This is a genomic window from Halopelagius fulvigenes (assembly GCF_055398025.1).
This window is the reverse complement of record NZ_AP043846.1, coordinates 825,725-878,815: the sequence shown is the minus strand read 5'-3', so window position 1 is coordinate 878,815 and position 53,091 is coordinate 825,725. Positions and strand designations below refer to the sequence as shown.

At 68.0% G+C, this 53,091-nt stretch carries 63 protein-coding genes, 1 tRNA gene and 1 pseudogene (2 of these 65 only partly in view); 33 read left to right on the top strand and 32 right to left on the bottom strand.

Going from position 1 to position 53,091, the window contains the following annotated elements; translation table 11 throughout:
- Positions 1-1,194, top strand: the 3' portion of a protein-coding gene (gene tgtA / locus ACZ522_RS09070) for a tRNA guanosine(15) transglycosylase TgtA (protein ID WP_379692716.1). Its footprint begins 294 nt before the window's first position; only the last 1,194 of its 1,488 coding nucleotides appear in the window; its start codon lies beyond the left edge, outside the window; its stop codon occupies positions 1,192-1,194.
- Between the two features lie 18 nt (positions 1,195-1,212).
- Here the strand turns inward: tgtA and ACZ522_RS09065 are convergent, their stop codons facing one another.
- On the bottom strand, positions 1,213-2,169 hold the full coding sequence (locus tag ACZ522_RS09065) for a Yip1 family protein (protein WP_379692717.1): 957 nt from the start codon (positions 2,167-2,169) through the stop codon (positions 1,213-1,215).
- A 27-nt stretch (positions 2,170-2,196) separates the two neighbouring features.
- Positions 2,197-2,691, bottom strand: a complete 495-nt coding sequence (locus ACZ522_RS09060; protein WP_379692718.1) for a pyridoxamine 5'-phosphate oxidase family protein — start codon at positions 2,689-2,691, stop codon at positions 2,197-2,199.
- A gap of 93 nt (positions 2,692-2,784) precedes the next feature.
- Between ACZ522_RS09060 and arcS the strand changes: the two genes are divergently transcribed.
- Positions 2,785-4,587: an archaeosine synthase subunit alpha gene (arcS, locus tag ACZ522_RS09055; RefSeq protein WP_379692719.1), complete on the top strand. Its 1,803-nt coding sequence runs from the start codon at positions 2,785-2,787 to the stop codon at positions 4,585-4,587.
- A 7-nt stretch (positions 4,588-4,594) separates the two neighbouring features.
- Here arcS and ACZ522_RS09050 read toward each other — a convergent pair whose 3' ends face one another.
- Entirely contained in the window at positions 4,595-5,914 is a 1,320-nt protein-coding gene (locus ACZ522_RS09050; RefSeq protein WP_379692720.1) for a WD40/YVTN/BNR-like repeat-containing protein, read from the bottom strand.
- A 52-nt stretch (positions 5,915-5,966) separates the two neighbouring features.
- Complete coding sequence (locus ACZ522_RS09045) at positions 5,967-6,353, bottom strand: hypothetical protein (RefSeq protein WP_379692721.1); 387 nt, start codon at positions 6,351-6,353, stop codon at positions 5,967-5,969.
- 177 nt (positions 6,354-6,530) lie between these two features.
- Here ACZ522_RS09045 and ACZ522_RS09040 point away from each other — a divergent pair, with 177 nt between their 5' ends.
- The 8 genes from ACZ522_RS09040 to ACZ522_RS09005 all read left to right on the top strand — a co-directional run bounded on the left by ACZ522_RS09040 (position 6,531) and on the right by ACZ522_RS09005 (position 10,043).
- The gene (locus ACZ522_RS09040) at positions 6,531-6,818 is read left to right on the top strand and encodes a DUF8103 family protein (protein ID WP_379692722.1); all 288 of its coding nucleotides are present in this window, start codon (positions 6,531-6,533) and stop codon (positions 6,816-6,818) included.
- 133 nt (positions 6,819-6,951) lie between these two features.
- Positions 6,952-7,248 (top strand): ArsR family transcriptional regulator, encoded by a 297-nt coding sequence (locus ACZ522_RS09035; protein ID WP_379692723.1) that lies wholly within the window; start codon positions 6,952-6,954, stop codon positions 7,246-7,248.
- A gap of 215 nt (positions 7,249-7,463) precedes the next feature.
- The gene (locus ACZ522_RS09030) at positions 7,464-7,865 is read left to right on the top strand and encodes a hypothetical protein (protein WP_379692724.1); all 402 of its coding nucleotides are present in this window, start codon (positions 7,464-7,466) and stop codon (positions 7,863-7,865) included.
- Between the two features lie 49 nt (positions 7,866-7,914).
- Positions 7,915-8,193, top strand: a complete 279-nt coding sequence (locus ACZ522_RS09025; RefSeq protein WP_379692725.1) for a ubiquitin-like small modifier protein 1 — start codon at positions 7,915-7,917, stop codon at positions 8,191-8,193.
- Between the two features lie 2 nt (positions 8,194-8,195).
- Positions 8,196-8,471, top strand: coding sequence for a MoaD-like domain-containing protein (locus ACZ522_RS09020; RefSeq protein ID WP_379692727.1), 276 nt, complete (start codon positions 8,196-8,198; stop codon positions 8,469-8,471).
- A 2-nt stretch (positions 8,472-8,473) separates the two neighbouring features.
- Positions 8,474-8,860, top strand: coding sequence for a DUF8048 family protein (locus ACZ522_RS09015; RefSeq protein WP_379692729.1), 387 nt, complete (start codon positions 8,474-8,476; stop codon positions 8,858-8,860).
- Between the two features lie 110 nt (positions 8,861-8,970).
- A complete protein-coding gene (locus ACZ522_RS09010) occupies positions 8,971-9,705 on the top strand; it encodes an AzlC family ABC transporter permease (RefSeq protein ID WP_379692731.1) in 735 nt (244 codons plus the stop codon).
- On the top strand, positions 9,705-10,043 hold the full coding sequence (locus tag ACZ522_RS09005; protein WP_379692733.1) for an AzlD domain-containing protein: 339 nt from the start codon (positions 9,705-9,707) through the stop codon (positions 10,041-10,043). Before ACZ522_RS09010 ends, ACZ522_RS09005 begins: the two co-directional genes overlap by 1 nt.
- Positions 10,044-10,129: 86 nt before the next feature.
- Here ACZ522_RS09005 and ACZ522_RS09000 read toward each other — a convergent pair whose 3' ends face one another.
- Positions 10,130-12,070 carry an aldehyde ferredoxin oxidoreductase family protein gene (locus ACZ522_RS09000; protein ID WP_379692735.1) on the bottom strand — a complete coding sequence of 647 codons (1,941 nt, stop codon included), beginning with the start codon at positions 12,068-12,070 and terminating at the stop codon, positions 10,130-10,132.
- A 181-nt stretch (positions 12,071-12,251) separates the two neighbouring features.
- On the opposite strand from ACZ522_RS09000, the gene ACZ522_RS08995 reads away from it, so the two are divergent.
- Complete coding sequence (locus tag ACZ522_RS08995; RefSeq protein ID WP_379692737.1) at positions 12,252-13,328, top strand: archaeosine biosynthesis radical SAM protein RaSEA; 1,077 nt, start codon at positions 12,252-12,254, stop codon at positions 13,326-13,328.
- A 284-nt stretch (positions 13,329-13,612) separates the two neighbouring features.
- Here ACZ522_RS08995 and purQ read toward each other — a convergent pair whose 3' ends face one another.
- Together purQ and purS are read right to left on the bottom strand one after the other, a co-directional pair.
- The gene (purQ, locus tag ACZ522_RS08990; protein ID WP_379692739.1) at positions 13,613-14,296 is read right to left on the bottom strand and encodes a phosphoribosylformylglycinamidine synthase I; all 684 of its coding nucleotides are present in this window, start codon (positions 14,294-14,296) and stop codon (positions 13,613-13,615) included.
- 94 nt (positions 14,297-14,390) lie between these two features.
- Complete coding sequence (gene purS / locus ACZ522_RS08985; RefSeq protein WP_379692741.1) at positions 14,391-14,642, bottom strand: phosphoribosylformylglycinamidine synthase subunit PurS; 252 nt, start codon at positions 14,640-14,642, stop codon at positions 14,391-14,393.
- Positions 14,643-14,703: 61 nt separating this feature from the next.
- Here purS and ACZ522_RS08980 point away from each other — a divergent pair, with 61 nt between their 5' ends.
- Together ACZ522_RS08980 and ACZ522_RS08975 are read left to right on the top strand one after the other, a co-directional pair.
- Positions 14,704-14,901 (top strand): hypothetical protein, encoded by a 198-nt coding sequence (locus ACZ522_RS08980; protein WP_379692743.1) that lies wholly within the window; start codon positions 14,704-14,706, stop codon positions 14,899-14,901.
- On the top strand, positions 14,898-15,923 hold the full coding sequence (locus ACZ522_RS08975; protein ID WP_379692745.1) for a formyltetrahydrofolate deformylase: 1,026 nt from the start codon (positions 14,898-14,900) through the stop codon (positions 15,921-15,923). The genes ACZ522_RS08980 and ACZ522_RS08975 overlap by 4 nt, the downstream gene beginning before the upstream one ends.
- A 26-nt stretch (positions 15,924-15,949) precedes the next feature.
- On the opposite strand, the gene ACZ522_RS08970 is transcribed toward ACZ522_RS08975, so the two are convergent.
- From ACZ522_RS08970 to ACZ522_RS08960, 3 genes are all read right to left on the bottom strand, one after another.
- Positions 15,950-17,185, bottom strand: coding sequence for an outer membrane protein assembly factor BamB family protein (locus tag ACZ522_RS08970; protein ID WP_379692747.1), 1,236 nt, complete (start codon positions 17,183-17,185; stop codon positions 15,950-15,952).
- Between the two features lie 37 nt (positions 17,186-17,222).
- Positions 17,223-17,357: a hypothetical protein gene (locus tag ACZ522_RS08965; RefSeq protein WP_379692749.1), complete on the bottom strand. Its 135-nt coding sequence runs from the start codon at positions 17,355-17,357 to the stop codon at positions 17,223-17,225.
- 64 nt (positions 17,358-17,421) lie between these two features.
- Positions 17,422-18,444 carry a phosphoribosylaminoimidazolesuccinocarboxamide synthase gene (locus ACZ522_RS08960; RefSeq protein ID WP_379692751.1) on the bottom strand — a complete coding sequence of 341 codons (1,023 nt, stop codon included), beginning with the start codon at positions 18,442-18,444 and terminating at the stop codon, positions 17,422-17,424.
- Positions 18,445-18,699: 255 nt separating this feature from the next.
- Between ACZ522_RS08960 and ACZ522_RS08955 the strand changes: the two genes are divergently transcribed.
- The gene (locus ACZ522_RS08955) at positions 18,700-19,416 is read left to right on the top strand and encodes a Sir2 family NAD-dependent protein deacetylase (protein WP_464391818.1); all 717 of its coding nucleotides are present in this window, start codon (positions 18,700-18,702) and stop codon (positions 19,414-19,416) included.
- 194 nt (positions 19,417-19,610) lie between these two features.
- Here the strand turns inward: ACZ522_RS08955 and ACZ522_RS08950 are convergent, their stop codons facing one another.
- The gene (locus ACZ522_RS08950) at positions 19,611-20,123 is read right to left on the bottom strand and encodes a DUF5518 domain-containing protein (RefSeq protein WP_379692755.1); all 513 of its coding nucleotides are present in this window, start codon (positions 20,121-20,123) and stop codon (positions 19,611-19,613) included.
- Positions 20,124-20,342: 219 nt separating this feature from the next.
- On the opposite strand from ACZ522_RS08950, the gene cofH reads away from it, so the two are divergent.
- The 3 genes from cofH to ACZ522_RS08935 all read left to right on the top strand — a co-directional run bounded on the left by cofH (position 20,343) and on the right by ACZ522_RS08935 (position 23,026).
- A complete protein-coding gene (cofH, locus tag ACZ522_RS08945; RefSeq protein ID WP_379692756.1) occupies positions 20,343-21,740 on the top strand; it encodes a 7,8-didemethyl-8-hydroxy-5-deazariboflavin synthase subunit CofH in 1,398 nt (465 codons plus the stop codon).
- Positions 21,741-21,749: 9 nt separating this feature from the next.
- Positions 21,750-22,298, top strand: coding sequence for a metal-dependent hydrolase (locus ACZ522_RS08940; protein ID WP_379692758.1), 549 nt, complete (start codon positions 21,750-21,752; stop codon positions 22,296-22,298).
- Between the two features lie 116 nt (positions 22,299-22,414).
- Entirely contained in the window at positions 22,415-23,026 is a 612-nt protein-coding gene (locus ACZ522_RS08935; RefSeq protein WP_379692760.1) for a hypothetical protein, read from the top strand.
- A gap of 203 nt (positions 23,027-23,229) precedes the next feature.
- Here the strand turns inward: ACZ522_RS08935 and cofG are convergent, their stop codons facing one another.
- From cofG to ACZ522_RS08910, 5 genes and pseudogenes are all read right to left on the bottom strand, one after another.
- On the bottom strand, positions 23,230-24,387 hold the full coding sequence (gene cofG / locus ACZ522_RS08930) for a 7,8-didemethyl-8-hydroxy-5-deazariboflavin synthase subunit CofG (protein WP_379692762.1): 1,158 nt from the start codon (positions 24,385-24,387) through the stop codon (positions 23,230-23,232).
- A 269-nt stretch (positions 24,388-24,656) separates the two neighbouring features.
- The gene (cofC, locus tag ACZ522_RS08925; protein ID WP_379694526.1) at positions 24,657-25,319 is read right to left on the bottom strand and encodes a 2-phospho-L-lactate guanylyltransferase; all 663 of its coding nucleotides are present in this window, start codon (positions 25,317-25,319) and stop codon (positions 24,657-24,659) included.
- Between the two features lie 51 nt (positions 25,320-25,370).
- Positions 25,371-26,173, bottom strand: a pseudogene (locus tag ACZ522_RS08920) (DUF4398 domain-containing protein).
- Positions 26,142-27,326 (bottom strand): tubulin/FtsZ family protein, encoded by a 1,185-nt coding sequence (locus tag ACZ522_RS08915; protein WP_379692764.1) that lies wholly within the window; start codon positions 27,324-27,326, stop codon positions 26,142-26,144. The pseudogene ACZ522_RS08920 and the gene ACZ522_RS08915 overlap by 32 nt, the downstream one beginning before the upstream one ends.
- A 221-nt stretch (positions 27,327-27,547) precedes the next feature.
- A complete protein-coding gene (locus ACZ522_RS08910; protein ID WP_379692766.1) occupies positions 27,548-28,447 on the bottom strand; it encodes a complex I NDUFA9 subunit family protein in 900 nt (299 codons plus the stop codon).
- Between the two features lie 165 nt (positions 28,448-28,612).
- Between ACZ522_RS08910 and tmk the strand changes: the two genes are divergently transcribed.
- A complete protein-coding gene (tmk, locus tag ACZ522_RS08905) occupies positions 28,613-29,221 on the top strand; it encodes a dTMP kinase (protein ID WP_379692768.1) in 609 nt (202 codons plus the stop codon).
- 4 nt (positions 29,222-29,225) lie between these two features.
- Here tmk and ACZ522_RS08900 read toward each other — a convergent pair whose 3' ends face one another.
- Entirely contained in the window at positions 29,226-29,546 is a 321-nt protein-coding gene (locus tag ACZ522_RS08900) for a hypothetical protein (RefSeq protein ID WP_379692770.1), read from the bottom strand.
- Positions 29,547-29,652: 106 nt separating this feature from the next.
- On the opposite strand from ACZ522_RS08900, the gene ACZ522_RS08895 reads away from it, so the two are divergent.
- On the top strand, positions 29,653-30,699 hold the full coding sequence (locus ACZ522_RS08895; protein ID WP_379692772.1) for a thiamine pyrophosphate-dependent dehydrogenase E1 component subunit alpha: 1,047 nt from the start codon (positions 29,653-29,655) through the stop codon (positions 30,697-30,699).
- A 9-nt stretch (positions 30,700-30,708) separates the two neighbouring features.
- Here ACZ522_RS08895 and ACZ522_RS08890 read toward each other — a convergent pair whose 3' ends face one another.
- Positions 30,709-30,942: an Lrp/AsnC ligand binding domain-containing protein gene (locus ACZ522_RS08890; protein ID WP_379692774.1), complete on the bottom strand. Its 234-nt coding sequence runs from the start codon at positions 30,940-30,942 to the stop codon at positions 30,709-30,711.
- Positions 30,943-31,028: 86 nt separating this feature from the next.
- Between ACZ522_RS08890 and ACZ522_RS08885 the strand changes: the two genes are divergently transcribed.
- Both ACZ522_RS08885 and ACZ522_RS08880 read left to right on the top strand, forming a co-directional pair.
- Positions 31,029-31,712 (top strand): potassium channel family protein, encoded by a 684-nt coding sequence (locus ACZ522_RS08885; protein WP_379692776.1) that lies wholly within the window; start codon positions 31,029-31,031, stop codon positions 31,710-31,712.
- A gap of 1 nt (position 31,713) precedes the next feature.
- Positions 31,714-31,944 carry an Lrp/AsnC ligand binding domain-containing protein gene (locus tag ACZ522_RS08880; RefSeq protein WP_379692778.1) on the top strand — a complete coding sequence of 77 codons (231 nt, stop codon included), beginning with the start codon at positions 31,714-31,716 and terminating at the stop codon, positions 31,942-31,944.
- Positions 31,945-31,994: 50 nt separating this feature from the next.
- Here ACZ522_RS08880 and ACZ522_RS08875 read toward each other — a convergent pair whose 3' ends face one another.
- From ACZ522_RS08875 to ACZ522_RS08865, 3 genes are all read right to left on the bottom strand, one after another.
- On the bottom strand, positions 31,995-32,498 hold the full coding sequence (locus ACZ522_RS08875) for a DUF5813 family protein (protein WP_379692780.1): 504 nt from the start codon (positions 32,496-32,498) through the stop codon (positions 31,995-31,997).
- Positions 32,499-33,071: 573 nt separating this feature from the next.
- On the bottom strand, positions 33,072-33,257 hold the full coding sequence (locus ACZ522_RS08870) for a DUF8015 family protein (protein ID WP_379692782.1): 186 nt from the start codon (positions 33,255-33,257) through the stop codon (positions 33,072-33,074).
- A gap of 67 nt (positions 33,258-33,324) precedes the next feature.
- Positions 33,325-34,092 (bottom strand): tetratricopeptide repeat protein, encoded by a 768-nt coding sequence (locus tag ACZ522_RS08865; RefSeq protein ID WP_379692784.1) that lies wholly within the window; start codon positions 34,090-34,092, stop codon positions 33,325-33,327.
- 245 nt (positions 34,093-34,337) lie between these two features.
- On the opposite strand from ACZ522_RS08865, the gene ACZ522_RS08860 reads away from it, so the two are divergent.
- On the top strand, positions 34,338-35,630 hold the full coding sequence (locus tag ACZ522_RS08860; protein ID WP_379692786.1) for a carboxylate--amine ligase: 1,293 nt from the start codon (positions 34,338-34,340) through the stop codon (positions 35,628-35,630).
- Positions 35,631-35,852: 222 nt separating this feature from the next.
- Here ACZ522_RS08860 and ACZ522_RS08855 read toward each other — a convergent pair.
- From ACZ522_RS08855 to ACZ522_RS08845, 3 genes are all read right to left on the bottom strand, one after another.
- Positions 35,853-35,937, bottom strand: a tRNA-Leu gene (locus ACZ522_RS08855).
- A 67-nt stretch (positions 35,938-36,004) separates the two neighbouring features.
- Positions 36,005-36,361, bottom strand: a complete 357-nt coding sequence (locus ACZ522_RS08850; RefSeq protein ID WP_379692788.1) for a ferredoxin — start codon at positions 36,359-36,361, stop codon at positions 36,005-36,007.
- Between the two features lie 105 nt (positions 36,362-36,466).
- Positions 36,467-37,006 carry a peptidylprolyl isomerase gene (locus tag ACZ522_RS08845; protein WP_379692790.1) on the bottom strand — a complete coding sequence of 180 codons (540 nt, stop codon included), beginning with the start codon at positions 37,004-37,006 and terminating at the stop codon, positions 36,467-36,469.
- An 88-nt stretch (positions 37,007-37,094) separates the two neighbouring features.
- Between ACZ522_RS08845 and ACZ522_RS08840 the strand changes: the two genes are divergently transcribed.
- The gene (locus tag ACZ522_RS08840; protein WP_379692792.1) at positions 37,095-38,072 is read left to right on the top strand and encodes a succinylglutamate desuccinylase/aspartoacylase family protein; all 978 of its coding nucleotides are present in this window, start codon (positions 37,095-37,097) and stop codon (positions 38,070-38,072) included.
- A gap of 27 nt (positions 38,073-38,099) precedes the next feature.
- Here the strand turns inward: ACZ522_RS08840 and ACZ522_RS08835 are convergent, their stop codons facing one another.
- Complete coding sequence (locus tag ACZ522_RS08835; RefSeq protein WP_379692794.1) at positions 38,100-39,077, bottom strand: aldo/keto reductase; 978 nt, start codon at positions 39,075-39,077, stop codon at positions 38,100-38,102.
- Between the two features lie 102 nt (positions 39,078-39,179).
- A complete protein-coding gene (locus ACZ522_RS08830) occupies positions 39,180-40,253 on the bottom strand; it encodes an anthranilate phosphoribosyltransferase (protein WP_379692796.1) in 1,074 nt (357 codons plus the stop codon).
- Between the two features lie 139 nt (positions 40,254-40,392).
- Here ACZ522_RS08830 and ahbB point away from each other — a divergent pair, with 139 nt between their 5' ends.
- Positions 40,393-41,445, top strand: coding sequence for a siroheme decarboxylase subunit beta (ahbB, locus tag ACZ522_RS08825; protein WP_379692798.1), 1,053 nt, complete (start codon positions 40,393-40,395; stop codon positions 41,443-41,445).
- A gap of 10 nt (positions 41,446-41,455) precedes the next feature.
- On the opposite strand, the gene ACZ522_RS08820 is transcribed toward ahbB, so the two are convergent.
- Positions 41,456-41,782, bottom strand: a complete 327-nt coding sequence (locus tag ACZ522_RS08820; protein ID WP_379692800.1) for a hypothetical protein — start codon at positions 41,780-41,782, stop codon at positions 41,456-41,458.
- A gap of 98 nt (positions 41,783-41,880) precedes the next feature.
- The gene (locus ACZ522_RS08815; protein WP_379692802.1) at positions 41,881-42,657 is read right to left on the bottom strand and encodes a CehA/McbA family metallohydrolase; all 777 of its coding nucleotides are present in this window, start codon (positions 42,655-42,657) and stop codon (positions 41,881-41,883) included.
- A gap of 206 nt (positions 42,658-42,863) precedes the next feature.
- Between ACZ522_RS08815 and ACZ522_RS08810 the strand changes: the two genes are divergently transcribed.
- The gene (locus tag ACZ522_RS08810) at positions 42,864-44,624 is read left to right on the top strand and encodes a Rieske (2Fe-2S) protein (RefSeq protein WP_379692804.1); all 1,761 of its coding nucleotides are present in this window, start codon (positions 42,864-42,866) and stop codon (positions 44,622-44,624) included.
- 15 nt (positions 44,625-44,639) lie between these two features.
- On the opposite strand, the gene ACZ522_RS08805 is transcribed toward ACZ522_RS08810, so the two are convergent.
- Positions 44,640-45,683, bottom strand: a complete 1,044-nt coding sequence (locus tag ACZ522_RS08805) for an NAD(P)/FAD-dependent oxidoreductase (RefSeq protein ID WP_379692806.1) — start codon at positions 45,681-45,683, stop codon at positions 44,640-44,642.
- A 168-nt stretch (positions 45,684-45,851) separates the two neighbouring features.
- On the opposite strand from ACZ522_RS08805, the gene ACZ522_RS08800 reads away from it, so the two are divergent.
- Genes ACZ522_RS08800 through msrB form a run of 4 tightly spaced genes read left to right on the top strand, consistent with a single transcriptional unit; the run spans position 45,852 to position 48,286 of the window.
- Positions 45,852-46,661, top strand: coding sequence for an aldo/keto reductase (locus ACZ522_RS08800; protein WP_379692808.1), 810 nt, complete (start codon positions 45,852-45,854; stop codon positions 46,659-46,661).
- A 58-nt stretch (positions 46,662-46,719) separates the two neighbouring features.
- Positions 46,720-47,424 (top strand): RAD55 family ATPase, encoded by a 705-nt coding sequence (locus tag ACZ522_RS08795; RefSeq protein ID WP_092532123.1) that lies wholly within the window; start codon positions 46,720-46,722, stop codon positions 47,422-47,424.
- Positions 47,425-47,427: 3 nt separating this feature from the next.
- A complete protein-coding gene (locus ACZ522_RS08790) occupies positions 47,428-47,835 on the top strand; it encodes a hypothetical protein (protein WP_379692810.1) in 408 nt (135 codons plus the stop codon).
- Between the two features lie 40 nt (positions 47,836-47,875).
- Positions 47,876-48,286, top strand: coding sequence for a peptide-methionine (R)-S-oxide reductase MsrB (msrB, locus tag ACZ522_RS08785; RefSeq protein ID WP_379692812.1), 411 nt, complete (start codon positions 47,876-47,878; stop codon positions 48,284-48,286).
- A 47-nt stretch (positions 48,287-48,333) separates the two neighbouring features.
- Here msrB and ACZ522_RS08780 read toward each other — a convergent pair whose 3' ends face one another.
- Positions 48,334-48,771 (bottom strand): universal stress protein, encoded by a 438-nt coding sequence (locus tag ACZ522_RS08780; protein WP_379692814.1) that lies wholly within the window; start codon positions 48,769-48,771, stop codon positions 48,334-48,336.
- A gap of 132 nt (positions 48,772-48,903) precedes the next feature.
- Here ACZ522_RS08780 and ACZ522_RS08775 point away from each other — a divergent pair, with 132 nt between their 5' ends.
- Both ACZ522_RS08775 and ACZ522_RS08770 read left to right on the top strand, forming a co-directional pair.
- A complete protein-coding gene (locus tag ACZ522_RS08775) occupies positions 48,904-49,695 on the top strand; it encodes a ZIP family metal transporter (RefSeq protein WP_379692816.1) in 792 nt (263 codons plus the stop codon).
- A gap of 86 nt (positions 49,696-49,781) precedes the next feature.
- Complete coding sequence (locus tag ACZ522_RS08770) at positions 49,782-50,807, top strand: NAD-dependent epimerase/dehydratase family protein (RefSeq protein WP_379692818.1); 1,026 nt, start codon at positions 49,782-49,784, stop codon at positions 50,805-50,807.
- A 3-nt stretch (positions 50,808-50,810) separates the two neighbouring features.
- Here ACZ522_RS08770 and ACZ522_RS08765 read toward each other — a convergent pair whose 3' ends face one another.
- Positions 50,811-51,716, bottom strand: coding sequence for a helix-hairpin-helix domain-containing protein (locus ACZ522_RS08765; protein WP_379692820.1), 906 nt, complete (start codon positions 51,714-51,716; stop codon positions 50,811-50,813).
- A gap of 153 nt (positions 51,717-51,869) precedes the next feature.
- Here ACZ522_RS08765 and ACZ522_RS08760 point away from each other — a divergent pair, with 153 nt between their 5' ends.
- Positions 51,870-52,262 carry a pyridoxamine 5'-phosphate oxidase family protein gene (locus ACZ522_RS08760; protein WP_379692822.1) on the top strand — a complete coding sequence of 131 codons (393 nt, stop codon included), beginning with the start codon at positions 51,870-51,872 and terminating at the stop codon, positions 52,260-52,262.
- 65 nt (positions 52,263-52,327) lie between these two features.
- On the opposite strand, the gene ACZ522_RS08755 is transcribed toward ACZ522_RS08760, so the two are convergent.
- Positions 52,328-52,936 carry a translation initiation factor IF-2 subunit beta gene (locus ACZ522_RS08755; RefSeq protein WP_379692824.1) on the bottom strand — a complete coding sequence of 203 codons (609 nt, stop codon included), beginning with the start codon at positions 52,934-52,936 and terminating at the stop codon, positions 52,328-52,330.
- Between the two features lie 120 nt (positions 52,937-53,056).
- Between ACZ522_RS08755 and ACZ522_RS08750 the strand changes: the two genes are divergently transcribed.
- Positions 53,057-53,091: the 5' portion of a DUF8015 family protein gene (locus tag ACZ522_RS08750; RefSeq protein WP_379692826.1), read on the top strand. 184 nt of this gene lie beyond the right edge of the window; 35 of the gene's 219 nt are visible here — the first part of the coding sequence; it begins with the start codon at positions 53,057-53,059; its stop codon lies off the right edge, out of view.

Below are 53,091 nucleotides of genomic sequence, written 5' to 3'. Positions count from 1 at the left end.
CTCGCGGAGTACGGCGACATCGACGTGACGACGAACCAGATTCTGCAGTTCCAACGCGACATCGGGACGGACATCGCCACGCCGGTCGACATCCCGACGCCGCCGGACGTGTCGCGCGAACGCGCCGAACGCGAACTCGAAGTGACGGAGCAGGCCCTCCGCGACGCCGAGGACGCCGAGACGGGCGAGATGCTCGTCAACGCGCCCGTGCAGGGGTCGACGTACCCGGACCTGCGCGAACGCGCCGGCCGGACCGCCGACGCGACGGACTTGGACGTGTTCCCCGTCGGCGCGGTGGTCCCGCTGATGAACGCCTACCGCTACGACGACATGGTGGACGCCGTCGCCGCCGCCAAGCGCGGACTCGGCGCGGACGCGCCGGTGCACCTGTTCGGCGCGGGCCACCCCATGATGTTCGCCCTCGCCGTCGCCCTCGGATGCGACCTGTTCGATTCGGCCGCCTACGCCCTCTACGCCCGCGACGGTCGCTACCTCACCGTCCACGGCACCGAACACCTCGACGAACTCGACTACTTCCCCTGTTCGTGCGCCGTCTGCTCCGAATACTCGCCGAAGGAACTCCGCGAGACGGAGGGGGAGGAACGGGAGCAACTGCTCGCGGAACACAACCTGCACGTCTCCTTCGCGGAGATTCGCCGCGTGAAGCAGGCGATTCGCGCGGGCGAACTCCTCGAACTCGTGGAGGAACGCGCCCGGTCACACCCCGCGATGCTCGACGGCTACCGCGCCCTCTTGGACCACGCCGAACAACTCGAACGTGAGGACCCCGCCTCTAAGGGGTCGTTCTTCTACCTCTCCTCGGAGAGCGCTCGCCGTCCCGAGGTGGTTCGACACCACGAACGCCTCGAACGCCTCGAAGCGGAGGGACGAGTGCTCCTCACGGAGGGCGGGAAAGCCTCCGGCGACCGGTTCGACGCCTCGTGGCGCGTCGTCCCGCCGTTCGGGCCGTTCCCGCGCGCCCTCTCGGAGACGTACCCGCTCACCGCCGAGGTGCCCGAGCGAACCGACCGCGCGGCGTACGAGATGGCCGCCGAGGGCGTCGCGCGCCTCGTCGAGTCGCACCCCGAGACGGAGTTCGTCCTCGCGCACGACGGGTGGCCCGAGACGGCCCTCGCGCGGGTTCCGGACTCGGTGACGGCAGAACCGCTCGGCCGCGTGCCGTCCGACGACTAAGGGGACGCCGCCGGCGTCTCAGACCAAGAGCGCCGGGCCGCCGGCGACGAAGTAGCCCACCCCCACCAACGCGAGTCCGCCGAAACGGTGGAGCGAGACGTACCACTCCTCGGGTTCGACCGACCGGGTGTTCCTGAAGCCGACGAGTTCGAACTGCTTGTCGAACTCTATCATCTCCCGCGGCGCGACGAGGAACGGCGTTCCCAAGAGGCCGAAGAGGACCCCGTAGCCGACCGCTTCCGCGGGCATCGGTCCGAACGAGCTCCTGACGGCGGAGAGGAGTACAAGCAGTATCGCCGGCCCGAGGGCGGCGGCGACGGCCTGCCCGCGCGAGACGCCGCGCACCTGCCGGGCCACCCCCGCGAAGACGTACGCGGACCACGCGAGGGCGACGAGCGAGAGGGCGGTGAGCGGTTCGCTCTGGAACCCGACGAGAATCGACCGGACGGCGGCGGCGACGCCGTCGAGCGTTTCCGGGAAGTCGAACGTCCGGGCGGCGCGTTCGACGAGGGACGGGCGGGCCGCCGCGGGGAGGAGGAACGGGACGAACGCCCACCCCGTCCCCGCGAGAACGTCGCCGAACGTCCCGGACGCCTCCGACGCGCCGGTGAGCGTCCAGAGGGTCGCCGCGGCGACGGGCCACCCGAGGAGGACGGCGAGGCCGAAGGAGAGGACGAGGTTCGTCGCCGTCTTCGCGGCGTGAGGTGCGAGTTCCTTCTGAATCGTCTTCGGTTCGTCGCACCCCTCGGCGTCGAAGAAGTCGTCCTCGCAGAACACGTCCGCGGGACGTTCGGGGTTGTCAACCGTCGTGGTACCGGAGACGTGCGTCTCGAAGACGGGGGCGGTGGCGGCGACGCTCCACCCGACGAGGACGGCGACGGCGAAGACGACGACTGCGGCGAGCGTCGGGTTCGCGGGTTCGTCGGCGCGGAACGGGAGGAACAGTCGGACGAGAGGGTCGGGGAGGGCTGACATCCCTCGACAGTCTCTCGGTGCGAACTATCAGTCTTTCTTACTACCTTCCGCGTCGTCCTCCGCGCCCACGTTCCGCATTCGGGCCGTGTAGTCCCACGCGTGCAGTCGTTCGGGGGTGACGCGGATGCGCACCTCCTCGCGGTCGTCCGAGAGCAGTCGGTCGCCGAGTTCGCTGTCGGTGCCGCCGAGGTATCGTTCCAGCAACGACCGGAGGAGCGCCTTCCCCTCGTCGGGTTCGACGGTCGCTGTCCCCCGCCCGCGGACGCCGCGGTACGGTGGGTCGTTCTCGGACACCTCGAACGCCACCTCGGGGTCGTTCCGGAGGTAGCGAACCACGTCGGCGTCCGCACCGGTCGCACAGCGCAGTTCGGGCGTTCCGTCGGGGGTCTCGGTCCACTCGTACCAGAGCGACAGCATCCACGGGTGGCCCTCGGGCGTCCGACAGGAGATTCGGACCGGAACCGTCGCCTCGCGGAGGTACTCGGCCGCCTCGGACTCCGACCACGGGCCGGTCAGGTTCACGCCCGTTCGTACGGACGGCAGGTGGAAAAAACCGCGAGGTGCCGGTCGCCGGAGAAAGGAAGATAGTTCACGCTCCGCGGCCGACTCCGACCCATGACCGAGTATTTCGAGGTTCACTCGCGGGACGGGGCCGCCCGCATCGGCGAACTTCGCCTGTCGGACCCCGTCACGACGCCCGCCCTCGTGGACGTCTCCGAACCGCGTTCGGAAGCCCGCGAGACGCAGTCTCGCGAGGGGTACGTCGAGGACGCGGGCAGTCTCTGGGCCGCACAGCAGGAGGTCCCCGAGGGGTCCGAAGACGCGTTGACCGTCCTCCCCCACCGGGCGTTCCCCGCCGGGACGGACGAACGCGTGCAGGAGTCGTTCGCCGTGGAGTTCCCCGACGTGGACTACCCGCACGCCGCCGTCGTCACCGCCGAGACGGCCGACAACTACGGCGCGGACGCGTACGTCGTCGCCGACGCGCAGGGGTTCGTCGGCCACGCCGCCGCCTTCGAGGAGGAGATTCGCGCCCTGAAGGAGGCGACGCCCGCCGACACCGCCCTCTACCTCTCCGGCGTCGCCACCCCGCGGAACGCCGCCACCCTCGTCTACGCCGGCGTGGACCTCCTCGATTCGAAACTCGCCCGCGTGAAGGGACGAGAGGGGTTCTACCTCACCGGCGAGAACGAGTACTTCCTCGAAGACTTGGACGAACTCCCCTGCCCCTGTTCGGCGTGTCGGACGCCCCGCGAGGAGTTCACCCGCGCGGACTGCGCCGAACACAACGTGAACGCCCTCCGGACGGAACTGGCGACGGTTCGCCGCCGCGTCCGCGACGGCCGCCTCCGCGACTACGTCGAGGGGCAGGCCCGCCACGACCAGTGGCTCACGGCGGCGTTCCGCGAGTTCGACCAGCAGTACGGCTACATGGAGGAGCGAACGCCCCTCATCCGCAACGCCGAACTCTCGGCGGCCACCTCCGACACCGTCCGCCGCGTCGAGATTCAGCGGTTCGCCGAACGCGTGACGACGCGGTACGAGAACCGCTTCCGGAATCCGCTCGTGTTGGTCCCCTGTTCGGCGAAGAAGCCCTACAGCGAGTCGCAGAGTCACGGGCAGTTCCACGACGCCATCCAGTTCCGCGGTCACCTCGCCTCGATGACCTCTCCCATCGGCGTCGTCCCGCAGGAACTCGAACTCACCTACCCGGCGCAACACTACGACTCCGTGGTGACCGGTCGGTGGTCCGAGGACGAGAAGCAGTTCGTCGCGACGGTCCTCCGGCGATATCTGGAGCGAAACGACTACCCGCGCGTCATCGCGCACGTGCCCGACCACGGCTACCGCGACATCTGCGAACGCGTCGAGGCGGAGGTGGACGTGCCGTTCGAGTACACCGTCGAGGACCACCCGACGACGACGGAGTCCATCTCGAACCTCATGTCCGCCCTCGACGGCGAACTGAAGTACTCGAAGCGGGAGCGAGAGCACAACACCGTCAAGGCCCTCGCGGACTACCAGTTCGGACCGGGCGCGGGCGACCAACTGTTCGCCGACGCGGACGTGTCGATGACGAGTCGCTACCCCAAGCTGCAGGTCCGAGACGGCGAGGGCGAACAACTCGCGACGATGGTGCCGCAGTACGGCGTCCTCTCTTTCACCCTCCGCGGCGCGAAGACGTGGGTGGAGTCGGACGCGCCCACCAAGCGAGTCGAGATAGACAACTTCGCGCCGCACGGGAGCGTCCTCGCGCCGGGCGTCGTGGACGCGGACGACGACATCCGCGTCGGCGACGAAGTCGTCGTCGAGGGGCCGAAGGCGTTCGCCGTCGGCCGCGCGGAGATGTTCGGCCGGGAGATGGCCGAGAGCACACGCGGCGTCGCCGTCGAGGTTCGCCACGTCGAAGAGAAGTAGCCTGTTTTCACCTCGAACCCGCGCGGCGTTCGACGACCCTTCCCTCGTCGCCGACGGCGACGGCAGTCTCTCCACCGACCGCGACGCCTCGGAGCGACGCCGACGCCGCCGTCTCGACTCTCTCCCACCCGTTCGAGCCGAACCGCTCGTACACCGCGCCGTCCGCGGTGCAGGCGACGGCTCCGTTCCCGTCCGAAGAGAGCGCGGTGACCGACTCCTCGCAGAGTCGTTCGGGCGTCCACGTCGTCCCGCCGTACCGGTGTATCGCGCCGTCGTCGGCGGCAACGAGGCACGTTTCTGGTCCGGTCGCCGCCGCGTCGGTGAGCGTTCCGTCCGCCCCGACGGGACCGACCGACTCGAACGTCCGCCCGCCGTCTCCCGTCCGGTACGCGCCGTCGTTCGTGTCGCAGAGGAATCCCACCCCGCCGTCGAGGAGGACGACGCCAGCGACGCTCGACCCGCTACCGGGTTTCACCGGGTCGTCCCACGAGAGTTCTCCGTCCCGATAGTACCCTCGGCGGATTCGCCCGGACCCGTCGGCGAGGAGAACCGTCTCGTCGCCTGGTCCCCCCGCCGCGGCGACGGCCGTCACGTTCGACGTGTCGCCGTCCGGGGGGGAGTAATCGACGTGCCGGCCCGTCTCGGGGTCCACCCGACCGACTGCGCCGCCGTCGCCCGCGACCCAGACGCCGCCGGGGGTCGAATCGACGCCGCGAAGCGCGTTCCCGCCCGCGCCGGGGCCGTCCGGGAGGACGACGCGCCAGTCGTCGGTACCGGACCCGGCGACGACGACGCCCCCCGACCCGACGGCGTAGGCGTCGTCGCCCGCTATCGCGGCGTCGAACAGCGTTTCGTCCGTCGCAGCGTCGATAGCGATCCACTCGGGGTCTGGCGCGGGCGGGTCCGGCGTCTCCGGATCGAGCGAGTCGACCGGTCCGGAATCGCCGGCTCTCGCGGGTTCGGTCATCCTCGCGGCATCTCCCGTGGTTCGTTCGGCTGTCGGTTGTTCGGCCGTCGCCTCCGCCTCCGTCCCGCCGTTCGTCCCCGTGGCCTCGTCCGTGCCTCTCGCAGTCGGGCGCGTGTCTGCCCCGTCCGCCGCCTCCGGTTCCGCCTCCATCTCCGCCTCCGGTTCTGGCGAGTACCGGAGGTACTGCACGACCAACGGGACGACGTAGGCGGCGATGGCGACGACGGCAAACAGGCGGTCGAGGGTGGTCAGCGTCCCGAACGCCGTGAGGGCGACGGTGGCGAGGGCGTGGACCCACGTCTTCGTGTACTCGCGGTAGAACGCGACGAAGCCGTCGTCTCGGCGCTCGGAATCCGTCATCCCTTCGAGGTTGTGCCCCCGAACGCTTCAGGGCTTTCGCCGGTTCCGTCGCTCAGGTCAACTTCACGACCGTCGGATGGGCGGCGTCGGCACCGCGCATCGGCGTCCCGTCGTCCCCGACGCGCCACGTCGTCCGTTGCGTGACGTACACGCCGTCGGCGACTGCGAGGCCGTTTGCGGAACTATCGAGCGTCAGTTCCCACAGCGTCTCACCCGTCTTCCGGTCGTACGCGCCGACGCGACCCCTCCGCGCGTCCCTCCCTCTCCCGTGGTCGTCGAACCCGGCGCGGACTATCGTCTCCGCGCCGGCGACGAGGTGCGTCGGGTGGTACGAGAGCGGCGTTCGCCACCGACTCCGGAAACGGAAATCGACGGAGTGCGTGGTCGTTGCCCGCGACGGCGAGCGTCCGGTCTCCGAGGGGGACCGGCGACGTCGCACGCGAGGGACGGCGACGCCCTCGTGGACGAGGCGGTGGGCGCGTTCGCGGACGACCCCGACGGCTAAACCCTCGATTAAGCCGGAACTCCGACACTAAACTTCCCGTTCTACCCCCGAACTTCGACGGATTTCCTTGAACAGTCAAAAATTTAAATACTAACGGGATGCCACGTTGACATGATGAGCCATCCCTGCGACGTGACCTCCAACGCCCTCGAAGAACTCCCCGACGAGGACGCTCTCGACTGGACCGCGGTCCGGAGTCTCCTGACCGCGAACGCCGAAACCACGCGGGCCCTCGAAGCGTACTTCGTCCGGGCGCAGTACCGCGACGACGAGTCCTCCGACCTCTCGTCGGCGAAAGAGCACATCCGCGAGGCCATCGACCGCCACGAGGCCATCGTGGAGGATCTGGAACTCGCTCTCGCCGCCGCCGACGAACGCGAACGAATCGACGCCGACTGACCGGCCGACGCCCGCCGCCCCCTCTCCGCCCCTCACTTCTGTCGCCATTGTCCCTTTTCAGCGGTTTAACTTCCGTTCATGACACTCAGATAAACAAGGCCTATTTATCCCCGGACGGAGATTGTTCGCTCGTATGAAGCTGGCGGTCCCTACGGATTTCGACATCTTGGATGCCCTTTCCGACGGACGACGGAACACCGCCGTCAACCTCTCTTACGTGCTCGACAAAAACCGGTCGTACATCAACACCCGCCTCCCCATCCTCGCGGACTACGGACTGGTGGAGCGTGTTGGTCCCGCGCCGAACTCCGGGCTCTACGAGATCACCGAGAAGGGGCGAGTCGTGGTCGAACTGCGCGACAAGTACCGAACCGAAGGCGTCGACTTCGACGCACTCGTCGAGGAGCGACTCGCAGAGCGAACCGAGTAAGCGTTCTGTCGGCGGCCGCGTGCGCCCGCAAACGGGCCTCACTGCCAGCTTCACCCCCTCTCACCAACGTTCTTCTACTGCTAGTATACACCTCTAGTACGACGAGCAACGCGCGAATCGACCTTCTCCGCTTTTCCGGCCACGCAGCGGCGCGGTTCCGCGGTTCGCGTCGGTCGTCCCGCGACTTTTTCATCCGGCGGACCGAGTAGTCGCGTATGGTTGAGGACTCCGAGCGAGAACTCTCTCTGGGCGTTCCCCAGCAGATACTCGACTCGCTCCCCGAAGACGGGGGTAACGCCGAGGCGGACATGAAGCGAGCGGTCGGCGGCCTCGAATCCCGGCTGAACCGACTCGTCGCGGAGGCCGAGAGCGACGCGCAGGCGGCGGGTCACGTCGTCGATTTCGTCGAACACCTCGAAGAGCGGATGGAGACGTACGACGAGTTCGTCCCCGAACTCCGCGCGTGGGGGCAATCGCCCATCTACGCCATCGCGTGGCGCAACCTGCAGGCCGACCTCATCATGCAGATAAACGAACACGAGTGGCTGGCCGACCACGTCGACCGCGAGCGAAACTACCGCCTCGTCGAGGACGGCATCCGGTTCGGAAAGCGCTGACGGCGCGACGGCGCGCACCTTTTTTGCCCGGCGAGACGCATCGAGGCGTATGGACGTACAGCTACGGTTCTTCGCCACGTTCCGCGAGGCCGTCGGTTCGAAGACCATCGAACGCGAGTATGCCGAGGACGCCACCGTCGGCGACGTCCTCCGCGCCCTCGAAGAGGAGTTCGACGGCCTGTCGGGCCAACTACTCGAAGACGGACGGGTCCGTTCGCAGGTGAACGTGCTCCGAAACGGACGGGACGTCGAGTACCAAGACGGGGTGGAGACGCGGTTCGAATCGGGCGACACGCTCAGCGTGTTCCCGCCCGTCGCGGGGGGATAGTCGTGTCCGACGACGCGACGACGGTCACGCGCGAGAAGTCCTTCCGCGGCATCTCCAAGCGACTCGCCAGACACTACCTCGTGAACTTGGGCGGCGAGGAGGCGGACGAGGACACCGTCGTCGCCGACGACTGGCGGGCGACGCTCGACGCCGAGAAGGTATCCATCGGGCCGACGATGTCGCTGACGGAGGTGACGGTGTCGTTCGAGGGCGACCCCGAGGTGCTCGAGGGACTCGTCGAACGCTTCTCGCAGAAGGCCATGCGCGCCGGGGGCTAACCGTGGACGAAGACGCCGTAGACGGGTCCGAACTGCCTCTGGACGGCGACGTACTCGTCCTCGCGGGGGCGAAAGCTAGCGTCTCGCCCGACAGACTCCCCGAACTCGTCCGACGGGCGCAACGACACCTCGCGCCCAGACTCGACGAGTACGAACGCACCTATGAGACCGTCGAGGACGACGAGGAACGCGCCGTCTTCCTCGTCCCGACGGACTTTTGGGAGGAGGTGGGGTCGGAACTCGGCCTCGAAGCGCGCGAGGCCGACGCACTCAGGCGCGCGCACGCCCAGCAACTCCGACGCATCGGGTCGAAGGCGGACCGGAGAGAGGAGTTCGTCACCGCGTTGGAGATACGAGAGGCCCTCGTCGTTGGTCGGGACTCGGTCTGACCGAGGTTCCCGGTCCTCGAACGAGACAATCGACCGACTGCGAGAGGGTAGCGTCGCTCTGGCTTTCGAAACGATACCTGTTTGTGTGGCCGCGGCCGAAGCCTCAGGTCATGAACCTCCGCGTCCCTCCCGAGGTCAGACGCGGCGTCCGCGACGCGGCGCCCGTCGCTCTCGGCCTCGTCCCGTTCGGCCTCGTCTCGGGCGTGGCCGCCGTCGAGGCCGGCCTCTCGCTCGCGCAGGCGATGGGACTCTCCGTCCTCGTGTACGCGGGCACCTCGCAGTTGGCGGCCATCGACCTGTTGGGTCGAAACGCGGAACTGGTCGTCGTCGTCCTCACGGCGGTGGTCATCAACCTCCGGATGACGATGTACTCCGCCTCCATCGCGCCGTACTTCCGGTCGTTCAGCGCTCGGTGGAAGGCGCTCTGCTCGTACGCGCTGACGGACCAAGCGTACGCCCTCGCCATCGCCCGGTACGCGGACGAGCAACTGAACGCCGCCGCGCGACGGCGGTACTTCCTCAGCGCGGGCTTTTTCATCTGGCTCGTCTGGCAGGTCTGTACCGTCGCGGGCGTCTTCCTCGGGACGGGCCTCCCCTCCTCGTGGGGGTTGGAGTTCGCCGTCCCCCTCGTCTTCCTCGGCCTCCTCGTCCCCGTCGTCTCGGACGCGCCCACCGTCGCCGCGGCGGCCGTCGGGGGGTCCGTCGCCGTCGTCGGCGAGGCCCTCGCGTTCCCGTTCAACCTCGGCCTGATGGCCGGGGCCGTCGCGGGCGTCCTCGCGGGCGTCCTCGCCGAGGAACTCACGGGTGAGGTGCCGGACGCGGGCCTCGGGGAGGTGGAGAACTGATGGCGACCGACTACGGACCGCTCCCCATCTGGGCCGTCATCGTCGCCGCCGGCGTCGCCACGTTCGCAATCCGGGGGTCGTTCGTCTACCTGTTCGGCCGCATCGACGAGGTGCCCCCGTCCGTCACGCGCGCACTCCGGTACGTCCCGCCCGCGGTGTTCGCCGCCCTCGTCGCGCCCTCGTTGGTCGTCGTCGAGGGATCCGTCGCCGTCGGCCCCGGCAACGAACGCCTCCTCGCGGGCGTCGTCGCCGCCGCCGCGACGTGGTACGCCGACAGCCTCCTCGTCACCATCTCCGTCGGCATGGTGACGCTGTGGCTCCTGCGCTTCGCGGTTTGAGGGACGCTCGCCGCCGAACGCGGCGTACCCGACGCTCGCGGGTCGGGCGTGCGGCACGCGGCGTGGAAAAAGTGATCGAAGGCGAATCAGTCGTCCGCGGGCGTCGCGCCGCCACTGCCGCGGGAGACGCCGGTTCCGGGGCCGACGTCGATGCCGAGTTCTTCGAGGCGTTCGTCGGGGACGACGCCGTCGACCCACCCGCGACGCTCGTAGTACTCCGCTTTCATCTCGTCGAGTTCGCACAGTTCGCCCTCTGAGGCGCCCTGTCCGGGCATGGCGTTGTCGCCCTCGACGAAGCGGTTCGGCAGGGAGTCGTCCGACCCCTCGAAGCCCGCGAGGTTGTTGTAGTAGCGCTCCAGCGTGTAGATGCGGTCGCCCGTCTCCATCAGTTCGTCCTCCGTCAGGTCGCGGCCCGTCATGCCGTTGTACTGGAGGACGTACTCCTCGACGCCCTCCGCGAAGGCGTTGAACTTGCAGATGTCGAAGCTGTCGGAGATGGCGTGCAGATCCTGGAACAGAGCGCACAGTTCGCCTTTACCCTCCCACTCGTAGGGGTCCACCTTCTCGGGGATGCCGAGAATCTCCGCCGACGGCGTGTACCCGCGGAGGTGGCACGCGCCGCGGTTCGAGGTGGCGTAGCCGATTCCCATCCCCTTCATGCAGCGGGGGTCGTAGGCGGGAATCGTCTGGCCCTTGACGGCCAGCGAGTTGTCCTCGGCGTCGCGTTCGTCGGCGATGCGCTCTGCGCCCTTCGCCAGTAGGTCGCCGAGTTCGGTCTCGCGGTGGGCGATGTCCTCCAACACGTCCATCATGTGGTCGGCGTCGCCCCACTCGATCCCCTCGTCTAAGTCGTCGAGTTTGCCCTCCTCGGTCATCTCCATCGCCATGGCGATCATGTTGCCCGCCTCGATGGTGTCGAGACCGAGGTCGTTGCACATGTCGATCATGACCGCGATCTTGTCGCGGTCGTCGTTCATCGAGTTCGGGCCGAGGGCGTACGCGGACTCGTACTCGTAGGACTCGCCGCGGACGTTCAGTTCCTCGCCCTTGCGTTCGACGGTGACCTCCGTCTCCTTCTTACAGGCGACGGGGCAGGAGTGACACGTCGGTTCGTCCACGAGGATGTTCTCGCGGACGTTCTCGCCCGAGACGCTCTCGGGGTCGACGTTCACGTCGTCGGGCATCGCCTCCGCCTCGCTGTGCCCGGAGGTGAACTTCCCGTTGCGCACCGGGAGGCCGTCCATCTCCTCGGTCAGGTTCATCAGGACGTTCGTCCCGTACAGCGAGAGGCCGCCCTCGTTCGGCGCGGTCACGTCGGACTCGGTGATGAGTTGCATCGCCTGCTGGTAGCCCTCGGTGAACGTCTCCGCGTCCGCGGGCTTGGGCATCTTCGTGCCCGACTTGATGACGATGGCCTTGAGGTTCTTCGACCCCATGACGCACCCCGTGCCGCCGCGACCGGACGCCCGGTCGTCCTCGTTGAGGATGGCGGCGTAGCGGACCTGATTCTCGCCGCCGGGGCCGATGGCCATGAGGCTCATGTTCTTGCCGTAGGAGCCCTCGCACTCCTCTTCGAGCGTGTCCCGCGTCTCGTGGACGCCCTTCCCCCAGAGGTGGGAGGCGTCCCGGAGTTCGATCTCGCCGTCCTCGACGACGGCGTAGACGGGGTCGTCCGACTGCCCCTCGAACAGCAGTCCGTCGAACCCGGACCACTTGAGGCGCGCGCCGGACCACCCGCCGTGGTGGGAGTCCGTCACCGTCCCCGTGAGCGGGGACTTCGTGCAGACCGCGATTCGACCGCTCATCGGGGCCTGCGTCCCCGTCAGCGGGCCGTTCACGAACGCGAGGAGGTTGTCCGGCCCCAACGGGTCAACCTCCGGCCCCTGGTCGAAGACGTACTTCACGCCGAGTCCCCGGCCGCCGATGTACTTCTTGGCGTCCTCGTCGTCTATCCCCTCGTACCGCACCTCGCCCGACGAGAGGTCGACCCGAGCGACGTTGTCCTGGAATCCTCCTAACTCTGTCATGGTCGTTCGTGGTTAAGTACGGCCCGCGTCCTGTTAGTCGTTACCACGTGGTAGTAACCGGGAGCGGTTACGTCCGTCCCGTCGTTCGATTTCCGTCGGCTGCGAGAGGCGCGGGGGCACCCCCTCTGCGGCGACGACGCAGACGAAGCGGATTTACGGACTCGTCGGGTACGGGAGCGTAATGAGTAAGCCGAGCCCCGAAGTGTACGAGCGGGGGAAGGGCATGGACGCCCACAATCAGGTGATGCGCGAGATACGGTCGCGCAAGGACAGGACATACGACCCGCACGAACCGACGCGCGTCTGGATAGACGAGGACAACACGCCGGACGGCGTCAAGCAGTCGCTCACTATCATCCTCAACACCGGCGGGTGTCGCTGGGCGCGCGCCGGCGGGTGTACGATGTGCGGGTACGTCGCCGAGTCCGTCGAGGGCGGCAGCGTCGCCCACGAGGCGTTGATGGACCAGATTCGGGTCTGTCTCGACCACGAGGAGGAGAACGCCGAGGAACCCTCCGAACTCGTCAAAATCTACACCTCGGGCTCGTTCCTCGACGAACGCGAGGTCGGCGCGGAGACGCGCGCGGCCATCGGCGAGACGTTCGCCGACCGAGAGCGCATCGTCGTCGAGTCGCTCCCGGACTTCGTGGAACGCGAGAAACTCGAGGACTTCACCGGCGTCGGCTTGGAGACGGACGTGGCCGTCGGCTTGGAGACGGCGACGGACCGGGTGCGCCACGACTGCGTGAACAAGTACTTCGACTTCTCCGACTTCGAGGACGCCTGCGCGGAGGCCGCGGAGGCCGGCGCGGGCGTGAAGGCGTACCTGCTGATGAAGCCGCCGTTCCTCACCGAGTCGGAGGCGCTCGAGGACATGAAGTCCTCCGTCCGGCGGTGCGCCGAGGTGGAGAACTGCCACACCGTCTCGATGAACCCGACGAACGTCCAGCGGTACACGATGGTGGACGAACTCTACTTCAACGGCGGCTACCGCCCGCCGTGGCTCTGGTCGGTCGCCGACGTGCTGGAATCGACCGCCGACGCGGACGCCATCGTCGTCTCCGATCCCGTCGGTCACGGATCCGACCGCGGCCCGCACAACTGCGGCGACTGCGACGACCTGGTGCAGAAGGCCATCAAGGACTTCGACCTGCGGCAGGACCCCTCGGTGTTCGAGCAGGTGTCCTGCGAGTGCGAGGGGACGTGGGAAGTCGTCCTAGAGGAGGAGACGAGTTACTCGATGCCGCTGACGCGGTAGTTAAGCGGCCGCAAACTCCGGTAGGCGCTCGTTACCGCCCGCGAAGGCGGCGCGTAGTCTTGTTCTCTCCCGCCCTCGCTTTCGACCGAGTGCGACGCCTCCGCGCACGGTTCCACGCGAGGGCGTCGCCCGTCCAAAACGATGTACACGTACAACACGGTCTACTACGAAGACGGTTGGCTGGAAATCTCCGCGGAAGAAAACGCCGACGCGTGGATCGCCACCAGTTCGCCGAGCGAAGTCGTCCCCTGAGACGGGACCGAACGTCGCTCTTCGAACGCCGATTACGCGGCCTCGAACCCCGCGAGGATGCCCCGACCGTCGGTGCTCTCTCCCGCGTCGGGGAGGCAGGCGCGTTCGGGGTGCGGCATCAGCACGGCGACGTTGTCGCGTTCGCCGAGGATGCCCGCGACGTTGCCGCGAGAGCCGTTGGGGTTCGCCTCCTCGGTGACGTTCCCGTCGGCGTCGCAGTACCGAAAGAGGACGCGGTCCGCCGCCTCTAGCTCCTCGTAGCGGTCGTCGCTTATCTCGAACCGACCCTCGCCGTGAGCGATGGGCAGTTCTATCACGTCGCCCTCCTCGTACGCCGCGGTCCACGGCGTGCCGGCGTTCTCCACCCGGAGGTGGACGCGTTCGCACTGGAAGCGCGCGCTCTCGTTCGTCGTGAACGCGCCGCCGGTGAGGCCGGATTCGGAGCCTATCTGCGCGCCGTTGCAGACGCCGAGGACGGGGACGCCCCGTTCGGCGGCCTCCCGAACCTCGTTCATTACGGGCGACCGCGCCGCCATCGCTCCGGCGCGGAGGTAGTCGCCGTAGGAGAACCCCCCGGGGAGGACGACGCCGGTCACGTCGTCCGGGAGGCCGTCCTCGTGCCACGCCCGTTCGGCGTCGATGCCGAGGTGCGAGAGCGCTTGCACGGCGTCTCTGTCGCAGTTCGACCCGCCGAACTGGACGACGGCGACCGTCATCGGGTGACGCCTCCGTTCGTCGCCTCGACGGGCGGCGTCGAGAGGGCGACCGTCATCGGGAGACGCCTCCGTGTACCGTCAGTTCGCGGAACATCTACGCTTCCGCCACCTCGACGTCGTAGTCGTGGATGGTCGGGTTCGCGAGGAGTCGTTCCGCCATCTCGTCGGCGCGGTCCTCGGCCTCGCCCGCCGACTCGGCGTCTACGTCCACCTCGAACTGGTCCGCGGAGCGGAGCGTCTCCAACTCGAAGCCGAGTCGTTCGAGCGCTCGCTTCGTGGTTTCGGCCTCCGGGTCGAGGACGCCGCGCTTCAGGCGGACCGTCACCGTCGCGGTGTAGGTCGTCATCGTGTTTGGGTGCGCGGTCATGGGCAAAAGACGTTTTGGACTGCCTTCGATATGCACGAACGTGGTGAACACGGCCGGGACGGGGGCCGACCGCGACGGCGCGGGCGCAGCGGCGTCGGCGAGTCGGAAGCGCGGGGGAGACGGCCGCCTCGCGGCGACGACGGCCGAAAGACGCGCGGAGATGGACACCCTTTTGCGTTCGGATACCCTCGAACCGTCGATGACTCCGTTCGAAAGCAGCTGGAGGTGGGACCGATGACTGACCTGACCGAGATCACCGTCATCGGAGGAGACAAGACCGGACTTATCGCGAACGTCACCACCCTGCTGTTCGAGCGCGGAATCAACGTCGAGGACTTAGATCAGGCGGTCCGCGACGGCATCTTCCGGATGACGCTCCACGCGGACACCTCCGAGATGGTCTGCACCGAGGAGACGCTCCGGGACGCACTCTCTGATCTCGGCGACGAACTCGGCGTGGACGTGCAGGTCCGCTTCCCGTCGGACCGCGAGACGAAGCAGATCGCCGTGCTCACGACCAAGGAGTCGCACTGTCTGGAGGCCCTCTTCGAGGCGTGGACGAACGACGAACTCGGCGCGGACATCTCCGTCGTCATCGGGAACCGCGACTCCCTCGAACCGCTGGCCTCGCAGTACGACGTGCCGTTCCACGACATCGGCGACGAGAAGGGGTCGCCCGACGAGGACGAACTGCTCGAACTGCTCGAACGCTACGACGTGGACCTCATCGTCCTCGCGCGCTACATGCGCATCCTCGGCCCGAACGTCGTGTTCCGCTACGAGGACCGCATCATCAACATCCACCCCTCCCTGTTGCCGGCGTTCCCCGGCGCGGCCGCCTACCGGCAGGCCAAGGAGGAGGGCGTCCGCATCGCGGGCGTCACCGCCCACTACGTGACGACGGACCTGGACCAAGGCCCCATCATCACCCAACGGGCGTTCGACGTGCCGGACGACGCCAGCGTCGAGGAGATAAAGGAACTCGGGCAACCGCTGGAGGCCGACGCCCTCCTCGAAGCGGTCCAACTCCACCTCGACGGCGCGGTCAGCGTCCACCGCGGCCGGACCAGCGTCCGCCAGGACGCCGACGAGTCCGACTACCAACTCGGCATGACGAAGCAGGCCCGCGAGGCGAACCCGGACCGCCCCGTCGACGGACTCGGCGACGCACTCGCCGACGCGCCCGAGATGGAGGACGGGGACGACGAACCGGCGGACGACGCCCGCGACGAGGCGGCGCCGGACCCCTCCGACGACTGACGCCCGACGCTCCGATTCTCCGACTCTCAGGGGCCGAAGCGGTCGAACCCGCCCCGCCACTCTTCTACCGTCTCGCCGCTTCGACTTCCGAAGTAGAGCGCTCCGTCGGCCACCGACGGCGCGCACGTCACCGTCCGCGCTATCGACCGACGCCAGCGCTCGGTCCCGTCGAACCCGACTTCGTAGACGGTTCCTTCCCACGTGACGCCGTAGACGCCGTCCTCGGCCGCGACCGGCGCGTAGTGGCGTTCGTCGGCGGGGCCGGCGGTCCACGCCGTCTCGCCCGTCTCGCGGTCGAACGCACGAAGCGGCGCGTTCCACCCGCCGACGAGGACGACTCCGCCCGCGAGGACGGGTTGCTCGTACCGGAGGTAGTCGCCGTCAGCCGCCCCGTTCCGCGTCCACTCGACGCTCCCGTCGGCCATCGAAACCGCCGAGAGGACGCCCTCCTCGTCGACCGAGAAGCACCGCTTCTCGCCCACCGCCGCGGGGTCGTAGGTGGCGGCCACGTCGGCCTCCCACCGCACGCTCCCGTCCTCGGCGTCGAGACAGAACAGACCGCCGCCGTTCCCGTCGTACCCGTTCGAGACGACGACTCGGTCCTCGGTCGCCGAACACGTCTGCACGGCGGGCATCTCCACGTCCGTCCGCCAGAGGCGTTCGCCGGTCGCGGCGTCAAGTGCGAGGAACCGCCGGCCGCCGACGTAGACGCGCCCTCGACGGACGGCGGGCGAGACGTGCGGGAAGCCGTATCCGCTCCGGTAGCGCCAGTTCACCGCGCCCGTCTCCGCGTCGACGGCGCGGGTCCCGTTCGTGTCCTCGACGAGGACGGTGTTCCCGACGACCGTCGGCACTCCCACGTCGGGTTCGGTGGGGAGACGCCACCGCTCGGACCCCTCTCGGTCCGCCGCGATGACGCCCGAGAACGGGTCGTCTCCGTCTCCGCCGCCCGGGTCGAACCACCGTCGGACGACGAACAGGAAGAAATCCGGGCCGACGACGACCTGTCGCTCGGGGAAGTGATTCGCCCCGTGCAGGCGCGTCAGTCGGGCGTCGGCGTCCGGTCCCGGCCCGTCGGCGGACGCCGTCCGACGGGCGTCGCCACCCAGCGTCGGCCACGGGCCGGAGTCGCCCGACACGTCGGCGTCGCGTTCGTGCGTGCGGGGGAGATACCGCGCTCGAAGGCCGGTACACCCCGCGGTGCCGAGGGCGGCGGCGGAACCGAGGGCGGCGAGGACGCGTCTGCGGGTCGGAGGGTGCACGGTGACACGCTCGAAAAACGGAGTAATAGGTCTTCTGTCACGTCGCCGCGACGCAGTTGCCGAGGCTCGTGCGATGTCCGTCGTGGATTCCGGACTCCGCCGCCTCGCCTTCGTCCTCTACGGCGGATGGGCGTTCGTCGCGGGCGGCCTTCGTCGGCGCGGGGGTACTCACCGTCGTCGGCGCCGCCGGCCTCGGCGAACGGGCGGTCCGCGTCGTCCAGTCGTGATTCGAGTGATCAGAGGTCCCGGACGCGTTCGACGGCCTCAGAGACGCCGGGCGCGTCGAACCACTCCGCGCCGGTGTAGGCGTTCGTCCCGGCGGCGTACATCTCCGCCACCGCGTCGAGGACGTCCGCGGGAAGCGGTTCGGGGTCGCGTTCGCAGAGGGTCCGCCAGTCGGCGACGCCCTCGGCGTCCGCGCGGGACTTCGCCTCCGAGACGGCGTCGACCCACTCGGGGTCCGCGCGCTTGTAGTACTGCCGGACGACTTCCTTCGACACCTCCTGGCCCTCGTAGGAGAAGCGGTTCTCGTCGAACGTGCCGACCACGTCCGCGACTTTGACGGTTCCGTCGTGGTACAGACACTCTATCTTCCCGTCCTCGTGGACGAACCCGCCGCGTTCCGCGCGGCCGTTGAGGACGTGGTTGACCGCGAGGGCGAGTTCCTCGAGGCGGTCGATATCGACCGCGCCGGCGATTTCGTCGGCCTCCCCGCGGTCCAGATACCGGTCCTGTTCCTCGTACTTGGTGGAGAACTCGACGACCGGTTCGGGGAGTTCGACCGCTTCGTCGGGCCACTCCTCGTAGTCGAGGCCGTACGCCGCGGGCGTTCCGCGCTTGCGGAGACTCGACCCGACGGGGACGGTGTTCCGGAAGACGATTTCGAGCGGAATCAGGTAGTTCTTCCCCGCCGCCTCGTGGTAGGCGTCGTAGTCGTACGCTCCGTCGCCGACGTAGGGGAGGTCCGGCACCTGCGTCAGTTCGATCGCCATCTCCGTCGGCGGTTCCTCGCACTCGCCGAGTTCCTTCACCTCGCCGTCTTCGACCACCCCCACGTAGTGCGTCGGCACGTGGTTCACGTCGAGAAGTTCGAAGTTGTGCGCGCCCATCGTACAGAGGGACGCGCCCTTCCCCTCGATGTGGTCGGGCATCTCGCCCCAGTCGAACACGGAGTACTGGTCGGTGAAGACGAACCGCCCCCGTCCGAGTTCGTCGGCCGTTGGAGACTCCTCGACTCGGAACTCCTTCACGCTGGTCATGTGCCTCCGTGGCCCCCCATCGCACAAGTAACCTTCCACTTCCGTGCCCACCGACCCCGTTAACGGGGCATTTCATATGCACGTTCGTGGTTATTGCCTTGATAACCGGATCGGCGCGACACTTTTCATCTAGGACTTTCTACTGGTAGTATGGACGACGAGTTTGGCGGCGACTCCGGACGACGTTCGGCGAGCCGCCGAGATACCCTCGGCGACGTCGCGGACGCGCTGGCGACCGCCGAGAGTGCGACTGCGATGACGGGGGCCGGCGTCAGCACGGCGTCGGGTATCCCCTCCTTCCGCGGCGAGGGCGGCATCTGGAACACCGACTTCGACCCGGACGACTTCAGCATCGACCGATTCCGAGCGGACCCCGACGGTTTCTGGCGCGACCGACTCGAACTGCACGGGCGGATGTTCGCCGCCGACCCGGAACCGAATCCGGCGCACGACGCCCTCGTTCGACTCGAAGAGATGGGCGTCCTCGACGCCGTGGTGACGCAGAACACCGATGGCCTCCACAAGGAGGCCGGCACCGGTCGCCTCATCGAACTCCACGGCAACGCCGCGCGCGCCGCCTGCGTCGAGTGCGACGCGACGGTGCCCGCAGCGGAGGCGTTCGAGGCGGTCCGCGGGGGCGAGACGCCGCGGTGTCCCGCCTGCGAGGGCCTCATGAAGCCCGACGTGGTGCTGTTCGGCGAGGAACTGCCGTACCACCCGTTCGACGCCGCGCGCCGGATGGCCCGCGAGGGCGACCTGTTCCTCGCCGTCGGGTCGTCTCTGACCGTCGAACCCGCCGCGTCGCTTCCCGAGGAGGCGTCGCGATTCGGCGGGGAACTCGCCGTCGTCAACCTCGACGCGACGGAGACGGACCGCGTCGCCCACCACGTCGTCCGCGGCGACGCGACGGAGGCGCTTCCGGTACTCGTCGAGATGGTCGAGGCGCGTCTGGCCGCGAAGCGGTCCGTCTGAGACGCCGAACCGTCCGCACGCGAGCGGACGACCGCCAACTTCGACCGGTACGGTCGAGGCGCGAGAGCGTTCGCTCGACGCGACGACCGGACCGAGCCGATTCTATTCGACGCGATTTCTCCTCACGCTCGTCGTCGTCGTCCTCGTCGTCGTTCGCGCCCCCTTTCGGGAGTGACGGCGCGAACGGGACGGCCTCACGCCGTCGAACGCTCTCGGTCCCCTTCGTCCCTGTTCGCGTCCCTCGCCCGCGGCGGTTCGCCGCCGTCCGCCTCCTCGCGCACGTAGACGCCGAGGTAGCCGCCGACGGCCCCGAGTCCCGCCGAGATGACCAGCGTCGCGCCGACGGAGAACGCGAGGAGAGACAGGAACAGGAGCGTTCCGGCGACGGCGTTCTCGACGACGGTGAAGAAGCCCAACGCGGCGAAGACGAGGGTGAGAACCGCCACGAGGGGGACGGCGGCGAGTGCGCCGGACGCGGCGCCGACTCGCGCGCCCGCCTCGCGGCTTCGCCGGTGGAGGTACCCCGCGACGCCCCCGCCGAGAATCGGCGAGAACGGCACGAACGACGCGACGATGCTCACGACTGCGCCGAGGAGGGCGCTGACCCAGAACCCCGTCCCCTCGGCGGGGGCGTCCCGCCGACTCGACGAACGCGGCCCGTCGTCCACGTCGGACCAGTCGGTCTCTATCGTGGGCTCCGTTTTCATACCCCACGGTACGCACGCCGCGGTAATAACCGCTCTCACGGACGCGCCGTCCGTCGCTCACTGCTCGTCGCTCGCGGTCCGCCGTCGGCGTTCGTCGCTGGGTGCTCGTCGTCGGACGGTGGCGACTTCGTTCGACTCGGCGGACACCTCGTCGCCGTCCGTCGGTCATCGCCGCCGCGACCGGCCGATTTTTGTGCCTGCCGATTGTGTCGTCGTAGCATGACCGACGCGTCGGCGACGGACTCGAACTCCGACGAGTTCGACTTCGAACACACGCCCGAGACGGACCAGTCGTTCGAGAACGCGTTGGCGAAGGCGCGAGACGGCGCGCGACTCACCGTCGCCGACGGCATCGAACTGATGACGACGGGAACCGACGTTTCCGGTATCGACCCGGTTCGCAAGGAGCAAGTGCTGGAGGCCGCGGACCGACGCCGCGCGGAGGTGGTCGGCGACGACGTGACGTTCGTCGCCAACCTGAACAACAACGTCACGACGGCGTGCAACACGGGCTGTCTGTTCTGTAACTTCAAGAACACCGCCCACCAGTTCGAGTCCGACTACGAGGGCGAGCACACCGGGTTCACGAAGACGCCCACCGAATCCCGCGAAATCGTCGAAGAGGCCCTCGAAACGGGCATCTACGAGGTCACCTCCGTCTCCGGTCTCCACCCCGCGTTCGTCCTCAACGAGGAACACCGCGAGATTCTGGAGACCTACGACGACCCCTACGCCGAGGCGGACTACAAACCGCCGGCGGCGTACGACAAAGACCCCGGCACGTACGTCGAACAGATGCGCGCGATGTCCGTCGGCGGCGCGCACCTCCACTCGATGACGCCGGAGGAGGCGTACCACGCGCGGCGCGGCACCAACTGGTCCTACGAGGACGTCTACCGCGAACTGAAGGCGGCGGGCCTCTCCTCGGCGCCCGGCACCGCGGCGGAGATTCTCGTCCCCGAGGTGCGCGAGGTCATCTGCCCCGGGAAGATAGGTACCGAGGAGTGGGTCGAAGGCATGGAGGGCGCTATCGCCGCCGGACTCGACGTGACAGCCACCATCATGTACGGTCACGTCGAGAACGAGGCCCACCGCGTCATGCACCTGAAGGTGATTCGGGACCTGCAGGACCGCACCGGCGGCATTACGGAGTTCGTCCCCCTCTCGTTCGTCCACCAAAACACCCCCCTGTACGACCGCGGACTCGTCACCGGCGGGGCGTCAGACGACGAGGACGAACTGATGATAGCCGTCTCGCGCCTGTTCCTCGACAACGTCGAGAACATCCAATCGTCGTGGGTGAAGTTCGGGAACGCGAAGTCGCTGAAACTACTCAACTGCGGCGCGAACGACTTCATGGGGACCATCCTCTCCGAGGAGATCACCAAGCGCGCGGGCGGCGGGTACGGCGAGTACCGGTCGTTCGACGACTACGTGGCGATGGTGTCGGCCATCGGCCGCCCGCCGGTCGAACGCTCGACCGACTACAGGGAGCGACGGCGCATCGACCCCGACGACGGCCCGCACGGCCCGACGCTCGGCCCCCGCGCCGACGGCACGCCGATGCTCTCGGACCGACCGGACGGCACCGGTTCGACGGCCCCCGCCGACGACTGAGGCCGGACCGTGATGGTGACGACGCACGCCGCGGCGGGACTCCTCCTTGCGGTACCCGTGGCGACGAGGGCCCCCGAACTCGCCGTCCCGGCCGTCGCGGGTGCCCTCGTCGGGGGCGTCCTCCCCGACTTCGACCTGTTCGTCGGCGTCCACCGCCGGACGCTCCACTTCCCCGTCTACTACACGCTTGCTGGCGTCCTCGCCGCTATCGTCGCGTTCGCCGCACCGACGCCGCTTTCGGTCGCCCTCGCTCTCTGTCTGCTGTCCGCGGGCCTCCACTCGATCTCCGACTGGTTCGGCGCGGGCGAGGAACTCCGCCCGTGGGAGCGAACGTCGCCGCGGGCCGTCTACGTCCACCCCCTCCGGCGGTGGCTTCGCCCGAAGTACGTCGTCCGCTACGACGGCGCGCCGGAGGACTTCCTCCTGACCGTCGCCCTCGCCGCCCCGGCCGCCTACGTCTTCGACGGCGGTGTCCGCCTCGTCGTCGTCGTCGGCGTCCTCCTCGCTCTCGCCTACACGGTGTTCAGAAAGCGCGTCCCCGACGTGCTCGGCATCTGACCCGGCGACGGTCGCCGCGACGAATCCCGTCGCGCAAGAGATATACGTCGGTGGCGGTTGAATCGCTGTGAGATGAGTACGGAGAGGCGTCGCGCGGGTCCGGGTGGTCGCCGATGATGGCGATGACGCACGTCGCCGTCGGCCTCGCCCTCGCCGCGCCCGTCGCCCTCCTCGCGCCGGACCTCGCGCCCGCGGCACTCGCGGGGGCCGTGGCGGGGAGCGTCTTCCCCGACATCGACATGGTCGTCGGCGAACACCGCCGGACGTTCCACGTCGCGGAGGCGTACGCCGTCGCGGCGTTCGCCTGTCTCGCCCTCGCGTTCGTCGCCCCGTCGGCGCTTTCGACCGCGGCGGCGGCGTTCTCCGTCGCCGCGACGCTCCACCCGGTTTTCGACGTGGCGGGCGGGAGTTCGGAGGCGCGCCCGTGGGAGGCGGCGACGAACCGCGGCGTCTACCTCCGGTCGGCCAGCGGGTGGGTCGCACCGCGTCGCTGGGTTCGCTACGACGGCGCGCCGGAGGACTTCGCGCTCGCGGCCGTCCTGGCGGTTCCGGGTCTCGTCCTCTACGGCCCGGCCGTTCGGGGGGGAACGGTCGCGCTCCTCGTCGTCGGCGCGCTGTACACGCTGGCGCGAAAGCGCATCCCGCAGCTCTCCGGCCGGGTCGAACTCCCCGTCCCGCCGGTTCTGACCGCCGTCGTGACCGTCGTCTCGTTCTTCCGGTCTCGCTGACGCGCGAAACGGAGCGTTCCTCGGCGCTTAGCCGCCGCGACGGCGGTCGGCGGCGGACCGGCGGGACGTCTCGCAGAACGGAATCGGACCGGGGACGGCGACGGCCCACGGCGCGTCTATCTGACACATAGGGTACCCTTCGCGGGCGAGGCTAAGGCAGTCGCCGGTGGTTCTCGGATTCCGGGAACGCCGGCGTCGGACCGTCAGTCGTCCGCACCGACCGCGAGGGGGCCGTCGCGGCGCGCGACGCCGCGGTAGCGTTCGCCGTGAACGTCGTCCGCCGCTATCGCGTCCCGCACGGCGGGCGAAAGCCACTCGCCGGGGGCCTCGCGGCCGTCGAAGTCCTCGCGTCGGTGAGATCCGGGGAGGTAGCGGTCGTAGACGGGCAGACGTTCGTACAGGGGGACGCCCGCCTCGTCGGCGATGTCGCGGAGCTCCCGCAGGGCGGGCCACTCGTAGTCCGGGTTGATGTAGTCGTCCGTCACGGGCGAGACGCCGCCCAAGTCGTCCACGCCGCAGTCGAGGAGTTCGCGCGTCGGCGAGAGGTTCGGCGGTACCTGCACCGATACCTCCTCGGGGAGGGCGACGCGCGCCATGGCGACGACGCGGCGCATCGTCTCCACCGACGGTTTCTCGAAGTCGGAGCGTTCGTTCGGGACGACGTTCTGGACGATGACCTCCTGCACGTGGCCGTACCGTTCGTGGAGTTCGCGAATCGCCAGCAGACTCTCCGCCCTGTCGCGCCACGTCTCGCCGATGCCGACGAGGATGCCCGTGGTGAACGGGACGCCGACTTCGCCCGCGGCCTCGATGGTGTTCAGTCGTTGGCCGGGCGTCTTCCGGCGCGTCCCGGCGTGGGCCCGCACGTCCGCAGTCGTCTCCAGCATCACGCCCATGCTGGCGTTGACCGGCGCGAGCGATTCGAACTCCGCCTCCGTCAGGTCGCCGGGGTTGCTGTGCGCGAGGAGTCCCTCCTCCATCGCCATCTCGCAGACGTCGCGCAGGTAGGCGAGGATGTCGTCGTACCCCCACTCGTCCAACTGGGCGTGTATTTCCTCGTAGCGGTCGTCGGGCTTGTCGCCGAAGGTGAAGAGGGCCTCCGTGCACCCGGCGTCCGCGCCGACGCGCAGTCGCCGCCGCACCTCCTCGGGGGAGAGCAACGACGCCTCGCCCGGCACGTCGTAGTAGGTGCAGTACGTGCAGGTGTAGCGACAGGCCGTCGTCAACGGGAGGAAGATGTTCCGAGAGAACGTGAGTTCCGGCGCCGCCTCGACGTCCGCCGGGGACGCCGCCAGCAGTCGTTCGACGTCGCCCTCGTCTACGTCGACGGACACGTCGTACTCGTCGATGCCGGGGAACATGCGTTCGGGTGCGACCCGAGGGCACAAAAGGGTGTACACTCCCCGCAGGGGGAAACGGGGAGCGCACGGCGCCGCCGCGGGACGGGGGGGCGCGGCGGCGCTTCCGCGAGAGGACGGACGGCGGGAGGTCCGTCCGCGAAGACAGGGGATGGGGCGACGCGCGACAGTGCGGTTCAACCGGTGTGCCGGAACACCCGACGTGCCGCGCACAGTGACGATTCGTCTCTACCCATATGTCTTTACTGGCAGATAGTTTAGGAAACCTGCGGTTACGCCTCCCGAACGACGCCGACGCGCCCCCCGCGGATGTTGAGTTCGAACCCGGCCTCGCGTAACCACCGCCGCGACTCCCCGCCGCCGTGGAGCAAGACCTCCGCGAGGTCCGACGGTTCGTCCACGTCGGTCGAGAGGCGCATCGAATCGACCACGCGGACGGACGCCCCCACCTCCTCGGCGATGCGGCGGTGGTCGCGGTAGGACGCGCCGTGGTAATCGACGCGGAACTCCGGGTGGCGGACGACGAGTGCGTTCGTCCCGCCGCCGCGCCCGGGCGCGACGACCACCGTGCCCTCGGCGTCCGCGAGTCGCCGCACAGCCTCCGGCGTGGCGAGTGCGAGGTCGGCCATCGCCACCGCCACCTCGCCGTCGCGGGCCACGTCCGCGAAGGCGGGGCCGTCGCCGTCCGATCCGTCGAGGCGCGCGAGGACGGCGTTGACGGCGGGCGTCAACGGTCTGTCGTCCACGACGACGTCGGCGTCCGAAACCGAGACGGGTTCGGTGGCCAACACCACCGGGTCGTGTCCCGCCGCCTCGATAGCGTCGAGAACGTCGCGCAACATCGCCCGAGCGAACGCTCGCCGCTCCGACTCGGTCAGACGCTCGGAGAGCCGACTCTTCGGGTCGCGACCGGCGTACGGGACGACGACGCGCATCGCCACTACGTTCGAGCGAGCGCCACTAAAAAAAGTGCGTTCGAGCGGGCGTTAGCCCAGTTTGTCGTAGGTGTCCTGTTGTGACCGCCAGTAGAGGAACCCACCGACGAACAGGGCGACGACGAGCAGACGAGCAGACCGCCGACGCCGTACATCGCGAGCTGTTTCGTCTGGCTCGACTTCTGTGCCTTCTGCGCTTTCGTCTGCGCTTCGTTCGCCAGCGTCGTCGCCAGACCGAACTCCCCGCCCTCGTAGGCTTCCACCGCGTTGGCGAGCTGCTGTTCGGCCTCCTTCGTGTTCGCGCCCGACGCGCTCTCGATAGCCGACTTCGCGTCGTCGAGTGCGGCGCGCGCGTCGTTGCTCTCCTGCGTGAAGTGGTGCGTGGACCACGAGCCTATCTCGTTCGAGGACCCGCCGGAGCGCGTCTGCGTCAGCTGCATCGCCGTGAACTCCTGTGCGGGGTCGTAGCTGTACGACTCCACCTCGGGGACGGTGCCGGTGACGGTCACCTCGACTTCGCTCGTCCCGTCGGCGGCGGAGACGTCCACGCCGCTGAAGTTCTGACCGTCGAACTCGTCCTGTCCGACTTTCGCGCCGGTCTGGTCGTAGTAGACGACGGTCCAGGTCACGTCGGTCAGTTCGGTAGAGCCCGCGAGCGTCCACGACTCAAGCTGCGGGTCCTTGTACAGTTCGTCGAGCGTCACCGTCGCGGTGACCTGCTGACCGACTTCGCTCTCGGCGGGAACGTCGTCGTCCCCGACGGAGACGGCCGCCGCTGGGACGGCCGCCAGAGAGAGGACGAGCACGCAGGCCAACGCGAGCTTAAAACAGCGATTCAAGCTCGTCTTCGTCATCGTTGATTAGGTTCTGCAAGTTGTCGTTGCTCTCCTCTCGGATTTCGTCGATGTTGTCCTGCGCCTCGATGGCGACCTGCTGGAGCTCCTTGATGCGCGGGACGTTCGTGACGCCCGAAAGCAGGATGACGGACGCGACTTTCCCGGCCCCTCGGATGGGGTAGTCGCCGCCGCGGACCTCCATGCTCCCGGTCTGCTCCTCGATCCACTTCCGCCCGCGCTCTATACCTTTCCGGTTGAGATGCTCCGGCGGGCCGGCCATCACCAGAAGGGCGCGTTCGGTTCCCTCTATCTCGCAGGGGAGCGTGAGGCGTCCGAGCGCCGCTTTACGCACGAGCGACGTGATTCGGTTGGTCGTGTGGGCGGTGTCGAGATTCGTGTCCTCCTCGCCGCCGGTGAGTCGAGAGAGCAGTCCCCCGCCCGAACCGCCCGACCCCTCGACGGTCTCGGAGGCGTACCCGACGGTGGAGACGCCGCCGCCGGCGAGCGTGTTGATGATCTCGGAGGAGTCGACGACGCTCTCTGCGACCTCGCCCCCCTGTTCGACCTCTCCGGCGCCGAACAGGACGCCGAAGCGGTTGACTATCTCCTCGTTGATCTCGTCGTACCCACCCTGTACGGACTCCCCGGTCTTCCGCCACGCGTCGTTGTCGAACACCATGAGGTTGTCCACCTCACGGACGAACGTCTGGAACGACCGCGCGGCGTTGAGGGTGTAGATTCCCCCCTCGTCGCTGCCCGGCAGGATGCCGAGGCCGTACACGGGTTCGGTGTAGATTCGTTTCAGGTGTTTCGCTAGTACGGGCGCACCGCCGCTCCCGGTACCGCCTCCGAGTCCGGAGACGACCAAGAACGCGTCCACTTCGTGGACGGGGATCGAGTCGATGGCACCTTGAACTTCGTCGATGTCTTCCTCGGCGATTTCGGCGCCGAGTTCGTTGTCGGCACCGACACCGTGGCCCTTCACGCGCGACTGCCCGATGAGCACGCGTTGGTCCTGCGGAATGTGTTTGAGTCCCATCAAGTCTGCCTTCGCCGAGTTGACTGCCACGGCCGCGCGGACGATGCCCGACCCTTGACGCTTGTCGTATTCGACGAATTTATCGACTACTTTTCCCCCAGCCTGCCCGAATCCGATCATTGCGAGCTTCATCGTTTCTCCGGTCCCCTCGCCATTGAATATATGCGAACATCAACGTAGATATAAGTTTTGTGATGGAGGAATATCTGCTTAGGTGACTATAACGGGGTAAATCGCCGGACGTAACCGTGTTGTTAACGAGTCGTTACACCGACGGATGGGAGTCCTTCGAGGTGGAAGGATCACTTCGTTTATAATCTTTTCGGCCGCTCGGCTCCGGAGCGACCCCCCGCTCAGTCGTCAGCGTTCCGACGGGAGAGGTACGCGCGGACCGTCGTTAGGTCGTCGTTATCGACGCCGAACGCGCCCGCGTCGTTGTCGTCGGTCGTATTGTCGAACTGAAGTGAGCGGTACTGGTCGGCCCCCATCGGGAACCCCGGAATCGCCCCGCCGACGGCGAGGCCGATTCGCGCCAACGGCATCGGAACCGGGACGACGGTCGTCGACCGACCCTCGGACTCGTGGATGAGTTTCGCTATCTCCGCGAGGGTGAGTTTCTCCGGACCGGCGACTTCGTAGATTCGCCCGACGTGTTCCTCCGCTTCGGCCGCGTCCGCGAGCATCGGCGCGAAGTCGCCGACCCAGAGCGGTTGGAACCGCGTCTTCCCCCCGCCGGGAAGCGGACTCACGTACGGCGGCGCGAGCAGTTTCGTAAAGGAGAGGAACTCGCCGCCCTCGCCGAACACCACCGACGGACGGAAGATGGTGTACGCGAGGTCCGAGTCGGTGACTATCTCCTCGGCCCGGCCCTTCGCGCGGATGTACGCCGTCGGGCCGTCGGGGTCCGCGCCCAACGCGCTCAGGTGGACGTACCGGTCCACGTCGTTGTTCTCCGCGGCGCGGACGACGTTCTCGGTTCCGTGTCGGTGGACCTTGTCGTGCATCTCGTTGCCCCCCTTCGGCTTGAACAACGGCGAGAGGGCGACGAGGTTGAACACGGCGTCCACCCCCTCGAACGCGCCTTTGATGGAGTCGTACGCGGTCACGTTCCCCATCGCGTTGTTCACCGCCTCCGGCAAGCCGTCGCCGCCGGGACTCCGCGAGAGGGCCGTCACTTCGTGCCCGCGTTCGATCAGTTCGCGGCAGAGGTGGCTCCCGATGAATCCGGTTCCGCCCACGACGAGGACGTTCATGGCGTCTACGTCGGCTTCTGGACAGGTAAATGTACTCCCGTCCCCCGGTTTCGCGGCCGTTCTGCCGCCGTCCCGCCGCCGTCCGGCGACCCGTCGGCGGCGCGGCGGGCGTCCGCCCGTCCGAATCCCGCGACGCTTTACTCCCTCCGAGTTCCACGTCGGAGTATGCTCATCACGCTCGAAGGACTCGACGGAAGCGGGAAGACGACCGCGTGGGAGGCGCTACATGACGCCTATCCCGACGCGGTGTTCACCCGCGAACCGACGGAGTCGTGGTACGGCGACGCCGTCTACCGGTCGATGTCCGACGAGGGGGCCGACCCGTTGGCCGAGTTGTTCCTGTTCACTGCGGACCACGCCGACCACCTCTCGCGCGTGATTCGCCCGGCGTTGGAGGCGGGGAAGCTCGTCGTCTCGGACCGCTACTCCGACTCGCGGTTCGCCTATCAGGCGGCCACGCTCTCGGAGACGGACCTGACGCGACCGCTCGAATACGTGCAGGGCATCCACGCGGCGTTCTCCCGCCCGCCGGACGCGACCATCTACCTCGACGTGGACCCCGAGACGGCTGCCGCCCGCGCGGGGGCGACGAACAAGTTCGAGCGAGCGGAGTACCTCGCCGACGTGCGGGACAACTACGAGGAACTCATCGAGGCCACCCCCGAGCGCTTCGTCCGCATCGACGCGACGGAACCGCCGGAGGACGTCGTCGAGATGGTCGAACGGAGCGTCGAACGACTCCTGCGGGAACGCGAACGGCGCGACGAAGCGTAACCGACTACTGCGTCTCCGGCAGGTCGTACTCCTCCGGCGGCGGCACGTACAGGGTGTCGATGGCGAACCCGAGAGCCAGCGGCATGCCGACGGACGCCCCGAGCAACACCGGGACGTCGAGGTTCAACCCGGCACCGATGGGGAGGACGCCGAAGAACACGAGCGTCGAGACGATGAGGACGACGGGGATGAGAAGCAGCGAGTAGACGACGTACCCCCACTGCGTCTTCAGCCGGATGCGGAAGAACCGGGTTAACACCGCCGCCAGGAGCGTGTGACCGACGAGGACCGCCCCGAACAGCACGAGGTTGACGACCGAGACCATACGCCGAGTACGTCGCCGCCGAACTTTACACCCTCGGGTTTCGAGGTGTCCCCGCTCTCGCGGACGATCGCGGAACTTTATCAGGAGTCGCGGCGAGAACTCGGGCATGCACCGACTCGTCGGAGAGCGCTCCCTCGAAGAGACGTGGCTCACCGAGGTGGACGCCCGCGCCGCCTTCCGCGATATGGTCCGGGCGCGTCGGTTCGACGACCGCGCCCTCGCCCTCCAGCGACGCGGGTGGATGAGCGGGTACCCGCCGTTCCGCGGGCAGGAGGCGTCGCAGGTGGGCGCGGCCCACGCGCTTCGGGAGGACGACTGGCTATTCCCAACCTACCGTTCGAACGCCCTCCAACTGGCCCGCGGCGTCCCAATGAGCGACGTACTCCTGTTCCGCCGCGGCCGCGCGGAGTACCACTCGGACCACGACGTCCCCGTCTTCCCGCAGGCGGTGCCCATCGCCACGCAGATACCGCTGGCGACGGGCGCGGGGATGGCCGCGAACTACCGCGAGGAGGAGTACGCGGTCCTCGTCTGCTTCGGCGACGGCGCGACGAGCGAAGGCGACTTCCACGAGGGGCTGAACTTCGCGGGCGTCTTCGACGCGCCGGTCGTCTTCTTCTGCGAGAACAACGACTGGGCCATCTCGATGCGCCGGGACCGACAGACTGCGAGCGACTCCATCGCCGTCAAAGCGGAGGCGTACGGCTTCGAGGGCGTGCAGGTGGACGGCAACGACCCGTTGGCGGTCCGCGAGACGGTCACCGACGCCCTCGCCTCGGCGCGGGGCGGCGACCCGGTCCTCGTGGAGAGTCTCACATACCGGCGGGGGCCGCACACGACGGCGGACGACCCGAGCGTCTACCGCGGCGAGGAGCCCGACTTACCGGAGTGGCGGACGCGCGACCCCCTCGAACGGTACGAGGAGTTCCTCCGCGGGGAGGGCGTGATAGACGACGACTTCGTCGAGACGGTCCGCGAGGAGACGGAGGCGGAGCTGAAAGCCGCGGTCGAGGAGGCCGAGTCCGTCCCGCCGGCGGACCCCGACGACGTGTTCGACCACGCGTACGGGTCGCTCCCGCCGGGCGTCGAACGGCAGAAGGCGGCGATGCGGGACCACCTCTCGCGGCACGACCCGAACGAACTCGACCGCTGACCGCCCCCGTCAGTCATCCATCGAGATGTACGTCTTCGTGTCCGTCACGCCCTCCAACCCCTGAACGCCGCTGGAGGCGGTCTTCAGTACCTCGTACACCTCCTCGGACTCGACTTCCGCGATGATGTCGTAGTCGCCCGCGACGATGTGCGCCTCCGTGACTGTCGAGAGCTTTCGGATGGGGTCGAGCAGCCGTTCCGACTCGCCCGCGGCGGTTTTCACCATGATGAAGGCGTGTACCATGACAGACACATGCACGCATCGGCTCAAAGCGTTTGTGCCGCTCGCCGGGGCAAGGTTATTCATCTCACGCGGCGTACGTCTCTCATATGCGGTTCGTTATCATCGGTGCCGGACGTGTCGGTCTTCGAACGGCCCGGGTTCTCAAAGGGGAGGGACACGAGGTGGCCCTCGTCGAACGGGACCGGGACCGAATCGACCGGGCCCGCGACGCCGGATTCGAGGTGGTGGAGGGAGACGGCGCCCGCGAGGAGACGCTCGAAGCGGCGGGTATCGATAAGTCCGACGCGCTCGGCGCACTCACGGGCGATTTGAACGTGAACTTCGCCGCCTGTTCCATCGCCAAACACCACGGCCTCCGGACGGTCCTCCGCGTGGACGAGGACTACCGCGAGGAGGTGTACCAGAAGTACGCCAACGAAGTGGACGAGGTGGTCTACCCCGAACGCCTCGGCGCGATCGGCGCGAAGAACGCCCTCCTCGGGGGGTCCGTTCGCGCCATCGCCGACATCGCACAACACCTTCAGGTCGTCCTCATGACCGTCTCCGAGGAGTCGCCGATGCAGGGGTACACCATAGACGAGGTGGCCCTCCCGGCGAACGCGCGCATCCTCGCGTTCGGGAAGGCGGACGAACCGATGGGACTGCCCATGCCGGACCACTCGCTGGAGGAGGGGGACAGAATCGCGGTGCTCGCGGACTTCTCCGTGTTGGACGAAGTCCGGCAACTCGTCGTCGGCGAGAAACTGTCCGCGTCCACGGGGGGTGCCTGAGATGGTCACCTCCTACGTCATGGTGAAGGCGTCAACCGGGGACGTAGACCGCCTCCGCGAGGAGATGCTATCGCTCGACGAGGGCGTCCGGAGCGTCAGTATCGTCGCCGGCGACGTGGACTTCGTCGTCAAAACGGAGGTGGGCTCCCCCGGCGAGGTGAAAGAGATCGCCGCGGGCATCCACGAGATAAACGGCATCGAAGACACGCAGACGTACATGGCGATGGACTGACTCCCCCCGTCGCCGTCCGCTCCGTCACCGAAACCCTAATTTCTCGCCGTTCAGAGCGGCGTTCCGCCGTCTCCGCCCGCCGCCTCGCTCGCCCGGTCGATGAGGCTCGACACCGGGTCGGTGTACTCGTATCCGGGGATGACGCCCTGCACGTACGTCCCCTCGACGTAGTCGATGACCGCGCCGGCGTCGTCCGCGCCGCGGCGTTCGTTCACGTCGGCGAACGAGGTTTCGACCACCGCCTCCTCGCCCTCCCGGCGCACGTCCACCGACAGGTCGCGTTCGACTTTCGTCACGCCGCCGATGTCCTCCGCTCGAAGCGCGAACGTCTCGTACCACCCGTCTTCGACCACGTCGGCCACGTCGCCCTCGACGACGGCGTCCAGCATGGGGACGCGAACCTCCACGTCGAACGTCACCTCCGCGCCGTCCTCGGAGACGCGAACCCGACCGTCGAACGCAGTCGCGGTCGATTCGAACGTCTCGTCGCCTACCTGCTCGAAGGAGTTGTGGTCATCGAACGCCCGTCGGACGCGTCCGGATACGTCGCTCATGGTCCCACGGAGGGGACGGCGGGGCAAAAGCCCCTCGCGTCCGACGCCCGCGCGGAATCCTCACTCGGGCGACGTATCTCGTTGGATACATCAGCGGCGGCGAACGTATCGCGGCAGGTGCGGCACTTTTAAGTTCCTCCCGGCCATCTCACCGAGTGACGCTTCGCTTTGGAGGGCCGAAGCGTCAGCGGGGACCAATTCAGGGCGGCAGCGGCTCGCCGGGCTGCTCCCGGCTGGCCGCTACCTTTTCCCATTCTGCTACACCGCCAGTCGCCACGCCGCGTTCGGAGCGACGCACCCGTCCGTTACGACGCCGAGTTCGTTCGACGCGTAGCGGCATCTCCGTCCGTCCGCGACGACCTGTCACCGTCCAACGGCTTTCGTACGAATAGGAGAGACAGTCCGTCCGCCGGGGAGAATCTCCGAGGAGGCTCTCCGACCTTCAGTCGTCGCTCTGCGCCGAGTCCGCCGACGCCGGCGATAGACGGTCCGAACGTCGATTCGCCGTCGTCTTCTTCCGGACGAAACGCGGAAGAACGTCCACTTTTCTCGTCGCTAGCAGGGGAGAGAACGTCACGCGAACTCGGTGACCGTCCCGACGACGAGAACGACCGCCGCCAAGAGCGCGCCGAGACTGCCCGCGACGTACAGCGGAATCGAGGAGAGAGCGCCGACCGCGCCGCCGCAGACGAGACTCATCCCCATTACGCCGAGCTGGTAATCGTACCGGGTCGGCCCCACGAGCGGTCGTACGGACATCGTGTAATTACATCTAATTAGCCAGCCCCGAATAAGTTGGGGCTCGCACGCGCGTCGAAGACGGTTCTCACTCGGTGAGACGGGCGGCGTCCCCCCGGCGGATGCGGCCGCCCGTCACCCGGTTTTCCGCCTCGGCCGCCGCCTCGTACTCGCCGAGGGCGTCGAGTGCGCGCGCGCGTTCGTCGTGGACCCACGAGTCGCGCAGACCGAGCGTCAGCGCGTTGTCGAGGCAGGTCAGCGCCTCCTCGTGCCGACCGCTCTCATTGAGGAAGTACCCCCTGTCGTACCACGCCTCCGCGAGGCGGGGGTCGAGCGTCACGGCGCGTTCGGCGTGCTCCAACGGACGCGTGCTCTCGCCGAGTTCCCACAGGGCGTACGCGAGATTCGCGTGCGCCGTCGCCGAGATATCGTCGTCCGGTGACGTCGACGACGCCCGACCGTCCGCCGGCGTCCCGTCGCCGATGCGGAGTGCCTCGCGGTGCGCGCCGGCCGCTTCGTCGTACTCCCCGAGGAGGGCGAGTGCGACGCCCTTGTTCACCCACGCCGTTCGGGCCTCTCGACTCCCCTCCTCGGCGTAGAACGCCGCCCGGCCGAACGCGTCGATGGCCTGTTCGTACTGCTCGACGGCGAGGTAGTCGAGACCCACGTCCACCAAGGCCGCCACGTCCACGTCCTCGGCTACGAGCGACGCCTCCTCGACGAGTTCCGCGAGCGCGTAGTCGTCCACGGGGTCTACGTCCACCACCGGCCCGTCGGGTCCGAGGTCGAATCCCTCGTAGGGGTCGTCGAAGCCCTGTCCGTCGGAGTACCGGTGCGACCGGCTCGCGGTCTTCATCCCCTATACTGGCGCGAGACGGGGATAACGTCGTCGGAGGAGCGGTGCGTTATCGACGTGCGGACCGCCGCGCGGCGCGTTCGTCTCCGTCGTCCGCGATGCGGACGCTCGAACTCACCGCCGCTTCGGACGTCCCGGAGTGCGCCTTCTCATGTCCCGATTCGTGTGATCTATCCCATTAATTGACAGCCTACGTGGCGTAAGCACCGATATAATTAGGCGTCGTTGGACTGAAAATGTCAACAATGAACAAGCAAATGGCCGATGGGGGAGGGGTCGCAGTCGTTCCCGCCATAAACGTCGCCAGCAGCGCCGCCTGCCTTCGGTCCCTCGGGCGCCGCGGGGTTCGAACGCTCGCGGTGTCGGAGAAGGCGACGCCGCCGGGATTCAGCTCGAAGTACTGCGAGGGGCGCGCGAGCGTTCCCGACCCGGGAGAGAGCCTCGACTCGTACGGAGACGCGCTGGTGGCCCTCGCCGAACGGCCCGACGTTCGGACCGTCGTCCCGTTCAGGGAAGCCGACGTGTACGTACTCGCGCAGAACCGCGATACGCTCGGAGAGTACGTCGGGACGCCGTGGCCGACGATGGAGACGCTACGGAAGGTCCAAGACCGGGTGAAACTGTTCGCGGAGGCGGAGGCGGCCGGCGTCGGCTCCCCCGAGACGGCGACGCTCGACGAGTGGTCGGACTGGGACCGCGAGACCATCGTCAAGTCGCGGTACACCGTTCTGGCACCCGAGTACGTCGACGGCTCCCGAAGCGGCGTGTCGGACGCCTCGACGGTGTATCTCGCGCCCGGTGAGGAACCGAATCGCTCGGAGATACGCGCCGAGATGGGTCACGTCCCCCTCGTTCAGGAGTACGTCCCGCAGTCCGACGAGTACGGCTTCTTCGCCATCTACGACCGCGGCGAGCCGATGGCGACGTTCCAACACCGCCAACGACGGGGGTGGAAGTACGCCGGCGGGCCGAGCGCGTACAGGGAGTCGGTCCGAATTCCGGAACTCGAAGCGGCCGGGCGGAGTCTGTTGAACCGACTCGACTGGCACGGCGTCGCGATGGTGGAGTTCCTCCGCGACGAACGGACCGGCGAGTTCAAACTCATGGAGGTGAACCCCCGGTTCTGGTCGTCGCTCCCGTTCACCGTCCAAGCCGGCGTCGACTTCCCGTATCTCTACTGGTTACAAGCGACCGACCGCCCGCGCTTCGCGGAGGCCGCGTCCGAAGCGACCTACACCGCGGGGATGGGCGGACACCTCCTCCGCGGGGAGTTGCTCTACCTCCACAGCGTCCTCTTCGAGGAGTACAACCTCGTCGAACGACCCCGATTCGCGGACGCCGTCGTCGACGTCGCGTCCTCGCTCGTCCGACACCCTCGGTTCGACTACCTCAGCGCGGACGACCCCATGCCGTTCGTACGGGACGTTCGAAACTTGATCGAGAGCGCCGACGAGTGGAGGCGGTCCGCGCCGTGGAAACCGGAAGAAGAGGTCGTGGACGCCCCTTCGACCGGTCACAAGCTATCTCTCTGGCGGTGAGGCGCACGTCGGTGGCGTTCGGGCCCCTCGGCGGTCGCAGTTCGGAGAAACGAGCGCGGGGGACGGGATTCGAACCACCGTGAGACGCTTTGCGTCTCACGAGTTCCCGTTCGCGTCGCTCACGGGAACCACGGTCTCTCCGCTCACTACCGCTCGCTCCGCTTCCGAGTCGAACGCCATCGGTACGATACCGACGCCTCACTGTCGTTCGGCGACGAGAAGTGCGGGGGATGGGATTCGAACCCATGGACCCCTACGGGAGCGGATCTTAAGTCCGCCGCTTTTGGCCTGGCTCAGCCACCCCCGCGCACCCACCACTTCCGGGGACTGACCAAAGATGGTTTCGCTTCGTCGGCGGCGGACGCACCCGAGAACTACCAGTCCACGCTGAGCGTCCCGTCCCCGTGCGGGTCGGGCGCTATCTCCTCGTCCGTCCGGCGGTCCACGACGTGGATGACGCCGCGGTCCTTCTTCGCGGGGCACACCTCCGCCGCCCGGACGTTCTCCTCCAGTTCGTCCTCGCCGATGAAGTACGACTTCGGCTTCGCCAGGTTCGTCGCGAGGTCCATCTCCCAGTTGTCGGCGACTTCCGCGCACCGCCCGGCCGCGAAGCACTTGTTCGCCTCGAAGATGATCTTGTAGGGCTTCTCCTCTATCGGTGGCGCGTTCTCGTCGTCGCCGATATCGCTCGGGCGAAGCGGTCCATCCCCGGACCCGTCGGACTCACTCATTACGCCGAGCTAGTGCGCCGCCGGCCTTTGCGCTGTCGATTGCGGTCACGAAAAAGAATCGCGAGCGAGGCGATTCCGGTCCCGCCTCCGTTGAGCTTACGAGTTCTACTCCTCGATCTCGACGGATTCGAGGACGACGTCCTTCATCGGCTTGTCGTTGCGGTCCGTCGGGAGGCTACCGATCTCCTCGACGACGTCCATCCCCTCGATGACCTGCCCGAAGACGGCGTGCTTGCCGTCGAGGTGGGGTTGGGCGTCGAGGGTGATGAAGAACTGCGACCCGTTCGTGTTCGGACCGCGGTTCGCCATCGACAGTTTGCCCGCCTCGTCGTGGTTGAGTTCGTCGTGGAACTCGTCGTCGAAGGTGTAGCCCGGGCCGCCGCGGCCAGTCCCCTCGGGGTCGCCGCCCTGAATCATGAAGCCCTCGATGATGCGGTGGAAGACGGTGCCGTCGTACAGCGAGTCCGTCCGCGTTTCGCCCGTCTCCGGGTCGCTCCACTCCTTCTCGCCCGTCGCGAGGCCGACGAAGTTCTCGACGGTCCGCGGGGTGCGTTGCTCGAACAGTTCGACGACGATGTCGCCGCGGTTCGTCTGGAGCGTCGCAACCGGATTCTCGGGGTCGTCCATCGCGGATTCGTCTACCATAGGGGATGGTGGGTCGTCGGGTACAAAAACGGTGCCTTCGAGGGGCGACCCCCGCATGATACAAGGCGCGCCCGTCCGAGGTGCGGGTATGCACACGGCCGAGACGCTCACCCTCGCGCGCTTGCCCTCCGGCGTTCCGGTGCAGACGACCGTCCACACGTACGGCGGCGCCGCCGACGCCGACGGCCCGACGCTGTACGTGCAGGCCGCCCAACACGGCCGCGAGGTGAACGGGACGGAAGTCCTCCGCCGCCTCCACGAACGACTCGACCACGACGCGGTTTCGGGGACGCTCGTGGCGGTTCCCGTGGCCGACCCCCTCACGTTCGACCGCGTCTCCTACACGACGCCGGAGGAACTCGACTCGGTCAACTCCAACATGAACCGCGTCTGGCCGGGCGACGCCGACGGGTCGCTCCACGAACGGATGGCGGCGGCCCTCTGGGAGTACGCCGGCGAGGCCGACGCGATAGTCGATTTACACACCGGCAGTCCCGAGATGCTCACCCACACCGTCTACCTGAAGGGCAGCGACGAGTCCCGACGGCTCGCCGCGGCGTTCGGCACCGACCTGCTACTGGCGGAGGCCGCCGGCGACGAGGCGGACGCGGAGTGGTCAGAGCGGAACTTCGGCGGCAAACTCCGCGTCGCGGCCACCCGCGAGGGCATCCCCTCCATCACGCCCGAGTTGGCCCACAGCAAGCAACTCGTCGAACCCGCCATCGAAACCGGCGTCCGCGGGGTGACGAACGTCCTCAAGGAACTCGACATGCTCTCGGGCGACCCGGAGATGCCCGCGGACCTGCGGACGGCGCGGAACCACCTCGGGCGCGCCACCGCCTCGGATTCGGGGCTGTTCCACCCCGGCCCCGACACCGTCCTCGGCGAGACGGTGGAGGCGGGCGACCACCTCGGGCGCGTCTACGACCCGACCACGTACGAGGTGCTACAGGAGGTGACGGCCGACCGCGCGGGGTTCGTCTACTCCGTCGCGCGCGAGGCGACGGTCACCGCGGGCGAGACGCTCGTCGGTATCGCGCTTCCGCTACGCGACGGCGTGGAGTGACGCCGCCGCCCGTCTCCGAGGAGGCCCTCACACGTCGCCGATGTCCCGGTTCCAGACGGGCGTTATCGGCTCCTCTAACCGCTCCATCTCCTCGTCGGTGAGGTCCACGTCGAGTGCGCCGACGTCGTCTTCGAGGTGTTCGACCGTCCGCGGACCGACGATGGGCGCGTCCACGAGTTCCTTGCGCAGTAACCACGCCAGAGACACCTGCGCCGCCGTCGCGTCCTTCTCCTCGGCGAGTTCCTCGACCACGTCGAGCACCGCCCAGTTCTCGTCGGTGAACCGGTTCTCCGTGTACTCGTCCGTCGCAGCCCGGCCCTCGTCGGGGTCCTCCCCGCGTTCGTACTTCCCCGTGAGGAACCCGCCGGCGAGGGGCGACCACGGAATCACGCCGAGGTTCTGGTCCGCACAGAGGGGGAGGACGTTCGCCTCCTCGTGGCGGTCCACGAGGTTGTACTCGCACTGCATCGAGACGAACCGCTCGTAGTTGTTCACGTCGGCCTCGTGCAGCGCTTTCATCAGCTTCCACGCGGGCATCGTACTCGCGCCGACGTAGCGGACGACCCCCTCCTCGACGAGGCGGTCCAACGCCGAGAGCGTCTCCTCGATGGGGACGTTCTCGTCCCAGCGGTGGATCTGGTAGAGGTCGATGTAGTCGGTGTCGAGGCGCTCTAAACTCGCGTGCGCTTGGTCGAGGACGTGCTTCCGGGAGAGGCCGCCTCCGTTCGGCCCCTCGCGCATCGGGAAGTACACCTTCGTCGCGAGGACGAGTTCCTCCCTGTCGCGTTCGGCGACGGCCGCGCCGAGAATCTCCTCGCTCTCGCCGCCCGAGTAGGCGTTCGCCGTGTCGAAGAAGTTGATTCCGAGTTCCAACGCCCTGTCGAGGACCTCCTGTGCCTCCTCTCGGTCGTGGAGCATCCACGGCTGTTCGGTTCCGAAGTTCAGACAGCCCATGCACAGCCGAGACACTTCTAGTCCCGTGTTCCCGAGGTTCGTGTACTCCATCCCCGACGAACTCGCTCCGCAGGCGGTTGACTGCTTCGGCGGGGAGGCGACAGGTCCGAATTCGAAACTGCGACGAAAGAGAGAGGGTTTCCGGGGCGTCGCTCAGAACGCGCGCAGGTCTTCGAGGACCGCCTCGGCGTCGCCACTCTCGATGGCGTCGCGGGCCACCTCCAGACCCTCGTCGATGCTGTCGGCGTCCTCGCGAGCGTAGATGCGCAGAGCGGCGTTGAGGGCGACGGCGTCGGCGAAGCGGTCGTCGCGTTCGCCGGCGAGGACAGCTTCCGTGATTTCGGCGGAGTCGCCCGCCACGTCGTCCTCGCTCACGCCTAAGTCGTCGTACTCGAAGTCCATGCCGTACTCGGCCGTCTCTATCTCGAAGTCGTCGAACTCGCCGTCGGTCCACTCGGCCACCTTCGTGTACCCCGGCCGGATGTCGTCGTACCCCTCCATGCCTTGGAACATGAGGACGCGGCGCAGGTCGTGGTGTTCGGACCGCTCGAAGGTGTCTACCATCTTCTTCGCGAACGTGAGGTGGTAGAATGACCCGAGGTGGACGTCGGCGTCGGCGGGGTTCGCGATGGTCTCAATGGTGTTGAAGAACGTGCGGACGCCCATCCGGTCGCGGCGGTCCCACAGGTCGTCCACGACGGGGTTGAACGCGGGTTGGTAGTAGAAGCCGAATCCGGTCTCGTCCACCATGTCGGCGCTCTCCTCGGGTTCCAGTTCTGTCCGGACGCCGAGTTCGTCGAGGACGTGCTTGTAGGCGTCCCGCTTCTGCGTCGGCACCCGGTCGCCGGAGTGGACGACGACGGGCGTGCCCGCGGCGGCGGCGACGATGCCCGCGGCCGCGCCGAGAATCGCCGTCTTCCCCTTGCCGTCGTAGTTCGCGCCGCAGTCGACCGGGTCGGCGTCGGGTTCCGCGTACTCGACGTGCTCGCACATCACGTCGGCGTACGCCGCGAGTTCCTCGGCGTTGTTGTGCTTCCAGCGGTTCGCGAGCCAGAAGGCTCCGAGGGTGGTCGGGTCAGGTTCGCCCGCGAAGATGCGCCGAATCGCGTCCTGCGCCTGTTCGCGCGTCATGTCCTCCGCGGACTTGGTCCCGGAGCCGACCACTTCGGTCATGAGACGCTTCAGCGGCCACTCCCCGAACTCGTCCGTCTCGGACGCTTGAGCCATGTTTGAACGTTGGTCTGCCCCGACAAAAGTAGTCCGTTCGAGGGTCGGAATCCGCCGGTCGAACTACTCGCGCGGGGGCCGTCAGATCGCGCCGTCGTAACCCGAAACCTGTACGTTCGCTCGCTCCTACGTCTACGCAATGAGCGCACTGGAGGGCGATTGGCGCGCGAGACTGGACGACGTCGATGCCGCCCTCATCGACGAGTACCAGAGCGGATTCCCGATAGAACCGCGGCCGTTCCGGACGGTGGGGGAGGAACTGGGCGTCCCGGAGTCCGAGGTGGTCGAACGGGTGCGGCGACTGCGAGAGCGGAAGGTGTTCCGGCGGTTCGGCGCGGTGCTGAACCCGCCGGTCATCGGGAGTTCGACGCTCGCGGCCGTCAGCGCGCCCGAGTCGCGGTTCGCGGAGGTGGCCGAGGTGGTAAACGGCTACCGGCAGGTGAACCACAACTACCGCCGGGACCACGAGTGGAACATGTGGTTCGTCGTCACCGCCGCCTCGCGGGACCGCCGCGACGAGATTCTCGCGGAAATCGAGGAGCGAACCGGCTGTACGGTACTGAACCTGCCGATGCTCACGGACTACTACATCGACTTGGAGTTTCCCGTCGTGAACCGGGACCGCTTCGCCCGCGAGAGCCTCGAAGCGACGGACGTCTCCGCGACGCGCATCTCCGAGGAGGCGACCGGCGACCTCTCGACGCTCGAAGCCGACCTCCTCGTCGAGATTCAGGACGGCTTTCCGCTCTCGCCGACGCCGTACGCGGACGTGGCCGAGGCCGTGGGCGCGGACGTGGACGACGTCGTTTCGGCCATCTCCCGCCTCCTCGACGACGGGTGCATCAAGCGAATCGGCTGCGTCGTCAACCACGTCGTCACCGGCTTCGACTCGAACTGCATGGTCGTCTGGGACGTGCCGGACGACGAACTCGACGCTCGCGGCGAGGCCGCCGGTCGGCTTCCGTACGTGACGCTCTGTTACCACCGGCCGCGCCGGGAGGACCTCGACTGGGACTACAACCTCTTTACGATGATTCACGGCCGCGAGGCGGACGCGGTGGACGAGAAGATAGACGAACTCGCCGCCGACCACCTGCCGTTCGACCACGAACGCCTCTACTCGACGGAGACGCTGAAACAGACCGGCGCGCAGTACGAGGAGTTGGTGAGTTCGGCGGAGCGAGACGGATAGCCGAACGCCGCTACGTTCCCTCTCTGTTCCCCTCTATCAGAACCAGCAACGCCACCGCACAGACGAGAGCGCTGACGAACACCGCGCTCCCCGCCGCGCTATCGGTAAACGGGTGAGAATCGAGGAAGTAGTGGAACCAAAAGAGGTTGGCAAGCGGCGTTCCGTCGGTGCTGGTGACGCCGGGAATCACCTGTCCGACGTCGGGGACGATCGCCCAGAGTCCGCTCACGATGGCGATGGCCCCGTCTTGGTGGGTCCTCCGGTGGAGGCCTGTGACCAGAAGCAGGGCGAGGGCTCCCGCCGCGCCGACCGCGAAGTGGCCGATTCCTAGAGACACGAGAGAACGTGCACGGTAGACGCCCGTATATCGTTCGGCAGAGGCGTCCGCGTCGGCGACCGTCGGATCGGAGTGGTGCTACTCGCCGCCGCGCGCCGTCATCTGGAGAACGGGCCGACGCGGGCGAGCGTTCGCGCGGCCTGCACGGCGCCCGTCTTCGCCAGCGACCCGCTCTTGATCGCGCCTAACTTCGCGTAGTAGCCGCTCTTCCGAAACGCCGCGCCGCCGTAGTGGCGAGTGCTCGTCGGAATCGGGGTCCGCCGCCCCTCGACGCGCGTCGTCCCGTGGTAGATGGCGTCGAGGACGTCCTTGGCGGTGAGCGTCGCGCGGGTCACGTCGGGCACGTCTATCTCGGTGTAGGCGCGGCCGACGTATCCGACCTTGTGCGCGTCGCTGCCGGCGACGCCGGGGTAGCCGTAATCGCGGGCGAACCGGCGCGCGCGGCGGTTCTTCCACCCGGTGAACAGCCACGAGTTGTACACCTCGATGGCGTCGGCGTCGGTCAGTTGGCTCTTGCGGACGCCGTGGCGACTCCGCTGGAACGGGTGCGGGACGATGGCGACGCCGCCGCGGTCGCGAATCCACTCGACGGTGTCGCCGAGGGGTTCGCGGCGCGGCGGCATCGACTCGACGCCGAGGGCGAGGAGGTGCCCGTCGGCCGTCGAGACTTCCACCCCGGGGATGCCGACGAGTCCGTACATGGGGGCGAGTTCCGCGGCCCGAATCGACTCGTGGATGACGTCGTGGTCCGTGATGACGACGGCGTCGAGGCCGATTTCGGCCGCCTGCTCGAGAATCAACTCCACGGGGTCCGAGCCGTCGTACGACGCATCCGAGTGGACGTGTGGGTCGATTCGAACGGTGAGGGCAGGCACGACAGACTGTTCGCTCTCCTCGAATAAAAGCTATCGGCAGACGGGTGTCAGCCCACCGCACGCCGCCGTTACGTATCGAGACCGTCCCTCACTCCCTCTCGAAGCCCGTCTCCGGGTAACCTCCGCAGCGCGCCGAGACGTGTCACCGACGCTACGTATACTCGCTTCAGCGAACGCTTACGGTGCGTGGCACGGTTACTCATCGCATGGCATCCGAACCGCAGGGCGACTTCGTGCGCGCGTGCGCCCTCGACGAACTGAAGGAGGAGGGTCGAACGCTCGTCACCGGACGGGGGACGCCGCTCGCCGTCTTCTACCACGAGGACGAGGTGTTCGCGACCGACAACCGGTGTCCGCACATGGGCTTTCCGCTGACCGACGGCAGCGTCGAAGACGGCGTCCTCACCTGCCACTGGCACCACGCCCGCTTCGAACTCTCCTGCGGCGACACCTTCGACCCGTGGGCGGACGACGTGCGGACGTACCCGGTCGAGGTGCGCGACGGCGACGTGTACGTGAACCCGGACCCCGAACGCGACGAACCGCCCGCGGAGCGGTGGGCGGCGCGCTTGGAGGACGGCCTCGAACGGAACCTCCGACTCGTCGTCGCCAAGTCGGTACTCGGCCTCGCGGACGCGGGCGTCCCGTCCGCGGAGGTGGTCGAGACGGGCGTCCGGTTCGGCGCGCGGTACAGAGAGGCGGGGTGGGGGCCGGGACTGACCGTCCTGACCGCGATGGCGAACGTCCTCCCGCACCTCCGCGAGGAGGACCGAACGCGCGCGCTGTATCAGGGTCTCGCGGAGGTGGCGAACGACTGCGCGGACGAACCGCCGCGGTTCGACCAGGAGGCGTTCGGCGCGCGCGACGTGCCGTACGACCGGTTGAAGTCGTGGTTCCGCGAGAACGTCGAGGTGCGCGACGCCGACGGCGCGGAACGCGTCCTCCGGACGGCGATAGCGAACGACTGCTCGGACGCGCGGGTGGCCGAGATGCTGGCCGCGGCGGCGACCGACCACCGCTACCTGAACGCCGGTCACACGCTCGATTTCGTCAACAAGGCGTTCGAAGCCCTCGATACGGTCGGGCGGGACCGCGCGGAGGCGGTCCTCCCGACTCTGGTTCGGGGGTTGGCGACGGCGGCCCGCGCCGAGGAACGGTCCTCGTGGCGGCAACCCGTGGACCTCGCGTCGATGCTGGAGGGGACGTTCGACGGGTTGGACGAACTCGTCGCGGCGGGCGAGTCGAAGTCGTGGACCGCCCCCGAGGGGTTCACCGAGACGCTCCTCGCGGACGACCCCGAGACGGTGTTCTCGGCGCTCACGTCGGCGATAGCCGAGGGCGCGACGGTGGAGGAACTCGCGGGCGAAGTCGCCTACGCCGCCGGGACGCACGTCGCCCGGTTCGGCACCGTCAACGAGTTCTCTGATTGGAACACCGTCCACCACACGTTCACCTACGCCAACGCTGTCCACCGGTTGGCGCGGCGGACGGGGGCGACGGAACTCTACCGCGGCGTGTTCGACGCGGCGACGAACGTCTACCTCGACCGCTTCCTGAACACGCCGCCCGCGCCGGTGCCGGACCGGCCCGGCGGAGACGCCGACGGCGAGGGAGACGCCGAGACGCACCTCGACGGACTCCTCGCCGCGTTCGACGCGGAGGGGCGGGTGGACGCCGCGGGGCGGCACGCCGCGCACTTCTTAGACCGCGGCGGCGACCCGGCGCGACTCCGCGAACGACTCGGGCGGGGGCTCCTCCGCGAAGACGCCGGGTTCCACACGTTTCAGGCCCTCGAAGCCGGGTTCTCGCAGATAGACGTGCGGGACGACCCGGAGGAGATTCGGACGCTGTTCGTCGCCGTCGCGCGGTACCTCGCCGCTCACTTCCCGACGCGGCGCGAACGGGAGCAGACGTTCACCATCGCCGCGCGCCTCCACCGCGGCGAGCGAATACACGAGGCGGAGTGACCGCGGGGACGCGTCTCAGATGCTCTCGGCGATTCGCTCGCCCGCGTCGTACCCGTTCCAGAGGGCGCGGTGGACGCGCCCCTCGCCGGCCACCCAGTCGCCGGCGAAGTAGAGGCCGGCGTCCTCCGCCGAGCGAATCACGTCCTCGTCTACGCCCTCGTCGGGAAGCGCCAGTCGCCACCCTTGGTCGTCGGTCCAGTCGGGCGCGCGGTACCGGTCGTCGCCGAGGAGTTCGGCCACGTGTCCGGCCGCGGCGGGCGCTACCTCCTCTACCGGTTCGGCGTATCGTTCGGCGGACCACTCGGGGCTCATCTGCGCGACGAACAGGCTCTCGCCCTCGGGGACGTGGCCGTCCTTGCACTCCTCGCGGGAGAGCCAGCCTATCTCGTGTTCCTTGTCCGCGTTCACGAGGCCGTACCACGGGTACTCCTCGCGGAACGGGTAGTGGAGGACGACGGTTTTGACGGTCCGGTACGGGACTGCACTGACCTTCCGTCTCACGTCGTCCAACCGGTCGTCGTCCCAGTGGGTCATATCGAGGAGGGCGGCCGTCTGCGGCGCGGGCGGCGTCAGGAGGATGGCGTCGAACGGCCCGAACGTCTCGCCGTCGACGCACGAGAGGGTCCACCCGTCGTCCTCGCGCGCGACGGTTTCGACCCGCGTTCGCGTCCGCACGTCGGCGTCGGTTCGGTCGAGGAGGCGCGTGCCGAGTTCCGCGATTCCCTCCGTCCACGTCCACTTCTCGGGGGCGTTCTCCGCCGCGTCCCCCTCGGAGAGTTCGCCCGCGGCGTCGAACGTCCACACCGGTTCCTCGACGTTCACGAGGCCCTCCGCGCCCAGTTCGGGAATCAGAGAGGCCGTCCGCTCGTCGGCGTTCTTCACGTAGTTCGCGCCGTGGTCGTATCGGCACCCGCGTCGCCGCCGCGTCGCGGCGCGCCCGCCGACGCCGCCGCCTTTCTCCAGTATCGTCACCTCGGCGTCGGCGCCCGCCTCCGCGATGGCGTACGCGGCCCCGACGCCCGCCGCCCCGGCGCCGACGACGCCGACTCGCCCCGTCACGCCTCGCTCCCGCCGTCTCGCGGCGCGGTTCGGTCGCTATCACGGCCAGTCGCCCCGCAGTGGCTCGATTTATTCGGGCGTCGCATGGGCGGGCGTAGGGGCGCACCCCGCATTACGGTTCGGGGACGGACCCCCGAACCTCAAATCCCTACGGTCCCCCGTGTGCGTATGGACGACGAACCGGAGATACCGACGCTCGGGGAGGCGGACGTGCCCGCACTCGGACTCGGGACGATGGGTCTCGGCACGCCGTCGGAGGCCGAAGCGGTGACGACGGCGTTGGAGATGGGCTACCGCCACGTCGACACCGCGCAGATTTACGACAACGAGTCCGTCGTCGGCGACGCGATAGCGGCGGCCGCCGTTCCCCGAGAGGAGGTGTTCCTCGCCACGAAGGTGTGGGCGGACAACCTCGCGTACGACGACGTGCTATCGAGCGCGCGCGAGAGTATGGACCGACTCGGCGTGGAGTACCTCGACCTGTTGTACGTCCACCGCCCCATCGACGCGTACGACCCCGCGGACACCCTCGCGGCGTTCGACCGCCTCCGCGACGAGGGCCTGATTCGCCACGTCGGCGTGAGCAACTTCGAACCGGAGGAGTTGGCGACGGCGCGCGACCACCTCGATTCGCCGATAGCGGCCCACCAGACGGAGTACCACCCGCTCTTCACCCGACCGGAACTCCTCGCGGACGCGCGTGAACACGGCGCGGTCCCAGTGGCGTACTCGCCGATGGCGGGCGGGGCGGTGACCCGAGTGGAGGAAGTCGTCGCGGTGGCCGAGAAACACGAGACGACGCCGCAGGCGGTCAGTCTCGCGTGGTTGCGCGCGAAAGGCTTCTCGGTCATCCCGAAGTCGAGTTCGGCGGAACACCTCCGCGCGAACCGCGACGCGGTGACGTCTCTGACCCTCGACGAGGAGGACGTGGCGCGAATCGACGCCGTCGAACGCGAGGTGGAACTGTTCCCCGAGTGAGACATTCAGTCTCGCCAACCCCGGAATTGTTATAACCCAGTCTTCGGAGAGTACCCCTATGCGGATTCCGAGTGGGGTTAGCGGGTTCGACCATCTCATCGAAGGTGGGTTCCTCCCCCAACGACTCTACGTGTTGTCAGGTCCGCCGGGAAGTGGCAAGACCACGTTCACGGCGCAGTTCATCGCGGAGGGACTTCGTAACGGCGAGAACTGCATGTATATCACGATGCACGAGACGAAAGAGGAACTCGTGAACGACATGTCGGGGTACGACTTCGGCTTCGAGACCCTCACGTCGTCCGAGCAGTTCCGATTCATCAACCTCGTGAGCCAGAAGGGCAAGCACCTGCTGAACCAGTTCTCGCAGGGGAACAACCCGTCCAGCGTGCAGAGTCTCACGGACAAGATCGTCGCGTTCGTCAACTCGCGGCAGGTGGACCGCCTCGTCGTGGACTCGACGATGCTGCTCCGCCTGTTCTTCGCTGGCGGCGACGAGGAGATGACGCGCTTTCTCACCGCGTTGAAGCAGGGCGAGGCGACGACGCTCCTCATCTCCGAGATGACCGACCCGAGTTCGTACTCCGACGAGCACTACCTCGCGCACGGCGTCATCTTCTTCCACAACTACCTCGAAGCGACGGGGATGACGCGCGGGATACAGGTCGTGAAGATGCGCGGGACGGACATCGACTGCGACATTCGCTCGCTGGAGTTCTCCGACGACGGGTTGGTGGTAGACCCGGCGAAGCGCGTGGACCTGTAGGCCATGTACGACAAGGTATTCGATACCGACTGGCGGACGCTCGAAGCCGAGGACGCGCTTCGGCGGATGTACGCCCTCGGTATCGCCAGCGAACTCGGCCACGAGTTCCCCGAGGAACGGACGCGCATCCGACGCCTCACGAGCACGGCGTACCAGCGGAGCGTGCTGGACCTCGCCTACAACGAGGGCCGCAGGCAGGTCCAAGACGTCCGCGGCGACTTCGACGCCGACTCCGACCTGTGGGACGCCCTCATCGACGAGGACGGGTCGCCGAAAGCGCCGCCGACGCTCGACGTGGACCGGACGCCGGCGGGTCTGCCGAAGGCCGTCTCCCGGGCGTCGATGCTGGAACTCGACGTCGACGAACTGGAGATGCTGCGCATCCCGTCGTTGCTCCGGCGCGACGAGTAGCGCGGAAAGCCGTTTTCCGTCCGCGGCGCGTACGAGAGGTATGAGCGAACGCGCGGCGGAAGACATGCCGAACTCCGAGGACGAGTGGCGCGAACGACTGACCGACGAGGAGTACGAGATTCTGCGGGAGCGAGGCACCGAACCCCGATTCAGCGGCGAGCATCTGGACCGCTCCGAGGAGGGGACGTACCACTGTGCGGGGTGCGGAGCGGAACTGTTCGACTCCGAGACGAAGTACGACTCCGAGTGCGGGTGGCCGGCGTTCTTCGCCGCGAACGACGACAACGTCGAGACGGAGACGGACACCCGCCACGGGATGCGCCGCATCGAAGTGCTCTGTAAGAACTGCGGCGGCCACCTCGGACACGTCTTCGACGACGGCCCCGACCCGACGGGCAAGCGCTACTGCATCAACTCCGTCGCCATCGACTTCGAGAGCGACGAGAACTGAGGCGGCGGCGACGCCGACGCCGAGAACCGACGGACGCCGCTATCCGGTCACTCCCCGTCGCCGTTGAGGTTCGCCGTCAGGACGGGGACGCTCGACCCGGCGACGACTTTCTGCGAGACGCTCCCGATGAGGTTCTTCGTGTAGTCGCCGCGGCGCGTCCCCATCGCTATCAGGTCGGCGTCTATCTCGTCGGCGTACGCGAGAATCTCGTCGGCGGGGTCGCCCTTCCTGACGGCTTCGGTCACGGCGACGCCCGCCTCCGAGAGGCTGGTTGCCGCACGGTCGGTCGCGGTTTCGGCCTCGCCCTCGAGTTCGGCGATGACGTCCTCCTGCATCTCCTCTTGGAGCGTCAGGAAGGCCCGGTCGTCGACGACGTAGAGGACGTGTACCTCCGCGTCCCGACGTTCGGCGACGTCGGCGGCGATTTCGACGACCGTCTGCATCGAGTCGGTTCCGTCCGTGGGCAACAGGATTCGCTGGAACATACCTCTCTCGGGCGTTTGCACCCGGCACGCCTATATCCTCCCCTCCGTTCCCGCGCGGAGAGAACGGTCGGCGGAAACGAACTCCGACGCGGCGGAAGGTACACGTACCGCCGGGACGACGCTCGAAGGAAGATGAACGTCGCCGACACCTTCGTCTCCCTCGTCGGGACGGACCCGTTGTTGCTCGGACTGGCGGGGGGCGTCTTCATCGCGCTCTGTAACACGGCGGGCGCACTCGCCATCGTCGTCTACCCGAACCCGAGCGAACGGGCGTTAGACGCCGCGCTGGGGTTCGCCGCGGGCGTCATGCTCTCGGCAAGTTTCACGAGCCTCCTGCTTCCGGGCATCGAACTCGGCGGACCGTTCCCGGTGTTCGTCGGGTTCGCACTCGGCGTCGTCCTCCTCGACAGGGCCGACGACTGGGCTCCGAACGTCCAACAGGTCGTCACCGGCCGTCGGGTCGACCCCGGAGATAGCAGGATGGCGTCCGTCGTCCTCTTCATCGTCGCCATCACGCTCCACAACATGCCCGAGGGACTCGCCGTCGGCGTCGGGTTCGGGTCCGGCGACATCGGCAACGCCGTCGCCCTGATGCTCGCCATCGGCGCGCAGAACGTCCCCGAGGGACTGGCCGTCTCGCTGGCCGCCCGGAGCGCCGGCCTCGGGTCGTACTTCTACGCCGGCGTCGCGGGGGTGCGCGCCGGCCTCGTCGAGATTCCGCTGGCCGTCGTCGGGGCCGTCGCGGCGGCGTTCGTCGCCCCGATAGTCCCCTACGCGATGGGCTTCGCCGCCGGCGGGATGCTGTTCGTCATCAGCCACGAGATAGTCCCCGAGACGCACGCGCGCGGGCACGAACACGTCGCCACCGCGGGGATGATGGTCGGCGTCGCCGTGATGCTCTACCTCGACGTGACGCTCGCCTGAGGCCCGCCTGATGCCCGCCCGCGGTCCGGTCCGCGACCGACACGCCGGACGCCGAGGTTTTTACGCCCGGCGGACGCGTCGAAGCCATGCACGTTCTCGTCGTCGGCGGAACCGGTCTCATCAGTACCGGCATCACCCGACAGTTGGTCGATGCGGGCCACGACGTCGCCGTCTACAACCGCGGCGAAACCGACGCCGCGATTCCCGACGCCGTCTCGACGCTCCGGGGCGACCGGACCGACTTCGACCGCTTCGAAGCGCAGATGCGCGAACTCGACCCCGCACCGGACTGCGTCATCGACATGGTGTGTTTCACCGAGGCGGAGGCCGAGAGCGCCGTCCGCGCCTTCCGCGGCCGAATCGACCAGTACGTCTTCTGCAGCACTATCGACGTCTACCACCGCCCGCCGCCGCGGAACCCGGTGACCGAGGACGCGCCCCGCCGCCCGTCCGTCAGCGACTACGCCGCCGGAAAGACGGCCGCCGAGGACGTCTTCTTCGAGAATCACGGCGAAGCGTTCGACGTGACCGTCGTCCGCCCGTGGAACACCTACGGCGAGGGCGGAACCCTCGTCCACACGTTCGGCACCGGGTCGTACTACATCGACAGAATCCGCGAGGGTGTGCCCGTCGTCGTCCACGGCGACGGCACCTCGCTGTGGGGCCCCTGTCACCGCGACGACGTGGCCGCGGCGTTCGTCGGCGCAGTCGGCAACGAGGACGCCTATGGCGAGGCGTACAACGTCACCAGCGAGGAGACGATGACGTGGAACCAGTACCACCGCCGGGTGGCGTCGGCACTCGACGCGCCCGAACCCGAGTTGGTCCACGTCCCGACGGACGTTCTCACCGCCGTCGCGCCCGAGAGGACGCGGATGCTCAGGGACCACTTCCGGTACAGCACCGTCTTCGACAACGAGAAGGCGAAACGCGACTTGGGGTTCGAGTACACCGTCGATTTCGAGACGGGCGTCCGCCGGACTGTGGGCTGGTTGGACGAGAGGGACGCCGTCGATTCACTGGAGACCGAACCGTTCGAGGACGAACTCGTCGCCGCGTGGCGCGAGACGACCGAGGAGTTCGTCGCGGCGAACCGGGTCGCCGACGACTGAGGCTTACGCCTCCGCGCCGGTCCCGTCGGACTCCTCCTCTGCGACGTCTCCGTCGGTCGCCTCGGCGGCGTCGGCCACCCACTGTTCGGCCCGTTCGGGACTCACGTCGGCGGCGTCCGCCACGTCCTCGGCGTTCGCGTCCGCGAGTGCGGCGAGCGAGTCGATACCGGCGTCTCTGAGGTCCGCGCCGTACGCCTCGCCGATGCCGCCTACCTCCGTCGGGTCGCCGGCGCTTCGGGAGGTGTCCGATTCGCTCTCGGTCGTCGCTTGCGAGGGGGCCGCCGCCTCCGACGTCGTCTCCGACTCCTCGCCGGTCGCCGTGGCCTCGGTCGCGGGGTCGGGTTCGTGCGCCTCCGCCTCGGCGGCCTCCTCCGCGCCCTGCACCTCGACGTTGTCGGCCTCGTCTTCGCTGTCGTCGTCGAACTGCGCGGTCGCGGGTTCGTCCGCACCGTCGGCCTCGGTTTCCTCTTCCTCCTCCTCGTTTTCGGCCTCCGACTCCGCTCCGTCGGTGCGTTCGGCCTCGACTTCCACCTCGGACTCGGCTTCTATCTCGTCTCCGCCCTCCCGTTCGAGTTCCGTCTCCGCCTCGACTTCGACTTCCACCCCGTCTCCTGCCTCTACCTCCACCTCCGTCTCGACTTCCATCTCCTCTTCGCCCCCGTCAGTCCCGCCCTCGCCGCCTCCCGCGGCGTCCGTCGCGGCGGGGCGGATGTCGCCGTCCGTCGGGAGGACGAACCGGAGTTCGCCGTACGGGACGAACCCGGAGATTCGCTCCCGTTCTTCGTCCTCGAACAGGAGGATCCCCTCCTCGATGGCTTTGAAGTTCCCGCAGGCGACGGTCGGACCGTTCGCCAGGTGGACTGACAACCGCTGTGCTCCGTCCGTCGAATCGTCGGTTTCCGATGACATAGTTGAACTCGCGGACGCGTCCCGCGGACGGGGAGGTACGGACGCGACCGACAGAAGCGTTCGGGCGGTTTCGGGCGACCGTACCGGTTTCTGACGTGTTCTGTCGGCCGTCCGCGCCGAACCGTTTTGTCGTCGGCGCGTCACGACTCTCGCATGTCCCGCGGCGTCGATTCGAGAGCCGAGGAACTGCTGACGAGCGAACCGCTCATGGCGCACCTCGCCACCTGCCACGAGGGCCGCCCGCACGTCGCACCGCTCTGGTACCGGTACGAGGACGGCGTCGTGGAACTCGTCACCACCGGGACGAAACTGCGGAACGTCCGCGAGAACCCGAAGGTGGCGCTGTCGGTGCAGAAAGACGAGGGCGGGCACGCGCAGTGGATGGTGACGCTCCTCGGCACCGCCGCCGTCGTCGAGGACGAGGCGGAGACGCGGGCGGCGACGCGGAAGATAAACGAGAAGTACGGCGCGGACCCCGACGCGTGGGAGGAGAACGTCCTCGTCCGGATCGACGTGGGGTCGGCGTCGTGGCAGACGTACGACTGAGCGAAGCGAGCAGCGGAAAACGAAAACGGCACTCGGAGAAGAGCGTCGAGAGGAGTCGAGAGCGCTTAGACGAGTCGGGCGAACGCGAGCGTCCCGCTCACGTTCTCGATGAGGACGCGGACGACCTGGTCCTCCTGCGCGCCGGGGACGAATATCGTGTACTTGCCGCGTTCGGCGACGCCGTCGCCCTTGCGGCCGGTTCCGGTGATCTTCACCTCGTAGGTGCGACCCTCCTCGACGGCCTCCTGCGTCTGCTGTTTCGACTGCGAGGAGCGCTTTTCGACGGGGCGGAACGCACCGCACGCCTCACAGCGGAGCATGTCGACGCCGTTCTCGGTCACGAGGCGGGTGTCGGGGAGTCCGCACTCCGAACAGGTGACGTACTCGGCGACGTAGCTGTCGAGGGCCTCGTCGAAGTCCGACACCGAGAACGACCCGCTGTACCGCGCGCGGTTCTCGTCGAGTTGCCCGTTCGTCCCGAGCGTTCGCTGGATGAAGCGGTGGACGTGTTCGGGCTTCCGAGAGAGGGCGTCGGCGATGGAGCCGAGGTTGGTCAGGCGGGTGAACGCGCCGTCGGTTTCGCCCTCGGGATCCGGGATAGTGAGTCGAGATTGTTCCTGCGAGCGGTCCGGAAGAACGTCGAGAGCCCGGTCGAGAGAATCAGCGTATTCCATACGTAGTTCAGCATCCCGTCGTTGATAGGGCTTCCGTGGTACGCGCTCGCAGGAGGCTCTCGCGGTAAACGAGGGAGATTCGACCGCCAGAACTTCGGTTCTGCGCGGCGATGTGCCCGTATGGGCTACACGTGGCAGTACTACGACTTGATTCT

Bases quoted from the DNA above. Each gene is read 5' to 3' on its own strand.
- ACZ522_RS08935 (WP_379692760.1), top strand. From the start codon at position 22,415: ATGGCGATGACGCACGTCGCCGTCGGCCTCGCCCTCGCCGCGCCCGTC.
- ACZ522_RS08910 (WP_379692766.1), bottom strand. From the start codon at position 28,447: ATGAACGTCCTCGTCGTGGGCGGAACCGGATTCATCGGGAGCCACCTC.
- ACZ522_RS08840 (WP_379692792.1), top strand. From the start codon at position 37,095: ATGCACACGGCCGAGACGCTCACCCTCGCGCGCTTGCCCTCCGGCGTT.
- ACZ522_RS08975 (WP_379692745.1), top strand. From the start codon at position 14,898: ATGACTGACCTGACCGAGATCACCGTCATCGGAGGAGACAAGACCGGA.
- ACZ522_RS09035 (WP_379692723.1), top strand. From the start codon at position 6,952: ATGAAGCTGGCGGTCCCTACGGATTTCGACATCTTGGATGCCCTTTCC.
- purS (WP_379692741.1), bottom strand. From the start codon at position 14,642: ATGACGACCTACACCGCGACGGTGACGGTCCGCCTGAAGCGCGGCGTC.
- ACZ522_RS08860 (WP_379692786.1), top strand. From the start codon at position 34,338: ATGAACAAGCAAATGGCCGATGGGGGAGGGGTCGCAGTCGTTCCCGCC.
- ACZ522_RS08895 (WP_379692772.1), top strand. From the start codon at position 29,653: ATGCACCGACTCGTCGGAGAGCGCTCCCTCGAAGAGACGTGGCTCACC.
- ACZ522_RS09000 (WP_379692735.1), bottom strand. From the start codon at position 12,070: ATGACAGAGTTAGGAGGATTCCAGGACAACGTCGCTCGGGTCGACCTC.
- ACZ522_RS08995 (WP_379692737.1), top strand. From the start codon at position 12,252: ATGAGTAAGCCGAGCCCCGAAGTGTACGAGCGGGGGAAGGGCATGGAC.
- ACZ522_RS09040 (WP_379692722.1), top strand. From the start codon at position 6,531: ATGATGAGCCATCCCTGCGACGTGACCTCCAACGCCCTCGAAGAACTC.
- ACZ522_RS09025 (WP_379692725.1), top strand. From the start codon at position 7,915: ATGGACGTACAGCTACGGTTCTTCGCCACGTTCCGCGAGGCCGTCGGT.
- ACZ522_RS08765 (WP_379692820.1), bottom strand. From the start codon at position 51,716: ATGTCATCGGAAACCGACGATTCGACGGACGGAGCACAGCGGTTGTCA.
- ACZ522_RS08865 (WP_379692784.1), bottom strand. From the start codon at position 34,092: ATGAAGACCGCGAGCCGGTCGCACCGGTACTCCGACGGACAGGGCTTC.
- ACZ522_RS08915 (WP_379692764.1), bottom strand. From the start codon at position 27,326: ATGAAGCTCGCAATGATCGGATTCGGGCAGGCTGGGGGAAAAGTAGTC.
- ACZ522_RS08880 (WP_379692778.1), top strand. From the start codon at position 31,714: ATGGTCACCTCCTACGTCATGGTGAAGGCGTCAACCGGGGACGTAGAC.
- ACZ522_RS08770 (WP_379692818.1), top strand. From the start codon at position 49,782: ATGCACGTTCTCGTCGTCGGCGGAACCGGTCTCATCAGTACCGGCATC.
- ACZ522_RS08875 (WP_379692780.1), bottom strand. From the start codon at position 32,498: ATGAGCGACGTATCCGGACGCGTCCGACGGGCGTTCGATGACCACAAC.
- ACZ522_RS08950 (WP_379692755.1), bottom strand. From the start codon at position 20,123: ATGAAAACGGAGCCCACGATAGAGACCGACTGGTCCGACGTGGACGAC.
- ACZ522_RS09050 (WP_379692720.1), bottom strand. From the start codon at position 5,914: ATGACGGATTCCGAGCGCCGAGACGACGGCTTCGTCGCGTTCTACCGC.
- ACZ522_RS09005 (WP_379692733.1), top strand. From the start codon at position 9,705: ATGGCGACCGACTACGGACCGCTCCCCATCTGGGCCGTCATCGTCGCC.
- ACZ522_RS08850 (WP_379692788.1), bottom strand. From the start codon at position 36,361: ATGAGTGAGTCCGACGGGTCCGGGGATGGACCGCTTCGCCCGAGCGAT.
- ACZ522_RS08755 (WP_379692824.1), bottom strand. From the start codon at position 52,936: ATGGAATACGCTGATTCTCTCGACCGGGCTCTCGACGTTCTTCCGGAC.
- ACZ522_RS08955 (WP_464391818.1), top strand. From the start codon at position 18,700: ATGACGGGGGCCGGCGTCAGCACGGCGTCGGGTATCCCCTCCTTCCGC.
- ACZ522_RS08845 (WP_379692790.1), bottom strand. From the start codon at position 37,006: ATGGTAGACGAATCCGCGATGGACGACCCCGAGAATCCGGTTGCGACG.
- purQ (WP_379692739.1), bottom strand. From the start codon at position 14,296: ATGACGGTCGCCGTCGTCCAGTTCGGCGGGTCGAACTGCGACAGAGAC.
- cofC (WP_379694526.1), bottom strand. From the start codon at position 25,319: ATGCGCGTCGTCGTCCCGTACGCCGGTCGCGACCCGAAGAGTCGGCTC.
- ahbB (WP_379692798.1), top strand. From the start codon at position 40,393: ATGAGCGCACTGGAGGGCGATTGGCGCGCGAGACTGGACGACGTCGAT.
- ACZ522_RS08795 (WP_092532123.1), top strand. From the start codon at position 46,720: ATGCGGATTCCGAGTGGGGTTAGCGGGTTCGACCATCTCATCGAAGGT.
- cofH (WP_379692756.1), top strand. From the start codon at position 20,343: ATGACCGACGCGTCGGCGACGGACTCGAACTCCGACGAGTTCGACTTC.
- ACZ522_RS08780 (WP_379692814.1), bottom strand. From the start codon at position 48,771: ATGTTCCAGCGAATCCTGTTGCCCACGGACGGAACCGACTCGATGCAG.
- cofG (WP_379692762.1), bottom strand. From the start codon at position 24,387: ATGTTCCCCGGCATCGACGAGTACGACGTGTCCGTCGACGTAGACGAG.
- ACZ522_RS08775 (WP_379692816.1), top strand. From the start codon at position 48,904: ATGAACGTCGCCGACACCTTCGTCTCCCTCGTCGGGACGGACCCGTTG.
- ACZ522_RS08800 (WP_379692808.1), top strand. From the start codon at position 45,852: ATGGACGACGAACCGGAGATACCGACGCTCGGGGAGGCGGACGTGCCC.
- arcS (WP_379692719.1), top strand. From the start codon at position 2,785: ATGACCGAGTATTTCGAGGTTCACTCGCGGGACGGGGCCGCCCGCATC.
- ACZ522_RS08900 (WP_379692770.1), bottom strand. From the start codon at position 29,546: ATGGTCTCGGTCGTCAACCTCGTGCTGTTCGGGGCGGTCCTCGTCGGT.
- ACZ522_RS08960 (WP_379692751.1), bottom strand. From the start codon at position 18,444: ATGACCAGCGTGAAGGAGTTCCGAGTCGAGGAGTCTCCAACGGCCGAC.
- ACZ522_RS08790 (WP_379692810.1), top strand. From the start codon at position 47,428: ATGTACGACAAGGTATTCGATACCGACTGGCGGACGCTCGAAGCCGAG.
- tmk (WP_379692768.1), top strand. From the start codon at position 28,613: ATGCTCATCACGCTCGAAGGACTCGACGGAAGCGGGAAGACGACCGCG.
- ACZ522_RS08760 (WP_379692822.1), top strand. From the start codon at position 51,870: ATGTCCCGCGGCGTCGATTCGAGAGCCGAGGAACTGCTGACGAGCGAA.
- ACZ522_RS09065 (WP_379692717.1), bottom strand. From the start codon at position 2,169: ATGTCAGCCCTCCCCGACCCTCTCGTCCGACTGTTCCTCCCGTTCCGC.
- ACZ522_RS08890 (WP_379692774.1), bottom strand. From the start codon at position 30,942: ATGGTACACGCCTTCATCATGGTGAAAACCGCCGCGGGCGAGTCGGAA.
- ACZ522_RS08830 (WP_379692796.1), bottom strand. From the start codon at position 40,253: ATGGCTCAAGCGTCCGAGACGGACGAGTTCGGGGAGTGGCCGCTGAAG.
- ACZ522_RS08810 (WP_379692804.1), top strand. From the start codon at position 42,864: ATGGCATCCGAACCGCAGGGCGACTTCGTGCGCGCGTGCGCCCTCGAC.
- ACZ522_RS09030 (WP_379692724.1), top strand. From the start codon at position 7,464: ATGGTTGAGGACTCCGAGCGAGAACTCTCTCTGGGCGTTCCCCAGCAG.
- ACZ522_RS08885 (WP_379692776.1), top strand. From the start codon at position 31,029: ATGCGGTTCGTTATCATCGGTGCCGGACGTGTCGGTCTTCGAACGGCC.
- ACZ522_RS08835 (WP_379692794.1), bottom strand. From the start codon at position 39,077: ATGGAGTACACGAACCTCGGGAACACGGGACTAGAAGTGTCTCGGCTG.
- msrB (WP_379692812.1), top strand. From the start codon at position 47,876: ATGAGCGAACGCGCGGCGGAAGACATGCCGAACTCCGAGGACGAGTGG.
- ACZ522_RS08870 (WP_379692782.1), bottom strand. From the start codon at position 33,257: ATGTCCGTACGACCGCTCGTGGGGCCGACCCGGTACGATTACCAGCTC.
- ACZ522_RS09010 (WP_379692731.1), top strand. From the start codon at position 8,971: ATGAACCTCCGCGTCCCTCCCGAGGTCAGACGCGGCGTCCGCGACGCG.